Raw genomic sequence first — 54,479 nt, 5'->3', positions numbered from 1 at the left:
CGACCACGTCCAGGCCCGCCGCGCCTGCCAGACACAGCAGGGCCAGCGCGGGGGTCATGCTTCACCCCCGGCCTGCGGGTGCTGGGTCCGGGTGCCGCCGTGCAGCATTCGCGCGCCCAGCAGCAGGCCGCCCAGCGCCAGCAGTTGCACGGGTGTGAGGTGATCGCCCAGCAGCCAGACGCCCAGCAGCGTGATCAGGGCCAGCCCCACCGCCTCCCAGACGGCAAAGGCGACCGCCATCGGAATCCGGCGGAACGCGAGCGACAGCAGCAGGTAAGAGAGAACGATAGAACTGCCCGTGACGGCGGCGGCCAGCCAGGGCGTATGAACGCCAAACAGCTTGAGGGCCAGCGTGCCCGTGACTTCACAGGCAATGGCCGAGAACAGCGCGATCCAGGCGCGCATAGAACAACACCTTCCTTACAGGTTGTGGTCCAGACAAGTGACGTGCAAAAAAAGAAAAATAGAGTGGAGATCGTCAAAACAGCTACGTCCAGCTGCGGACGTGGAGGGTGTCTCTGAGCAATTCCAGGACGGTTGCGTTTCGACACGCATCTCTGCGCATTTGTGTTTCACCCGGCACTTTGTTAGGAATGCGGGCCACCTGCGGCCCGTGCGCGGCCCCTGCCCCTGCTGGGTGGACGGCGGCGACTGGGGAGCAGTCTAGCCCAGTGGAGCCAGGCGGAAGTCAGCCTGGCTCACCTTCAGGGCTAGACTGGGCGGTGCATGGTTGAACCGCTGCGTCACGTGACCCCCTTCTGGCCCGCGTTCTGGCGGGGGTTTCGCGCCCTGATGCCGCTGTGGCTGGGCATCATTCCCTTCGCGGTCGCCTACGCCGTCACGGCGCGGGCGGCGGGGCTGGGGGTCGGCGAAACGCAGCTGATGAGCCTGACCGTCTTCGCGGGAGCGTCGCAGTTCGCGGCGGCGGGCCTGTTCGCGGGGGGCGCGTCCGCCTGGGGCATCGTCGCCACCACCTTTCTGCTGAACGCGCGGCATGTCCTGTATGGCCTGAGCCTGGCGCGGCAGGTGCCCCTCACCCGCCCGGAACGCGTCCTGGCCGCACAATTTCTGACCGACGAGGCCTACGGCGTGACGGTCGTCCACGGGGCGCGCGAGCCGGGCGGCCTTTCCTTTGGCTTCCTGCTGGGCGCGGAACTCAGCCTGTATGCGGTGTGGAATGCGGCGACCTTTGCCGGGGCGCTGGCGGGTGCGGTACTGCCCGACCCCGCCGCGCTGGGCGTGGGCGTGGTCTTTCCGCTGGCCTTCCTGGGGTTGCTGGTGCCGCTGCTGGTGGACCGCAAGGCCGTGATCGTGGCGCTCGCGTCCGGTCTGGGCGCGTGGGGCCTTTCGCGGGTGCTGCCCGGCGGCCTGGTCGTGCTGCTGGCCGGGGTCGGGGGGGCGCTGCTGGGCGCGGTGCTGGTCACGCGGCGGGGGGAAGCATGAGCGTTCCGCTCGTCACCCTGCTGATGTGGCTGGTCACGTACCCGGCGCGGCTGCTGGGCCTCAGCCTGGGCCGCCTGAAGTTGCCCCCCTTCTGGCTGGCTTTTCTGCGCTTCGTGCCCGTCAGTGTCTTTGCCGCCCTGATCGTGCCCGACGTGCTGGGCAGTCCCGAGTGGCCGCGCCGGCTCGTGGGCTGCGCAGTCGGCGTGGGCCTGATGTGGCGCACCCGCAACCTCGCGCTGGGCATCCTGGGAGGCTTCGGGGCGTACTGGCTGGCGCGGCTGGCGGGCCTGTGAGGGCCTGGGCCGGTGCCGGTTCCCGGGCGCGTGGCCCCCGGCGGCCCCCGACCCGCGCTATGCTGGGCAGCGCATGACGGGTCAGGCGGCAGCAGTCATTGACGGAAAGTACCAGGTCGTGCGGGAACTCGCGCGCGAGGGGCATGTGACCCTCAGCGAGGTTCGCGCGGGCGAGGGGGTCACGCGCCGCGTCGCGTGGTTCGACGTGGCCTCGCCCGCCGCGCGGCAGGGCTTTCATGCGTACCGCGCGGCTCTGCGCGCCATCAATCCGGCGGGGCTGACCGACGTGGTCGCGCGGCCCGGGGCGTATTACGCGGTGTGGCAGCCGGTCACGGGCACGCCACTCCCGGAAGTGGCGCAACCCCTCAAACAGGAAGAAACCGTCCAGGCCGTGCAGGCCCTCGCCGCGCGGCTGGCCGAACACGGCTACGCCCTCTCCGACGCCGATGTGGTCGTGGAGGGCCGGGACGTGCGCGTGGCCTACCTGCGCCCCGCCCCCGAGGGTCGCACGCCCGAGGAGGTCGCCCGCCTGAACGCGGAGGCGCTCGCGCCCCTGACGGGGGGCCGGGTGCGGCGCAGGCGGCAGCGGCAGCCGGGAGCCTGGCTGACCTTCGTGCCGGGGCTGCTGTTCCTGGGCGGCGCGGTCTACCTGGGGGCGCAGGCTGGGCAGGTCTATCTCAACCCGCCCGTTCGCGAGGTGCTGGCGGTCACGGGCCAGCCCGCCCCGGACGCCGCGCAGAAGCTCACGGCGGCGGGCTTTCAGGTCGTCTATGCCAAGGGGGACGTGGCGGGGGTGCCGGTGGGGGCCGTGATCCGGCAGGACCCGGCGGCGGGGACCACCCTCCCGGTGGGCCGCCTGGTGACCCTGACCGTCAACAATCCGCCCTCGCTGACGGTGCCCCGGCTGGAGGAACTCACGGTGGACCAGGCCCGCGCGGCCCTGCGTGACAGTGCACTGGCCCTGGGCAAGGTCGTGCGGGTGGACGGCAGCCTGACCAAGACCCCCGAGGGCCGCGTCATCGCGCAGGTGCCGGAGGCGGGCGCGAACCTGCAACGCGGGCAACCGGTCCAGCTGATGGTGTCCAGCGGCGTGCGCGGCAAGGAAACCTGGCTGGCGAACCTGTCGGGGCTGACCTACGAGGCGGCGCGCGAGCACGCCCGGATTGCCGGACTGGTCGTGACCCGCGTCATTCAGCAGCCCAGCGACGCGCCCGAGAACACCGTGCTGGAGCAGACCCCCGCGCCTTACGTACGGGTGGCGGTGGGCAGCCCCGTGACCCTCACGGTCGCCGCTGCCCGCTACAGCCCACCCAGCCAGCCCGCCGGCAGCCTGCCTCTGCCCCCCCCCTACGTGCCGCCCCTCCCGGAGCAGGGCAACCCGGAGCAGAACAACCCGGATCAGAGCAACCCCGCTCAGGGCGCGCCCGATCAGAACAGTTCGGGGCAAGGCGGCTCCGGTTCGGCGGAAACGCCTGTTGCCCCGCCCACCGCACCGGAAGGCACCCCGGATCAGGCCCCGGCGATTCCGGCCACCCCCCCGGAGGCCCCGGCCACCTCGGCCCAGGGCGCGGCGGCCCGGTCCGTCCATTTCCGCTACGCCTTCTCCGGCGACCTGCCCGCAGGGTCCTACACCATCACGGTGCGTGACGCCAGTGGCGAGCGCGAGGTGCAGGCGGCCACCGACAGCTCGCAACTCGCGGGCGCGACCGCCGAGGGCGACCTGACCGTGCGCGGGGACGCCGTCTTCATCATCCGGCAGAACGGCAACGAGTTCGCGACCGTCACGCCGTAGGGGGAGGGGGTAGAGGGGGAGGGGCTGCCACCTCCGCTTCAGCCCGCCGGCAAGCCACAGCCCGCAGACCGCCGCCCACACCCATGATCTACCTCGACTACGCCGCCACCCACCCCATGACGCCCGAGGCGCTGGCCGCCTACGCGCAGGCCGCCGCGTTGCCGGGCAATCCCGCCAGTGTCCACGCGGCGGGGCAGGCCGCCCGCGAGCGGCTGGAGGAGGGCCGCGCCCGCGTCGCCGCCGTCCTGCGGGTGGACGCCCGCACCCTGCTGGCGAACGGCGGCGGCACCGAGGGCGACAATCACGTGCTGTTCGGCGTGGCCCGCGCCTGGGAGGAGACGCGCGGGCGGCCCGGCCACCTCGTCACCACCCTGACCGAGCATTCCGCCGTGCTGGCCCCCGCCCGCGCCCTCGCCACGCAGGGCTGGGCGGTGACGTTCCTGCCGCCGGATGCCCAGGGCCGCTACTCGCCGGACCAGCTCGCGGAGGCGCTGCGGGACGACACCGCCCTCGTCTCCATCCACCATGCCAACAACGAACTAGGCACGGTGCAGGACACGCCCGCGCTGGTCGCGGTCGCCGCTGCGCGCGGCATTCCCTACCACACCGACGCCGTGCAGGCGCCCGGTGTGCTGCCCCTGGACCTCACCGGCTGGGGCGTGACGTTCGCCAGCTTCAGCGCCCACAAGTGGGGCGGGCCGCGCGGGGTGGGCTTCCTGTACGTCAGGCGGGGGACGGTCCTGCCCGCCGTCACGCTGGGCGGCGGCCAGGAGGGCGGCCTACGCCCCGGCACGCAGAACACGGCGGGCGTGTATGCGGCGGGTGTGGCCCTCACGCAGGCCGAGGCAGCGCGGGAGGACACCTTCGCGCACCTGTCGGCCCTGCGGACCCGCTTTCTCCAGGGGGCCACCGCTCTGCCCGGCTTGCGCGTCAACCACCCGCCGGATGCCAGCCCCAAGGTCGCCTCCGTCACCCTTCCCGGCGCGGACGGCGAGGCGCTGCTGATGAATCTGGACCTGCTGGGCATTTCCGCCAGTGCCGGGAGCGCCTGCGCCGCCGGAACGATGCAGCCCAGCCACGTCCTGACCGCGCTCGGCCTCAGCGAGGCGGACGCCCGCGCGACCCTGCGCTTCAGCTTCGGGCGGGCCACGACCGAAGCCGAGGTGGACGCGGCGGCGGACGCGCTGCGGCAGGCGGCGGCGTTCAGCCGGGGCTAACGCAATTCCGCCCACTGGGCCAGTTCCGCCGCATCAGGCCGCTGAAACCAGCCGTCCCACTCTTCAAGTTCAGCCCGCGTGACTGGAAACGTGTCGGGCGGAAGGTTCCTGTTCCGCTCCTCCAGCCGCCGCCACAACTCGTCCAGCGGCACGTCCAGCACATGCAGTTCGGCCCGCACCCCCAGCGTCCTCACCCGCTCGCGGTACAGCGCACGTTCCTCGCGGGACCACAGGCCGTAATCCAGCACCACGCTCACGCCCAGGCTCAGAGCACGCGCCGCTACGCCCCAGAGCAACTGCCGCTCCAGCACGTCCCGTTTCCCGTCCACGTCGCCCGCGCCGAAGAGGGGCAGCATCCACTCGTCGGGCGAGAGGCGCAGTGCCGCGTGTTCCTGTTCCAGCTGCCGTGCCAGCGTGGTCTTGCCGGAACCGGGGAGGCCGACCGGAAGGTGGAGGGTGGGGGGCATCCTGTCAGCCTAGCGGCGGGCGGGCGAGGTTCCCGTCTCCGCCAGCACCTGCTGGAGGCCCTGCTCGAAGCGGCGCACCGTCCCCTCCACGTCCCCCAGCTTGTCCAGCCCGAACAGGCCCACGCGGAAGGTCTTGAAGTCCTGCGGCTCCCCGACCTGGAGCGGCACGCCCGCCGCGATCTGCACCCCCGCCTGGGCAAACGCCTTGCCGGTGTGGATGGCGTTCGCGTCGGTGTAGCAGACCACCACGCCGGGAGCCTCGTACCCCTCGGCAGCGACGCTGGCAAAGCCCGCCGCTTTCAGCACCCGGCGGATGCGCCCGCCGAGGTCCCACTGGGCCGCCTGCGCCTTCCCGAACCCGTAGGCTTTCATTTCCAGCACCGTGTCGCGGAACTGGCGCAGGCCGTCGGTCGGCAGGGTGGCGTGGTACGCGAAGCCGCCGCCCTCATAGGCCCGCATGATGTTCAGCCACTTTTTCAGGTCGAGGGTGAAGCTCACCGAGTCGGTCGCCTCCACCCGCGCGACCGCCGCCTCGCTCAGCAGCACCACCCCGGCGCACGGCGTACTGCTCCAGCCCTTTTGCGGCGCGGTAATCAGGATGTCGATGCCCAGCGCCCGCATGTCCAGCCACACGCAGCCCGAGGCGATGGCGTCGATCACCAGCAGGCCGCCGACCTCGTGCGTCGCCTGGGCAAGCTGGCGAAGGTAGTCTTCGGGCAGGATGATGCCCGCCGAGGTTTCCACGTGCGGCGCGAACACCAGCGCAGGTTTCTCGCGCCGGATGGCGGCCACCGCCTCCCCGATGGGATAGGGCGCGAAGGGCGATTGGCGATCCGTACCCTGCTCCTCCGCCTTCAGTACCGTCACCGCTCCCGGCACGCGGCTCATCTCGAAAATCTGCGACCAGCGGTAGCTGAACCAGCCGTTGCGGATGACCAGGCACCGCTCGCCCTGCGCGAGCTGATCCACCACGGCTTCCATCCCGGAGGTGCCCGATCCCGGAAGGATCGCCAGCGCGCCCGCGTGATAGACCGCCTTCAGTTCGGCGGAGAGGTCGCGCATCACCTCCTGAAACGCGGCGGACATGTGGTTGAGCGAGCGGTCGGTGTAGACCACCGAGTATTCCAGCAGGCCATCGGGGTCAATGTCGGGGCGCAGTGCGGGCATGGGGCCTCCTTGGGGTCGGGAAGAGAGAGCGGCGGGCGCTCTGGTCTGGAGAGGGCGGAGAAGCGTGCTTACCAGGGAGAGGATAAACGGAAGCGCGAGAAGCAACCGTCCCTCCCATAGCCCTCCTGCCCCCGCTTGCGCCCCGGCCCCGCCCCCCCTACCCTGCCAGGAGATGACAGCGCCGAGGGAAGAACAGGAAGGACTACCGGAGGGATGGGCGAAGGTTGAATTGGGTCAGTTGGGGATCTGGGGAAGTGGGGGAACACCACCGCGCACCAACCCAGCCTTTTACGCTGAATCGGGCATTCCCTGGCTTGTCATCGGTGACTTAAATGATGGCCTTGTCTTCGGTGCTAAAAATCACATTACCGAAAGCGGCTTAAAAAACAGCGCGGCAAAGCTGCTAGACCCTGGAACCCTGCTCGTTGCCATGTACGGTTCCATAGGGAAGATGGGTATAACTGGTATGCAGTGTGCAACTAACCAGGCCATTGCCTTCTGTATTCCCAGTGAAGGATTGACGCACCTAAAGTTTCTGTTCTACGCACTCAAGAATGAGCAGCAAGCTTTAGTCGCACAGGGGCAGGGTGGAGCGCAGCAGAATATCAGTCAGACAATTCTAAAAGCCCATCCTGTCCCACTCCCCCCTCTCCCCGAGCAAAAGCGCATCGCCGACAAGCTCGATGCCCTTCTTTCCCGTGTGGAGGCTGGCCGTGAACGGCTGGAGCGCGTGCCGAAGCTGGTCAAGCAGTTCAGACAGGCGGTGCTGAGTGCGGCGGTGAGCGGAGAACTGACAAGGGAGTGGCGAGGGGGTGGGGATGCGGCGTGGGAGGAAACGACCATCGGGGAACTGCTCACGGGCATTGAGGCGGGCTTAAACGTGAAGTGCGAAGAACGCCCCCCTTTGGAAGCAGAACGAGGCTTGGTCAAAATCAGCGCGGTGACTTGGGGAAGGTTTCAGCAAGAGGAAAGCAAAACCCTGCCGCCAACTGAAGAAGTTCCAGAAACCCGAAGAGTTAAGAGGGGCGATTTTCTTATTTCCCGCGCCAATACCCTCGAACTTGTCGGCGCATGTGTCATTGTGGAAAGAATTACAAAGAAGTTATACCTCTCGGACAAAGTGTTGCGTCTTAACTTCAAAAACGACGGGAATAAGGTGTGGGCTTTGTATTGCCTCCGCTCGGGTCTGGGCAGGCAGCAAATCGAGTCTCTGGTGAGTGGAAATCAACTTTCAATGCGTAACCTCTCGCAAGATGCACTCCGCTCCATTGTCTTGCCCCTCCCCCCCCTCCCCGAGCAAGTCGAAATCGTGCGCCGTGTGGAAGCCCTTTTCGCTATCGCGGATCGCCTTGAACAGCGGTATCAATCCGCCCTCGTCTCCTTCCAACGTCTGACGCCGGCGCTGCTCGGGAAGGCGTTCCGGGGCGAACTGGTGCCGCAGAACCCGGCGGACGAGCCTGCATCGGTGCTGCTGGCGCGTGTCCGGGCGCAGCGGGCGGCAGAAGGCACGGGGCCGAAGCGCGGACGCAAACCGGGCAAGGCAGCGGGCCAGGACGGCGCAGAACCAAAACGCCGGGGCAGACCCCCCAAGGCGCAGGCCATCCCCACGGCCATGAACGAGGCGGAGGCCCTCCGTCTGCTGCAAGAGCGCAGGCAGCAGCGGGCGGAGGGGGCGCGGCTGGTGGGGCTGTTCGAGGACTGATACGAACTTAAGGTGAGTCGAAGACGAGGGGCGAGCGGAGCGGGCAGGCGTCCTCAAGGGGAGGGCAGGCTTGCTCAAGCGAGTCCGTTCTGACCGACAGTCCGTTCTGCCCAAGACAGCGAGAATAAGAGAAGACCGACTTGCGGCGATGGAAGAACATCTGGTGGTTTGTCCAGATGTTCTGGAATCAGAGCAAGTTGGTATGAGCTGCGGCCCGGAAAGAAAGCCCCCACCACCCTCCGGCGCGGGGACTTCCTGGCTGACGGCTGAGCACGCTACGCGAACTGCGCCAGCACCGCCTCCAGCCGCTCCTTCTGCGCCCCGAAGTCCTGCACCCGGCGGCGTTCTTCCTCGATCACCTCGGCGGGAGCGCGGGCCACGAAGCCCGCGTTGCCGAGCTTGCCCTGGGCCTGCTTGATCTGCTTGTCCAGCTCCGCCAGGCGCTTTTTCTGCTTGCCCAGCCAGTCGGCGATGTCCACCGTGCCTTCCAGCGGGGCGCGGATGGTCACGCCCTGCTCGACGGCGCTGAGGGTGCGGCCCGCTAAGGCAGGCACCAGCGTCACGCGGGCGATGCTCTCCACCACGCGGGCGTTTTCCGTCACGGTGCCGCTCAACTCGCCCTCCACGGCCACGTTCAGGCGGTCCTGGGGCGACAGACCCAGTTCGTTCTTGAGGCTGCGGGCGGCGCTCACGGCGGCGCGCAGGGCGTCGAAGGCGCGGGTGGCTTCCGGGTCGTGCAGGGCGGGGACGAACTGCGGCCAGGCGTGTAGCGCAAGCTGGCGGCGGTGGCCCAGCGAGGCGTACAGCTCGGAGGTGATGAAGGGCATGAAGGGATGCAGCAGCTTGAGGATGTGCTCCAGCACCGCCTTCAGCGTGGCGAGGGTGCCCAGTTGCCCCGCCGCCAGCGCGGGTTTGGCCGCCTCGATGTACCAGTCGCAGAACTCGTCCCAGGTAAAGGCGTACAGCGTGCGGATGGCCGCGCCGATGTCAAAGGCGTCCAGTTGTGCGCTCGCCTCGGCGGTCACGGCGTTCAGGCGGCTGATGATCCAGCGGTCGGCCAGCGTGAGGTCTTCGCGCGTGGGGAGCTGGGCGAGCACCTCGCCGCTCCGCAACGGTGGATGGTCGGCGGCGTTCACGGCGCTGCGGACATAGCGGGTCAGGTCGTCCCCGGCGGTCAGTCCGGGCGCGGCCTCCGAGAGGCGCAGCAGGGCGAAGCGGGCCGCGTTCCACAGCTTGTTGGCGAAGTTGCGCCCCTGCTCGAAACGCCGGGGGTCGTGCCGGATGTCCTGCCCGCCCGTGCTGAGGCTGGTGAAGGCGAAGCGGCAGGCGTCCACCCCGTACTGGTCGAACAGTTCCAGCGGGTCGATGCCGTTCCCCTTGCTCTTGGACATCTTCTGGCCCTTGGCGTCGAGGTACAGGCCGTGCAGCATCACCGTGCCGAAGGGGGCCTGGCCAGTCATCGCATACCCGGCCATCTCCATGCGCGCCACCCAGAAGAACAGGATGTCGTAGCCGGTCACCAGCACCTGCGTCGGGTAGAACTTGCGGTAGTCCTCGCAGTCGGTGTCGGGCCAGCCCAGGGTGGAAAAGGGCCACAGGTTGGAGGAGAACCACGTATCGAACACGTCGGGGTCACGGCGCAGGTTAAGGTGCGCGTAGCGGGGGTCCTGGTCGCAGTCGAGGTCGGGATTCTCGGGGTCGGGCACGTAGACGTTGCCCGCCTCGTCGTACCACGCGGGAATCTGGTGGCCCCACCAGAGCTGGCGCGAGATGTTCCAGTCGCGGATGTTCTCCAGCCAGTCGCGGTTGACCTTGCCGTACCGCTCGGGCGTGAGGGCAATCTCGCCCGCGTCCAGCCCCTCCAGCACCCGCTGGGCCATCGGCTTCACGTGGACGAACCACTGGGTACTCACGATGGGTTCCACCGGCACCTTGGTCCGCTCGGACAGGCCGATGGCGGTGTCGTGGTCCTTTTCCTCCAGCAGGTCGCCGGATTCGGTCAGGGCCTTCACGACCGCCTTCCGCGCCGCGAAGCGTTCCATGCCCCGGAAGGCTTCGGGCACGAGGTCCGACGTGAGGTTGCCGTGCAGGTCAATCACGCTGGGGCGCGCGAGGCCGTGCCGCTCGCCCACCTCGAAGTCGGTCGGGTCGTGCGCGGGCGTGATTTTCAGCGCCCCCACGCCGAACTCCCGCTCCACCGCCTCGTCCGCGATGATCGGCACGAGGCGGTCGGTGAGGGGAATCCGCGCCTTTTTCCCGACGAGATGCGCGAAGCGTTCGTCTTCCGGATGCACCGCGATGGCCTGGTCCGCGAAGATGGTTTCGGGGCGCACCGTGGCGATACGAATCTCGCCCGCCTCGCCGTTGCTGGCGGGCGTTTGCGGGTCCTCCAGCTTGTAGCTGAGGGTGGACATCTTGCCCTTGCGGACCTCGCGGTCGATTTCCAGATCGGACAGGGTGGTCTGGGAGGCGGGGTCCCAGTTCACGATGCGCTCGCCCCGGTAGGCCAGGCCCTCGTGGTACAGCCGCACGAACTGCGCGCGCACGGCCTTCGACAGCCCCTCGTCCATCGTGAAGCGTTCGCGCGTCCAGTCGGCGCTCACGCCCAGGCGGGTCAGCTGGTTCAGGATGGTGCCGCCCGACTGCGCCTTCCAGCCCCAGACGCGCTCTAAAAAGGCCTCGCGGCCCAGGTCGAAGCGGGTCTGGCCCTCCTCCTTGAGCTGCCGCTCCACGACCACCTGGGTGCTGATGCCCGCGTGGTCGGTGCCCGGCAGGTACAGCGCCTCGAAGCCCTGCATGCGCTTGTAGCGGATCAGGGTGTCGATCAGGGTGTTGTCCAGCGCGTGCCCCAGGTGCAGGCTGCCCGTCACGTTGGGCGGCGGAATCACGATGGAGAAGGGCGGCTTGCCGCTGCTGGCGTCGGCGCGGAATGGCTCGCTGCGCCAGCGTGCGGCCCAGCCGGGTTCGATGGCGGCGGGGTCGAAGGCCCGGGCGAGGGTTTCCGCATCGTTGCCGGGCTGTTCGGGGGTCGCCTGTTCGGGCAGGGTGTCCTGGGGCAGGTCAGTCATGGGCTTTCTCCTTGCAGAAGGGTTTGCAGCGTGGGCAGCGCGGCCTCTTGGCCGTGGCCCGGCGTCAGGTCAGGGGAATGGCGGGGGGCGAAGCGGCAGAGGAAGGTCAGCCCGGCATCCCGCTCACCCTGCGTGACGCGGTGGGACCAGGTGTCCGGGGTCTGGGGCGGCGCGGCCAGCCACACGTAATGCCAGACCTGCCCGGCCTCCCCCCGTTGCCAGTGCCAGGAGGCGAGCAGGACGGGACCCCTCAGGTGCAGCCCCGTTTCTTCCCAGGTCTCGCGCATGGCGGCTTGCTCGGGCGTTTCCCCCGGTTCCAGGCCTCCGGCAGGCACCTGAAGGCCCGCCTCCGGGTACTCGGCGGTGTGCTCGAAGACCAGCAGTTCATCCGGCTGGCGCGTGACGTAAGCCAGGACGCGCTCGCGCAAGCCGTGCTGCCGGGCCAGAGCGCGGGCGGCGGCCAGTGGCAGGGGCGTTCCGGTCAGCGGGGCCAGGGTGGGCGGCAGGGTTGGGGAACTCACGGGATACCTCCAGGGAAAACAAAACGCCTCGCCCGCCGGAGCTGAACTCCGAATGCGGACGAGACGAGGCAGGTTGTGCACTGTGTCCCGCGGTACCACCGCCGTTCCGCTCCCCCACTTCAAAGGTGCCGGGGGTGCGGCGCTTCTCGCGCGCTGTGTCGGGCGCACCCGGAAGGCTCTACGCACCACGCACCTGCTCGCGGCTTCTGCCCCCTCGCTCGCGGGCGACTTTCCCCGGCGGCGCTCCCGACCCCGCTCTCAATCACGACCGTTGTCGCGGCGGGGCTTTCCTGTGGGTGCCGTTTCCGGGTACTCCTCCCGGTCACTGCACAGGCAGTATACGGCGGCCCGAAACGGAATGCATGCGCCGGCTGGCGCAGGGTGGGGGAGGGGGTGGGGCGTCATGCCCGGGGGGTGCCGGGAGTCACGGACCTTACCCGGTATTAACGGGCCGTGCGCGGCGTCCCCTGCTGCCCCTGAACGCTCTCCGTCCTGTTTTTCTCGCCCGTTCACCCCGCGCGGAAGGTATGCCCTACAAAAATCCGAGAATGCCCACGCTCCAGCCGGACGCGCCCCACGTGCTGGACCGGGGCCGGGTGCCTCTGACTGGCTTGGGGGACCTCCGGGCCTGAAGCTCAGCCCACCTCTACCAGACCCGCCGTCAGGAAGGGGCGCAGCGTTTCCAGGGTCACGCGGGGCGGCTGGCCCGCGCGTTCCAGCAGGGTTTTGAGGGGCAGGGCTTCGGAAATCAGGCACAGGGCCGCGTACTGTGGGCGGGTCACGGGCTGCGCCTCGGTCCAGCGCGGCGTGAACCGTAAGGGCCGGTTCCAGTCGGGAAAGACCCGCAGCAGCCCTGCCCAGGCGTCCGCGTCATCGATCAGTCGGCGCAGGGCCGCGTCCCGGCGCAGCGCCAGCGTCCGCTCGGTGGGGGGCACGTCCGGCGCGAAGGTGAACTGTCCGCTGTCCAGGCTGCTCATCACCTGGAGCGCCGCCTCGCCGGTCAAGGCCCCGGCCCGCGCGTGGACGATCTCGCCCGGCTCGAACCACAGCTCGCCGCCCCGCGCATGCGAGACGCTCAGCCGCCCGGCCCGGCCACTCGACAGCAACATCTGCATGACAGGCATGAAGGGAAAGACCGCCAGATCACCGCGCACCATGAAAACAGTCTAAGGGTCTAACGGTCTGACCGTCTAACGGCTGAGGTTCTTCCGCCCATTGGGGGGAAAAGCAAGGAGAGCCGCGCGAAGGCGACTCCCCTTAGACCGTTAGACTTTTTGTCCGTTAGACAGGCGCGCCAGCGCCTCAGTCGATGCTGGCCCGCCAGCGCCATTCCGAGGCGCGCTTCATCACGTGGGCCAAGCCACCAGTGATGGCGAGCTTCTGATTCCAGGGAAGCTTCATCCAGCCGACGGCCATCAGGCCGCCGAGGCTGACGAACTCGCCCAGGGTGGTCGGCTCGTAGGGTTCCAGTTCCTCACCCTTCGCCAGGCGCATCAGGTTCTTGCCGGTCAGGCGGCCCTGCTGCCCCGCGTGCTGCGCGGTGGTGGGCACCGGCTTGCCTTCCTGGTTGAGTGCCAGACCCATGTCACCGATCACGAACACGTCGGGGTAGTTCTTGGCGCGCAGGAACTCGTCCACCGCGATGCGCCCGCCCGGCCCCTTCTCCAGCCGCTCGCCGCGCACGATGTCGCGGGCCTGGATGCCGCCGGTCCAGATGATCTTCCCGGCGGGAATCACCTGCTGCTGACCGTCGGCGGTCTGCACGGTCACGCTGTCGGCGGTGGCGCTCATCAGGCGGTGGCCCACCAGCAGGTGGATGCCGTAGTCGCGCAGCGTCTTTTCGGCCTTGGCGCGCAGGGCGTCGTCGAGGACCGGGAGAATCTTGGGACCGGCTTCGACCAGGTAGATCTGGACCGGGGGCAGGCCGCGTTCCCGGCTCAGCACCTCGGCGCGCTGCGCGAGTTCGGTGACCAGTTCCACGCCGGTCAGGCCCGCGCCGCCCACCACGATGTCGCGGTTGCCCTGGTAGTCGCTGCCGTAGACGCGGTTGATGAAGTTGAAGATCTCGTCGGCGTCGCTGAGCTGCTTGAGTTCCGAGGCGTTCTCGGCCAGGCCGGGGATGCGGTAGAAGTTGGTCACGCTGCCCAGGCCCACGACCAGTTTGTCGTAGGTCAGCACGCGCCCGTCCTTGAGGGTGACCTCGCGCTCGTCGAGGTTCACGTTCTCGACCGCCGCCTGCTCCAGATGCACGCCGGTGCCGCGCAGCAGCGGCGTCAGCGGCAGGGTCACCGGCGTGTTGTGCGCGGCGGCCTCGTGCAGGCGGGTTTCGAAGGTGTGGTAGGCGTTCTGCTCGACCAGCAGGGCCTCCAGACCGGGGGTGGGTTTCAGTTTGGTGGCGACCGCGAGGCCCGCGTAGCCAGCACCGAGGATGAGGGTCTTCATGCAAACACTCCTGTGAACGAATTCACGAGTAGGCTCCGGGGCAGACTCCGCCCACAACAACCCGCCGGGGACTCACCCCGGTCGTGACAACAGCGTACACCTTACACCAATTCGGTCTGTCACTCTGCATACCCCAGGGTTCTTCACGGGGCGACCCGGTCAGCCTCCTGTCTCCCGGGCTGAGGGCTTCTCTCCTGGCCGGGTACGGCGCAGGCCCAACCTGCGCGCCCGTACTGGATTCGTGCTTGAATAGGGACCGTAACCACAACCCAGGCGCAGTCCGGTTCGTCCCAGGCGGGCTGGTCTTTCCAGGCCCTACGTCTCGCCGCACTTCCCCCACACCCGGAGGTCGACCATGCAGGAGAGGAAACGACGTATCCCCCCGATTCACGGAGACGCAGGCCGTGGAAACCGGTGTGGAGGTCGCCCGTGAACGTGACTGTGACCGTCAATGGCAAGGCCTACACCCGTGATGTGGAACCGCGCACGCTGCTGGTGCAGTTCCTGCGCGAGGACCTGGGCCTGACCGGCACGCATGTGGGCTGCGACACCAGCCAGTGCGGCGCGTGTACCGTCCACCTGAACGGCGACGCGGTCAAGAGCTGTACGGTCCTCGCCGTGCAGGCGGACGGAATGAGCGTGACCACCATCGAGGGCATGGGCACGCCCGCCGACCTGCACCCCCTCCAGGCGGGCTTCTGGGAAAAACACGGCCTCCAGTGCGGTTTCTGCACCCCCGGCATGATCATGAGCGCCGCCGAACTCCTGAAGCACAATCCCGACCCCAGCGAGGAAGAAATCCGCCACCACCTCGAAGGCAACTACTGCCGCTGCACCGGCTACCACAACATCGTCCTCGCCGTGCGGCAGGCGGCGGGGGCGCTGCGGGCGGCGGCGTTGGCGGAGCAGGCGGCGGACGACTGAAGAGGGTCTAACGGTCTACCCGTCTGACGGTCTAACGGCCAAAAGATGCTCTGCCGTTCGACGGTTCGACTTTTAGACCTCTAGACGCCGACCAACGGGAGGCACCCAATGACCGAATCCAGACCCGACAAATACATGGGCCAGGCCCTCAAGCGCAAGGAAGACCCGCGCTTCATTACGGGGACCGGGCAATACACCGACGATTTCGTGCTGCCGGGGACACTCCACGCGGCAATGGTCCGCAGCCCCTACGCCCACGCGCGGATCACGAACATCGACCGCAGCAGCGTGGACGGGATGCCGGGCGTGGTGGCCGTGCTGACAGGGGAGGACGTGCAGGCGGCGGGCATCGGCCCCATTCCGGTGGGGTGGCTGCTGCCTGATCTGAAGGTGCCCGCGCACCACGCCGTCGCACAGGGCGAGGTCAACCACGTCGGGGACATCGTGGCGGTGGTGGTCGCGGAAACGCGGGCGCAGGCGGAGGACGCGGCGGCGCTGCTGGCGGTGGATTACGAAGCCCTCTCCTCGGTGGCGCTGGGCAGCGCGGCGCTGGCCGAAGGCGCGCCCCAGGTCCACGACGACGTGCCCGGCAACGTCGCGTTCCAGTGGGAGATCGGGGACGAGGCCGCGCTGAACGAGGCCTTCAACCGGGCGCACAAGACGGTGAAGGTGCAGCTCCGCAACCACCGCCTGATTCCCAACGCCATCGAGCCGCGCGCCAGCCTCGCGCAGTTCTCGCCCGCCAGCAGGGAATATCTGCTCTACACCACCTCGCAAAACCCGCACATCCACCGGCTGATCCTGGCGGCCTTCGTGATGGGCATTCCCGAACACAAGCTGCGCGTGATCAGCCCGGACGTGGGCGGCGGCTTCGGTTCCAAGATCTTCCAGTATCAGGAAGAGGTGATCGTGCTGCTGGCCGCCCAGAAGCTGGGCAAGCCGGTGAAATGGACCGCCCGCCGCAGCGAGAGTTTCGTCTCCGACATGCAGGGCCGCGACCACGAATCCGTGGCCGAGCTGGCGGTGGACGACCAGGGCAAGATGCTGGGCCTGCGCGTGAACACGGTCGCCAACCTCGGCGCGTACCTGACCCTCTTCGCGCCCGCCGTGCCGACCTATCTCTACGGCACACTGCTCAACGGCGTGTACAAGTTCCCCGCCGTTCACGCCAGGGTGACCGGCGTGGTCACCAACACCGTGCCGGTGGACGCCTACCGGGGCGCGGGCCGCCCGGAAGCCACCTACCTGATCGAGCGGACGGTGGACGTGATGGCGCACGAACTGGGGATGGACCCGGCCGAGTTCCGCCGGATCAACTTCATCCAGCCCGACGAGTTCCCGTACCAGACGCCGGTGGCCCTGGTCTATGACAGTGGCAACTACGAACCGGCGCTCGACAAGGCGCTGGAGATGATGCACTACCAGGAGTTGCGCGCCGAGCAGGAGCGGATGAAGGGCACGGGCAAGATTCTGGGCATCGGCCTGATTTCCTACCTGGAAGCCTGCGGCCTCGCGCCCTCCGCGCTGGTGGGGCAACTGGGCGCGCAGGCGGGACAGTGGGAAAGCTCGCTGGTGCGCGTGCATCCCACCGGCAAGGTCGAGCTGTACACCGGCTCTCACAGTCACGGCCAGGGCCACGAGACGGCCTTCCCGCAGATCGCCGCCGACGAGTTGCAAATCCCCATCGAGGATATCGACCTGATTCACGGCGACACGGGCCGGATGCCCTACGGCTGGGGCACCTACGGCAGCCGCTCGGCGGCGGTGGGCGGCTCCGCGCTGAAGATGGCCCTGGGCAAGATCACCGCGAAGGCGAAAAAGATCGCCGCGCACCTGCTCGAAGCCTCCGAGGAGGACGTGGAGCACGAAGGCGGCGTCTTCCGGGTCAAGGGTGCGCCCTCCCAGAGCAAGACCTTCTTCGACGTGGCGCTGATGGCCCACCTCGCCCACAACCTCCCCGAGGGAATGGAGCCGGGCCTGGAAGCCACCGCCTTCTACGACCCCAAGAACTTCGTGTATCCCTTCGGCACGCATATCGCCGTGGTCGAGATCGACACCGACACCGGCGTGGTGCGGCTGCGCGGCTACGGCTGCGTGGACGACTGCGGCCCCCTGATCAACCCGCTGATTGCCGAGGGCCAGGTGCACGGCGGCATCGCGCAGGGGGCGGGGCAGGCCCTCTGGGAGGAAGCCGCCTACGACGAGGACGGCAACCTGCTGGCGGGGACCTTCATGGAGTACGCCGTGCCGCGTGCCGACGACCTGCCCCATTTCCAGACCGATCACACCGTCACCCCCAGCCCCCACAATCCCCTCGGCGTGAAGGGCATCGGTGAGGCCGGCACCATCGCCAGCACCGCCGCCGTCGCCAACGCCGTGATGGACGCCCTCTGGCACGAGTGCCGGATCAAGCACCTCGACATGCCCTACACCAGCGAGAAGGTCTGGCGGGCGATCCGGGAGGCGCGCGGCGGGATGGGGCAGGCAGCGGACGACTGAAGGGGGTCTAACGGTCTAAGCGTCTGACTGTCTGACAGCCAAAAGATGCCCTGCTGTTCGACGGTCAGACCGTTTGACCGTTAGACGCCAACTGAAGGGAGGCAAACATGTACCCAGCCAATTTCGACTACCAGAAAGCTTCCAGCGTCGCTGAGGCGCTCGCGGTGATGGCGGCCAATCCGGACGTGAAGGTGATCGCGGGGGGGCATTCGCTGCTCCCGGCCATGAAGCTGCGGCTGGCGCAGCCGCCCGCGCTGCTCGACGTGTGGGGCATCGAGGAACTGAAAGGCATCCGGCGTGAGGGGGACTGGTTCGTGGTGGGCGCGATGACCACCCACGCGGACGTGTTGCGCTCCGAACTGCCCCTGTTTCCGGAAGTCGCGTATGAGGTCGGGGACCCGATGGTGCGCAACCGGGGCACCATCGGCGGCTCGCTGGCGCACGCGGACCCCAGCGCGGACTACCCGGCGGCGGCCCTCGCACTCGGCGCCGAGTTCGTGATTCGCGGGCCAGAGGGGGAGCGCACGGTGCCCGCAGGCGAGATGTTCCTGGGCATGTTCGAGAGCGCGGTGCAACCCGGCGAACTCCTCACGCATGTCCGCATTCCCGCCACCGTGCAGGCGAGTGCCTACGAGAAATTCAAGCACCCCGCCAGCCACTATGCGATTGTCGGCGTGGCCGTCATCCGGGACGCGAACGGGCAGATTCGCGCAGCATACACCGGCGCGGGCGAGAAGGCCGAGCGGCTGCACCGACTGGAAGAACGCCTCAACAGTGGCCAGCCGGTCGGGACCGGCCTTGTGGAATCCGCCACCCTCCTCGGGGACCGGTTTGCCAGCCCGGAGTACCGCGCACATCTGGTGGACGTGCTGGCAGAGCGAGCGGCGGCGCGGGTCTAGGGGAGCCGGCAGCGGTCAGCCATCCGTAAAAGAGATCAGGAAAAGAGAAGGTGGGCCACTCCGACCGGGGCTGCCCACCTTCCTCTTTTCCCACGACCTACAACCTCACTCCTCGTGGTCGTGCATGTCCCCGGCGTGCGCGTGGCCGTGTTCCAGTTCCTCGGCGGCAGCGTCGCGGACGCTCCTGACGGTCACGTCGAAGTTCAGGACCTGTCCGGCCAGCGGCGGGTTGAAGTCCACCTGCACGGTGTCGCCCTCGACGCCCACCACGGTGAAGGGCAGGACGCTGCCGTCCTCGGCCTGGGCGTAGTAGGTCGCGCCGACCTCCGGCTCGTCGTCGAAGTCGCTGCGGTCGAGGTCCTCGACGTTGTCCTCGTCGCGCTCGCCGTAGCCTTCTTCGGGCTGGACGGTGACGTGCAGGCTGTCGCCGGCCTTCTTGCCCTCCAGGGCCTTTTCCAGACCGGGGATGATGTTGCTGTGGCCGTGCAGGTAGGTCAGCGGCTCGCCCGGCTCGCTCTGGTCCACGACCTCGCCGTCCACCTTCAGCACGTAATCGAGTTCGACAACCTTGTCCTGGGTGATGTTCATGTGCGTTCTCCGTTCGGTGAGGGCTTGGGGCAACTCCGACTTGCCCCAGAAGTGTACCCTCTCATCCGCTGGGAAGCGGGACGCGGTTCCTGTCCCAACGCTTAACCGATGAGCCTGCGCGGCCTGGGCCTATGCTGCCCCCATGACTTCCGCCCGCACTGGTTTTCCCATGCACGTCAGCGTTCAGGAGGCGCGCGACATGCTCGCCGCACTGCTGCCCGACCCTGGGACCGGGACTGTGCCGCTGGCCCAGGCACGCGGGCGCACACTCGCCGCCGACCTCGCCGCGCGGGTCAGCCATCCCAGTGCGACCGAGAGTGCGCTGGACGGCATCGCCGCGCAGGAGGCCGACACCCTCACGGCCACGGCCGCCGCGCCCGTCCGCCTGCGCGTGGTGGGCGAGAGCCGTGCCGGGGTGCCCTTCACGGGCCAGGTCGGGCCGGGCGAGTGCGTCCGCATCTACACCGGTGCGCCGCTGCCCACCGGGGCGGACGCGATCTGCCCCGTCGAGCAACTGACGGAGGACGGCCCCGGGGCGGTCCTGCTCGCCCGGCCCGCCAGTCCCGCCGACGTGCGGCAGGAGGGCGGCGATTTCCGGGCGGGCGAGGTCGTGTTGCGGGCCGGACAGCCGCTCACGCCGCCGCGTGTGGCCCTGGCGGCAGCACTCGGGCACGCTGAAGTGCCGGTCCGCCGCCGCCTGCGGGTCGCCCTGCTCTCGACCGGCGACGAGGTGATCGAACCCGGGCGGCCCCTCCTGCCCGGCCAGGTGTACGACAGCAACCGCTACGGCCTGCACGCCATGCTGGAGGACTGTGGCTGCGAGGTGCTGTCCCTCGGCCATGCCCCCGACAGCCCCGAAGCCCTTCAGGACGCGCTCGCGGGGGCGGGGGGTGCGGACGTGCTGCTGACCAGTGGGGGCGTCAGCATGGGGAAATACGATTTCATGCGTGACCTGCTGCTGGAGCGGGGGCGGGTCGCCTTCTGGAAGGTGCGGATGCGCCCCGGCGGTCCCGCGCTGCTCGGTGGCTGGAACGGCCTCCCGGTGTTCGGGTTGCCGGGCAATCCGGTCAGCAGTCTGGTCGTGTTCCACGTGATCGTGCGTCCGGCACTGATGGGGCAACCGGTCCAGACGCTCCGCCTGCGGGCCGCCACGCCCTTTCGGGGTCTGCCCGACAAGACCGCCTTCTGGCGGGGGCTGCTGCGGGACGGCGAGGTCCACGACTACGGCAAGCAGGGCAGCGGGGTGCTGCGCTCGCTGAGTGACGCGAATGCGCTGGTGGTGGTGCCGGAGGGGGGAGCGGTGCAGGCAGGGGAGGATGTGGACGTGCTGTTGCTGTGAGGTCGCGGGTGGCCCCCACCCCCCAGCCCCCTACCCCGCCGGGTAGGGGGAGAGGCGCTGCGCTGGGCAAGAGTCGTCCCGGAAGGTGGCGGCGTTGCCTGACTCGCCCGGGTTCCGGCCTCGCCGCCATGCCTGGCCTGTTTGGAAGGCCTCGGGCCTGCGGCCCGAACGGCTCGTCTGCCTGGAAGGTGGAGGGGGAAGGCGGGCATCAGTCATCGGCAGGCACGGAAAAAGCAGGGGAAGCGAGAACGCTCTCGCTTCCCCTGCTGCCCGCTCCCTACAGCAGCGCCCGGTGGTCCGCCAGCATGCAGCGGTCCTGAATCACGTCGATACCGCGTTCATTCAGGGTCCGGGCCACTGCGTCGTCGCGGATGCCGAGTTGCAGCCAGACCACGCGCGGGAGGGGGTTCATGTTCAGGATGTCGGCGAGGTGTTCGTGGACCTTGTCGCTGCGGCGAAAGACCTCCACCACATCCACAGGAACCCCGATGTCCGCGAGCGTGGACACCGCCTTGTGGCCGAAGAAGCTCTGGCCCCTGGCCGCCAGGGCCGGATTGACGGGGATGATGGTGTAGCCCTGGCGGTGCATGTATTCCGGCACGTAGTGGGCGGGCTTCATCGGGTCGGGGTGAAAGCCCACCACGGCGATGACCTTATTTTCCTTCAGCACGCGAAGGACGTCACTGGACTGCTGGAGCTTGGTCATGCGGTTCCTCCCAGGTGGGCGTAGGCGGTGCGGGCGGCGTCCAGCGTCGCATCCAGTTCGGTGTCGGTGTGGGCGGCACTGATGAAGATGCTCTCGAACTGGCTGGGTGCCCAGTAGATGCCCTGGCCGAGCATGCCCTGGAACCAGGTGGCAAAGGCGGCGGTGTCGCTGCGCGCCGCGTCCGTGTAGGTGCGGACGGAGCCGTCCGGCGCGTCCTGAAAAAAGGCCGTCAGCATGGAGCCGACGCGGTTCACGCTGAGGGGCACGCCCGCGTCCTGCGCCGCCGCCTTCAGGCCCTCGGCCAGCCGCGCCGTGTACGCCTCCAGCCGTGTATAGAGGCCGGGGTCTCCCTCCAGCACCTCCAGCGTGGCGAGGCCCGCCGCCATCGCCAGCGGGTTGCCGCTCAGTGTGCCTGCCTGATACACCGGCCCCTGCGGCGACACGAAGTCCATCACGTCGGCCCGCCCGCCATACGCACCCACCGGCAGCCCCCCGCCGATGATCTTGCCCCAGCAGGTGAGGTCGGGCGTCAGGCCCAGCAGCCCGGTCGCGCCGCGCAGCGAGAGGCGGAAGCCGGTCATCACCTCGTCGGCGATCAGGAGCGCGCCATGCTCCCGGACGCGGTGCAGCGCCGCCAGGAACTCCGGCGTGGGCACCAGCACGCCCGCGTTGCCCACCACCGGCTCGAAGATCACCGCCGCGATTTCGTGCCCCCGCTCGGCCAGCAGGGCGTCCAGTGCCGCCGGGTCGTTGTACTCGCTGACCAGGGTCAGCCGGGCGTAGTCCTCGGGAACGCCCGCGCTGCTGGGGGCCGAGCGGCCCAGTGCCCCCTCCGCGTTCGTCAGCAGGCCGCTGCCCGCCTCGACCAGCAGGCCGTCGGCGTGGCCGTGGTAATTGCCCCGGAACTTCACGATGAATTTTCTGTCGGTAAAGCCCCGCGCCAGCCGCAGCGCGCTCATGGTCGCCTCGGTGCCGCTGTTCACGAAGCGCACGCGGTCCACCCCGGTCAGGCGCGTGACCGTCTCGGCCAGGCGCACCTCACCCTCACTGGGGGCGCCGAAGCTGGTGCCGCGCGTCAGGGCCGCCGCGACCGCCTCCCGCACCGCCGGATGGTCGTGGCCCAGGATCATCGGCCCCCACGAGCCGATGTAGTCCAGCAGGCGGTTTCCGTCCACATCGGTCAGGTACGCGCCGTGTGCCTCGCGGATAAAGCGCGGCGAACCACCCACGCTCCGGAAGGCCCGGACCGGACTGTTCACGCCGCCCGGCGTCACCGCCCGCGCCCGGGCAAACAGCGCCGCCGACTGCGCGGTGGAAGGAAGAGTCTCCATCGTCATGCCGCCCACCTTACGGCAAGCTGATGAGGGCGCGCGGGGAGGGAAGCGACACTTTGGGGGGCCGGGCATCCTGATCAGGTTGGCCCCCATCCCCAGAGGGCGCAGGGGAGCAGCGCGGCGCTGGGCAAGAGTCGTCCCGAAGGCGGGCAGGGTTGCTTGATCCCTCGCGGTTCCGGCCTCGACGCCATGCTTGGCCCGTTTGGAAGGCCCCGGGCCTGTGGCCTGGACGGTTCGGCGGCCTGGAAGGTGGAGGGGGAAGGCGGGCGTCGGCCACCGGCAGACACGGAAAAGCAGGGGAACGCGAACGCTCCCGCTTCCCCTGCTGACCGCAGGCGTCCTCCTCTTCCCTTCCTACAACCCCAGCAGCCCCAGTGCCGCCGTCTGCGTCAGCTCGGCGCGGTGGGGCGCGACCAGGGCCTTTTCCTGGGCGGTGGCGGTCTGCACGCTGGTGTTCAGGTCGGGGAGGCGTCCGCTTTGCAGGGCCTGCGCGGCCTGGGCAAAGTCCACGTTCGGCACCCCCAGGGCGCGGTTCACGGCGCTGCGGACGGCAGCGTACCGTTCCAGGCTCAGTTCCTCGCGGGCCAGGGCGGCCGCCTGGGCCTGCCGGGCGTTGCCGATGGCGGTGCCCGCGTCGCGCAGCACACCCGTAACGGTCCACAGGTTGGGCGTCTGCCCGTTCTGGATGTCGGTCCAGACTTGCTGGAGGCCCGTGAAGCTGGTGCCCAGGGCGTCCCGGATGTCGCGGCGCACCCGCACGAACCGCTCCACGTCCGCTTTCGTCAGCGGGGCGTTCACGTTGCCGGTGGGGGCAGGCGGGGTGGCGGCGCCGGTCTGGGGCTGCGTTTGCGTCTGGGCGGGTGCGCGCCAGGCGTCCAGAAAGGTGCGGGCGGGCTGAATGACCAGGAACCAGGCCAGTGCCCCCAGGACCACCAGCACCAGCAGGGAGCCGCCCCCACATCCCAGGCAACCGCAACCGGGTCCACGTCGTCTCATGGTTTCAGGATACGGGGGGTGGGGCAGGAAGGTTCCCGCGCTGCGCCGGCGTGCCGGGTTGACAGCGCCGGAACGCCGGGCCTTAAATACGGATGTTTTCCCGCAAGACAGTTCATGGACGCCTGGTTCTTCCGTCTCTCTGCACCCCGGCGGCGCAGAGGCCGACCCCTTCCCGCTTCTGGAGGTTTCATGACCGGTACCCCGACCCATGCGGCTGTTCGTCCCGTTCGCGCCCTGGCCCTGCTGGGCTGCGGCCTCGCGCTCGCCGGGTGCAGCCTGCTCACGCCCGCCACCGAGATGCGCCCGCAGGACACCCGCATCTTCAAGGCCGTGGAGCCGGCCACCGAGCCTCTGGCGGGCGCGACCCTCTACAAGGGCCAGTATGCGGGCATTCAGGGACCGGCGAGTTACCTGATCGAGGTGCCGGACAACTGGAACGGCACGCTGGTGATGTACGCCCACGGCTACGCGGGAACGGGGGAGAATCTCACGGTCGCGCCGCCTTCTATCCGCCAGGTTCTGCTCGACCAGGGGTACGCCTGGGCGGCCAGCAGCTACTCTGCCAACTATTACGACGTGCGGGCCGGGGTGGAGGACACCAACGCGCTGGCCCTGGCCTTTGGCCGGCTGACAGAAGGCAAGTACCGGCCGCCGGACAAGTACCTGATTATGGGCGTCTCGATGGGCGGTCATATCGCCGGGGCCGCCGTGGAAAAGGAGACGCTCGCCACCGAGCGGAGCAAGGTCAACTACGCCGCCGCCCTGCCGCTGTGCGGCGTGATGGACGAGGAATACGAGTTCCAGTGGCTGGGCGACTACACCACGGCGGCGGCGCAACTGGCCGGCCTGGGCGCGCGCAGCTACCCCCAGAGCGACTATCAGGCCCTGCTGCCCGACATCAAGGCGGCGCTGTTCAGCGACACTTCCGGTCCCGTCTGGCAGGAAAACGCCGTGCAGGGCACCCGGCTCCGCGAACTGGCCCGCCGCCTGACCGGGGGGGACCGGCCCGTCTTTGAGCTGGGGTTCCGCCTCGGCGCGTACCAGAACGCCGTGTTCAGCACCGGCGGCTCGGACGGCACGCTGAACGGCGTCCTGAACAAGAACGTCTACGGCAATCAGGACACCGTCTACCGCTGGACCGACGGCCCCAGCCCCACACCCGCCGAGGTGGCCTTTAACGCCGCGATTCTGCGTGTGAGTGCCGACCCGAACGCGAACGCGGCCCGCCGGGGTGGCCTGCGCTGGCTGCCGCGTGTGAGCGGCGAATTCAGCGTGCCCGTGCTGACCATGCACACCCTGGGCGACTTCTATGTGCCCTTCGCGCACCAGCAGAAGTACCGCCTGGCCGCGCAGGCACACGGCAACGGTGACCGCCTGGTGCAGCGGGCCATCCGCGCGGGTGGGCACTGCGAGTTCACCGGTCCCGAAGTCGTGGAGGCCTTCAGTGACCTCGTGGCCTGGGAGAAGACGGGGCAGAAACCCGCCGGGGACGATGTGCTGACGCCCGCGACGGTCGCCGATCCGAACTACGGCTGCCGCTTCACGCGCGGCGTGAGGACCGGCGTGGCGGCCTGCCCACCCACGTCCTGAGGTCAGGGAGACACCGGGGGACATTGCCAGACCGGGAAGTGCCAGACCGGGGCGCTCCCCCGCCGCGAGCGCCGCGCCCTGTAGGACCGGCTACCAACTAAAGAAAACCTTCTGGGCAGGGCCGCCGGGGAAGGGATAGGGTCGACTTCCGTCCCTCCCCACCGAACAGGAGATGTCCTATGCCTAAATCCAGTTTTCTGCTGCTGTCCGCCCTCACCCTCGCCGCCGGTTCCGTCGCGCACGCCGAACTCGCGGACGTGAGAAAGAGCGGCGAACTGCGCGTCGTGATGAGCGGCGAGTATCCGCCCTTCTCGCAACCGGCCCCCGACGGCTCGCTGACCGGCTTCGACGCCGACGTGGCGCGCGAGATCGCCCGGCGGCTGGGCGTCAAGGCGCGGCTGATCAAGGCCGAGTTTCCGTCGATCATCGCGGGCTTGCAGGCGCGGCAATTCGATCTCGCGGTGGCCTCGCAGAGCAAGACGCCCGAGCGCGAGCGGGCCGTGGATTTCCTGAGCAAGCCCTACTACTACGACGGCTTCCAGCTGTTTGTGCCCACCGGCTCGGCGGCGAAGAACCTGGCCGGGCTGGGCGGCAAGCCCGTGGCCGTGGCGCAGGGCACCGTGTTCGAGAAGTTCCTGCGGGACCAGAAATACCCCAATGTCGCCACCTACAGCGGCGAACAGGAGATCTTTCTGGCGCTCGCGGCCGGGCGCGCGGCGGGGATGATTACCACGCGCACGGTGGGCAGCGTCGCCATCAAGAACGGGCAGAAGCTGAAGCCCGCCGGCCCGGTGCTCCAGCAGGACAATCCCTACATCACCCTGGGCAAGAACCAGCCGCAGCTCAAGGCCGCCGTCGAGAAGGCGCTGGCCGCCATGCGCGCCGACGGCACCCTCAAGCGCCTGAGCCTCCAGTACCTGGGCGCGGACATCACGGTGCCCACCAAATAGGAGCCGACCGGGGAAGACAGGCCGCGCCACTGACCCGCGCGGCCTTTTTCGCTGTGCAGAAGGAAGGCCGGGAACGCCGCTTCCCGCTCCGGAAGGGAAAAGATCATGCTGGATGTCTTTACGTCGGAAGCCCTGCGGGCGCTGTGGCGCGGCGCGCAACTGACCCTCTCGCTGACCCTGCTTGCCAGCGTGTTCGGCCTGGTGCTGGGGCTGATCGCCGGGCTGGGGCGGAGGTCGCGCCTGGCCCCGGTGCGCCTGCTGGCCGGAACCTACATCGAGATTTTCCGGGGCACGCCGCTGCTGGTGCAGCTGTTCTTTCTGTTTTTCGCCCTGCCGCAGCTGACCCATGTCTCGCTGCCCGCCTTCAACACGGCGGTGCTGGGCCTGAGCCTCTTTGCCGGGGCCTACGCCGCCGAGATCATCCGGGGCAGCCTGAATGCGGTGGACCGGGGGCAGGTGGACGCGGCGCGGGCGCTGGGCCTCGGCCCCCTCCAGACGCTGCGGCTGGTGCTGATCCCGCAGGCGGCCCGCACCGCCGTCCCCGCGCTGGGCAACCAGTTCATCGGGCTGCTCAAGGATTCCAGCCTCGCCAGCGTCATCACGGTCTCGGAACTGCTGCTGACCACGCGCGGCCTGGTGTCGATCACCTACCAGCCGGTGCCGCTTTACCTGGCGGTGGCCCTGATCTATTTTCTGCTGTCCAACGTGGCGGCGCGGCTGTTCCGGCTGCTGGAGCGCCGCCTGAACCGGCCCTACCGGACCAGCGCCGTGTGAGGCTCACGGCGCGCTGGCTTCCCCGGCATGCAGGACGGTGACCAGCGCCAGCCCGCCCTCCAGGCTCGCCCTGACCCGGCCGCCCGCCGCCTCGTTGCTGACCGTCCAGCCGCTGCCCAGCGGCACGTCCGCCTGCCGGAGGGGCCAGCGCACGCCCGTAAGGGTCAGGCCGTGCAGGTCGCTGACGGCCAGCACGCTGAGCGTCGTGCCGGGGGGAAGGAGGTCCAGGCCCACGTCCGCGCCCGGCAGCAGCGGATGCCCGCTCTCGTCGCCGCTGTGCAGGATCACCTGGAGGCCCTCGCGCGCCAGACGCACGCCGCCCAGCACCAGCGCCGCCGCGTGGTCGAAGCGCCCCCCGAAAGCACCCAGGAAGACCAGCCGGGTCGCGCCCCGTTCACGGGCCAGCCGCACGGCCAGCTCCGCGTCCGTCTCGTCCTTGGCCGTCGGGTGAACCTCGCGGGGTGCGTTCAGCGTGAGCCCTGCGGAGGAATCGAAGTCGCCCACCCAGGCATCCACCTTCACGCCCAATGCCGCCGCGTGCCGGGCACCGCTGTCGGCGGCCACCACGAAGTCGGGGCGGGGCAGGGCCAGCAGCGCCGCCGTCCGCACCAGCCGCCCACCGACCAGAATCCAGGCCGTCATGCGCGCTCCCGGTCGTCGGGGAGGGTCAGGACGCGGGCGGGGTCCACCGTCAGACGCAGGCTGTCCCCGCAGAGGTCCGCCGCCTCCCGCGCGCTGAGGTGCAGCGTGAGGGGGCCGAGGGGGTGCCCCACCGTCACTTCCGTCCCGGTGTCGGTGGTCTGCCGCGCGGTGACCGGAAAAGCTTTCCCCTCGCCCAGCCGTACCGCGTCCTCGGGAATGAGGCGGGCGCGGCCGTCCGGCCCCGGCAACACGTTGGCGTGGCCCAGAAAGGCGGCCACCCACGCCGTCGCGGGCCGCGCGAAGACCTCCCGGGCCGCGCCCACCTGGACCAGCCGACCCGCGCGCATCACCGCCACGCGCGAGGCCACCGCCAGCGCCTCCCGCTGGTCATGGGTGACGAGCAGCACGCCCGCTTGCAGGCGCGCGAACAGGTCGCGGAGGTCGGACCTGAGCCGCGCGCGCAGTTGCTCGTCGAGATTGCTGAGCGGTTCGTCCAGCAGCAGCAGGGGCGAACCTGTCGCCACCGCCCGCGCCAGCGCCACCCGCTGCGCCTGCCCACCCGAGAGTTCGGTGGTGCGCCGCCCGGCCAGGGCCTCCAGGCCCACCAGCGCGAGGGCTTCCCGCGCCCGCCGCTCCGCTTCCGCCCGCCGCGCGCCGCGTATGCGGGGGCCGTAGGCCACGTTCCCCAGCACACTGAGGTGTGGAAAGAGGGCGTAATCCTGAAACACCAGCCCGACATGCCGCGCTTCCGGCGGCAGGGCCGTCACGTCCCGTTCCCCGATACACACCTGCCCCGCGTCCGGGCGCTCCAGGCCCGCCACGCAGCGCAGCACGGTGCTTTTGCCGCAGCCGCTGGGACCGAGGAGGGCGACGGTTTCGCCCGGACTGACGGTGAGGGACACGTCTTCCACCGCCGGCACGTTCCCGAAGGCTTTGGCGAGGTGGGCTACACTTAGGGCGTTCACGGCGTCGGCCTGCCGGCGGCCAGTGCCGTGAGGGTCGCGTCCAGCCAGCGCACCAGGGCCGGAATCTGGCGCTCCATGTCCTCGGCATCCAGCGTGTCGCTCCCGTCGTTGAAGTAGGCGTAGGCGAGGACCTGGCCTCCAGGCAGTTCCGCCGCGCCCGTCAGCGTCAGGATGCGCCAGCCGCTGCCCGCCTTGGCTCCCCAGAACGGTGCGGGGAGCGTGGGGTGGGCGGGTTTGCAGCAGCCGTCCGCCAGCCAGGCCCGGTACAGGCGGCGGGTGGTGGGCTTCAGGTCATTGCCGGGCAGGGTCCGGGCCAGCAGGCCCGCATAGGCCCGCGCGGTGCTGGTGTTCTGCACGGCCAGTTCGAGCGCCGGGTCATAGTCTGGGCCGTGAAAATAACGGTCGAGGGCCGCCTCCACCTGCGGACCGGTCAGGTCCTGCGCGCGGCGGTTGAGGGCCTGCGCGACCGGCAGACGTTCTTCCAGCGGCAGCGCGGCGGAGCCGGCACCGTCCACACCGGGCCGGAACACGTCGGGCAGCAGCCCCGCCTGGGCCGCCCACAGCGCCTTGGTGGTGTGCAGGATGCGGGTGCAGGGGCTGAGTGCCCCCACGGCGCGCGCCACCCGTTCGGGGCCGGCCGCCAGGTGCAGGATGTCGCTGGCGGTGTTGTCGCTGCGCACCAGCGCGAGGCGGGCCAGTTGCTCCACCGTGTTGCGCCCCGCCGGATACCCCTCGATACTGCGCCGCCCCGGCGTCGTTTCGAGCCGCGTGCCCAGCGAGAGCCGCCCCGCGTCCACCTCCTGCAAGGCCGCCCGCACGACCAGCGGCTTGAAGGCGCTCGCCAGCGGGTGCAGGGCGTCCACGTCGCCCAGTTGCACGGCCCGCAGGGGCTGGCCGTCCGTCCCATACACGGCTGCATAGAAGGCCACCCGGCCCGTGATGCCAGCGGGCAGGGGCCGCACCGGGATCGCGGAACCGGGCGGCCAGGGACCGCCTGACGGGTCGGGCGCTTCCTGGCAGGACAGCGCCGGGGCCTGGGACGGGAGCGGGGCTGATGTACCGAGCGCACCCGCCAGGCTGCCCAGCAGGAGGAGGGCCAGGGCTGCCGGCCAGCGGGCCGCGCGGCGCGGGCTGAGGCGGGCGGGCACGAGGGAGCGCACCCGGCCATTGTGGCGTGTGGGCCGGGCGGTCACGTCACCTCTCCCTCGCCGCCGTCCAGCAGCGTGAAGCTCAGGCCCGCCAGCAGCAGCAGCACTGTCGCCAGCGCACACGCCTCGCCCAGGTTGCGTTCGCCGGGGCGGCCCAGGCGCTCGTACAGGCCCACGCTGAGGGTGGCCCACTCGGGCCGCGTCAGCACCAGCGTCGCGCCGAACTCGCCCAGGACCGTCGCCAACGCGAGGGCCGCCCCGCCCCGCAGTGCCGGGAGGGTCAGGGGCAGCGTGACCGTGCGGTGGGCCGCCAGGGCACCTGCCCCCAGCGTGCGGGCCGCTTCCAGCGTGCGCGGCGGCAGCGCACGCAGCGCGGGCAGCACGCTGCGCGTCACCAGCGGAAAGCCCAGCAGCGTGTAGGCCGCGATCAGCATCGGCAGGGTGGCCGACAGCGCGGGGTAGGCCAGCAAGTAGCCCACCGCCAGGCTGACGGGCGACACCATCAGCGGTAGGAGGGACAGCAGATCCAGCGTGCGCGACCGCGCCAGCCACGCCCCCAGGGCATGCAGCGTGCCCAGCAGCGCCGCACCGACCAGCGCCAGCAGCCCGAAGCGCAGCGTGTTGCCCAGCAGCAGCGGCGTGTCCGGGTCGGTCAGGACGCCCCGCCAGTAGGCCAGGGTCGGCCCGCCCGTCCCCAGCAGGCCGCGCGCCACCACGGCCAGCAGCGGCCCGAAGCAGATCAGCACCACCAGGGCCACCAGGGTCCACAGCAGGGCGGCCACCCCTCCCCGCGCCGTCGGGAGGCCCGGTGCAGGCACGCCCACCCCACCGCGCAGCAGCCGCACATAGGTCCACGTCGCGGTCAGCGTGAGCAGCAGTTGCCCGGCAATCAGGGCGCTCGCCTCGCTGAGCCGCAGCTGGTAGGCCGTCAGGGTGTAAATCTCCACCTCCAGCGTGGCGTACCGTTCGCCGCCCAGCGCCAGCGGCAGCCCGAAACTCAGCGCCGAGTACAGGAACACCAGGATGAATCCGGCGCTCAGCCCCGGCAGGGCCAGCGGTAGGGCCACCGTCAGCGCGGCCCGCAGGCCCGACGCCCCCAGCGTGCGCGCCGCGCCGGTCAGGGTCGGCGACACCCGCGAGAAGCCGCCATACGCGAGGCGCACCATCACCGGGAGATTGAAAAAGAGATTTCCCAGAATCAGCAGTGTGGGCGTGCCGTCCAGATCGATCCCCAGCGGCCCGGTCAGCCAGCCGCGTGGCCCCAGCAGCGCCGTGAGGCCCAGCACGGCCACCAGGGTCGGCGTCACGAACGGCAGCAGCAGCAGGCGCAGCAGCATGGATTTACCGGGCACGGCGTAGCGCGACAGCAGGTAGGCCAGCGGCCCGCCGACGGCCAGTGCCAGCAGGGCCGTCGCGGTCGCCTGTCCCACCGTCCAGGCCAGCCGGCCCAGAAAGTAGGGGTCTTGCCAGATGGCGAGCTTCACGCCGCCCTCGGCCAGGGTGCGGCCCAGCGGCAGCACCAGCAGCAGCAGGATAAAGAGGACCGGGGGGAAGGCGAGCAGCCAGCCGCGCAGGGCGGGGGAGGGGGTCATGGGTGGCGGGGCAGCCCGCTGCGGCTGGCCCCCACCCCTCGGCCCCTCACCGCCTCCCGGTTCCGGCGTGGCACCTCCTCTCCCACGGCCTCTTACCTTGCCCGCAACACGTTCGTGACCCAGGCGTCCACCAGCCGCTGCGGGTTGGCGGTCACGCTGGCCTTGACCGGCAGCACGTCGGGCTGCTGGGCAAACTTGAAGACCGGGTCGAGCCTGGTGCCGCTGACGGCGGGGTAGACCCACATGCGGGTGGGAATGTCGGCCTGCACGCCGCCGGAGAGCATGAAGTCCACGAACTTGCGGGCCAGGGCCGGCTGTTTCGCGCCCTTCAGCACGCCCACGCCTTCGAGTTGCAGGAAGGTGCTGCCCGGCAGGAAGAGGCTGGCCGTGGGCGACTGGGCCGGGAGCTTCCGGGGGTCGAAGCCGTCGGCGTAGAACACCTCGGCGGCGGGGCTGCTGGCATAGCTCAGGACGATGGGGTACCGGCCGCCGTTCTTGCTGAAGTCCTTTTCATAGGCGTCCGACCAGCCGCGCGTGACCTTGAGGCCGTTCGTACGGGCTTCCTTCCACCACGCCCACGCGCCCGCCTCGCCGTAGTGGTTCACGGTGGCGAGCAAAAAGGCCAGGCCGGGGCTGCTGGTCGCGGGGGACGGCACGACCGTCAGGCGCGCGTACTGCGGCTTTTTCAGGTCGTCGAGGCTTTTGGGGAGGGGCAGACCCGTCCTGGCGAAGGCGGCGCGGTCGTAGTTCAGCGCCACGAAGCCGTAGTCCACGGTGTTCAGCAGCCCCGCGTCGTCCAGGCGATAGGCGGCGGGGACCTTCGCCAGATTCGGGGACCGGTACGGCTCCAGCAGCCCGGCCTGACGGGCGCGCGGAAGCAGGGTGTTGTCCAGACCGTAGACGGCGTCGGCCAGCGGGGCGCGGCGGGTCAGGATCAGGCGGTTCAGGAGTTCCCCGGTGTCGCCGCCCTTCACGAAGCGCACGCGGACGCCGTTCGCCTTCTCGAACTGCGCGACCAGCTTCCTGTCCACATCGAAGGAATCGTGGGTGATGACCGTCAGGGTCGCCGGTGCGCCCTGGGCGTGGGCCGCGCCCGCGAGCAGCAGGCCGAGCCGCAATGCATTCTTGAACATGACTTGCTTGAACATGAAAAATCCCCCTCGCGTCACGAAGGGGAGAGGCCAGGGGCAGGTCGTCTGTGGGCTGCCCCGTCACGCTCCCTCCGCCGGTATGACCCGGATCAGGTTCTTTGGGGTGTTTCTCAGCCCGGCCCGGCCTGTTGTGGCACGGTGCATGGGCACCCCCGGTGACGCAGGAGGCAGGATAGCAGGCGGCGTGATGGCCGTCAGCGTCCGCGCTCACGCCGGAGACTGCGGCTGGTGGGCGCCACAAGTCGCGGTGGTGAGTGTGGCCGCCGGGCGGGGCGAGAGGCATCATGGGCTGACTTGAGGCGACGCCGGGCGGGAGAACCATGCATTCCAGACCACAGGACATCAGCCAGCAGGCCGGACCACGGGCCACCCCAGAGGACAGCCGTCCCCAGAAGCTCGCCCCGGCGCGCCCACCGACGGCGACCCCGTTCCTGATTCTGGGCATCGTGGTGGTCGCGCTCAACCTGCGCCCTACCATCGCCGGGTTCGGGCCGCTGCTGGCCCAGATTCAGGCGGAGCTGCACGTGAACGCGGCCACGGTGAGCCTGCTGACCACCATTCCGCTGCTGTGCTGGGGCCTGCTCGCGCCGCTGGCCCCGCTGCTCACGCGGCGGCGCAGTTCCGAGACGGTCATTCTGGTCAGCACCGCCGTGATCGGCGTGGGGGCGCTGCTGCGGGTGGGGCCGAGCCTGCCGTGGATTCTGCTGGGCACGGTCCTGATCGGGGCGGGCATCGCCATCATCAACGTGCTGTTGCCCAGCCTGGTCAAACGCGACTTTCCCGAGCGGGTGGGCCTGATGACGGGGGTGTACACGCTGGCGGTGGTGAGCGGCGCGGCGCTGGCCTCGGGGCTGGCGGTGCCGCTGCGGGGGGCGCTGGGCGGGTCCTGGCGGGCTTCCCTGGGTATCTGGGTGTGGTTGGCCGCCGCAGGCGTGCTGGCCTGGCTCCCGGCGCTGTTCGGGCGGCAGACGCACGAGCGGGCGGCCCGGCAGGGGCCTGGGGTGTGGCGCAATCCCTACGCCCTGCCCGTGACGCTGTTCATGGGGTTTCAGGGGCTGGTGTTCTTCACTTGGCTGACCTGGCTGCCGCGCGTGCTCCAGGACCACGGCCTGAGCGCCGCCGCGAGCGGCCTGCTGCTCTCCGCCGGGAACGTGGTGCAACTGCCCTTCACGCTGGCCGTGCCGATTCTGGCCGCGCGGCTCCGGAATCCCGCCCTGCTGGTGGCGGGGGCGGCGGCGCTGATCGGCGCGGGGTTGCTGGGGCTGCTGCTCGCGCCGGGGTGGCCGCTGCCCTGGATTCTGCTGCTGGGGGCGGGGTGCGGCAGCACTTTCCCGCTGGCCCTGGTCTTCATCGCGCAGCGGGCCGCCCACCCGGCGCAGGTGCCGCAGCTTTCGGCGCTGGCGCAGGGCTTCGGGTACCTGCTGGCCGCCACGGGACCGTTCATCTTCGGGGCGCTGCACGACCGCACGCACGGCTGGAACGCGCCGCTGGGCTTCCTGCTCGTCTGCACGGGCCTGACGCTGGTGACAGGGCTGCTGGCGAGCTGGCCCCGGCGTTTCCCCTAGAACATTTGTCAAAAAGAGACCGTCTTTTTGACCGAGCGGGCGGGCAGCGGGCAGGCCCCATCCGGGTGCCGTTTTGCCCAAGAAGGCGTCCTCAAGGGGAGGGCAGACTGGCTCAAGCGAGTCCGTTCTGACCGACAGGCCGTTCTGGAGGCGTGGCGTGCTCCTGCGCGTCCGTTCACGACGATGCCCAAGACAGCGCGTGTAAAGAGGGAGAGCGTTTGGGAGAATGGAGGCGTTGGAGTGTCCTTCCCCAGAGCGGCGTCATTCGGACAAATGCTCTGAGCCATTACCCTGGGCCATGACCTTTCATCTGGTGGCCTGGCTGGTGCTGCTGGACCCTGCGGGGCGCGTGCTGTTGGGGCGGCGCGTGGGCGTTTCCTATGGGACGGGCCTGTGGGGCCTGCCCGGCGGCCACGTGGAGCCGGGCGAGGGGCTGGCCGAGGCGGCGGCGCGCGAGGCGTGGGAGGAGGTCGGCGTGCGCGTGAATCCGGCGGACCTCCACTTCCTGGGCGTCAGCCGCTACGACCTGGACGGCATGACGGGGGCAGATTTTCTCTTTCTCGCCCGGACGTGGGAGGGGAGGCCCGAACCTCGCCAGCACACCTCGGAGGTCGCCTGGTTCGCCCCGGATGACCTGCCGGCCGACGTGCTGCCCTGGTTACTGGGGGTGCTGACCGCCCACCTGTTGCAGGGCATACCCCTCTCCGAGCAACTGGACGGACTGGCGGGCCTGCGCCTGTTTCCCGGAAAGTAACAAAAAGTGAAGCCTCCAGCTTCTTCCAGGTGAAATACTTTCAGATGAAATGATTCGCTCTGACCCTTCCCATTCTTCCGACGAGGTGTACCGGCTGGTCCGGCACACGCTGCGGCTCTCGCGGCATTTCCGGCAGGCGCTGGACGAACCGCTGGAACAGGCCGTGAATCTCAACACCAAGGAAGTGCTGGTGCTGGGGGCCGTGATGGACGGGCTGGACACGCCCGGCGCGGTCGCCGAACACCACCGCCTGCCCGCCCCCACCGTCACGCGCATCGTGACCAAGCTGGCGGGGCAGGGCCTGCTGGAGCGGGTGCCCGACCCCACTGACCTCCGCAAGCAGCGTTTGCGCCTGACCCCGGCGGGCGAGACGGCCCGCGCCCGCACCCGCGCCGCTGCCCACGACATCGTGCGGGCGCAGTTCGGCCACCTGCCGCCCGCGCAGGTGCACGCCGCGCTCCTGGCGCTGGAGGGGCTGGAGGCTGCCCTTACCCTGCACCCCGGGAAGCCGCGCGCTGAAACGCCGATCCGCGAGGAGGTGGGCGCATGACCGCTCCCGTCGCCTCACCCGCTGGCGCAGGCCTGACCCACCGCGACAAAATTCTGGCCTTTGTCGGGATCCTGACGGTGCTGTTCCTGTCCAGCCTGAACATGACCGTGGTGGGCAGCGCCATGCCGCGCGTGATTTCGGACCTGGGGGGCTTTCACCTGTACGCCTGGGCCTTCACCGCGTACTCGCTGGCGACCACCATCACCGTGCCCATCGTGGGCACCATCAGCGACCGCTATGGCCGCCGCCCGCTGATCCTGCTGGGCATCGTCGTCTTTGCCGTGGGTAGCGTGCTGCTGGGCTTCGTGCAGAGCATGGGGCAACTGATCGCGCTGCGTGCCCTCCAAGGCATCGGCGGCGGCACCCTGATGGCGATGAGCTTCACGGCGATTGCCGACCTCTTCACGCCCATCGAGCGCGGGCGCTACCAGGGTTACACCGGTGCAGTCTGGGGCATCAGCAGCGTGGTGGGGCCGCTGGTCGGCGGCTTCCTGACCGACCACCTGGGCTGGCGCAGCGTGTTTTTCGTGAACGTACCCTTCGCGCTGCTGGCGCTGTACTTCGTGGGCCGTTTCTTCCGGATGCCCGCACCCACCGGGCCGCGCACCCACCGCCACTTCGACGCGCTGGGGGCGCTGCTGCTGGCCGGAGCCGTGATCACGCTCACGCTCGCGCTCTCGTGGGGTGGCGGCACCTATGCCTGGGGCAGCGCGCGCATCCTGGGCCTGCTGGCGGGCACGCTGGTGCTGGGCGGGTGGTACGTGTGGCACAGCCGTCATCAGGAACAGCCCATCCTGAACCTGCGGCTGCTGCGCGACCCGGCCATCTCGCTCGCCAGCCTGGCGGGTTTCCTGACCAGCGCGGGGATGTACGCCGCGATTCTGTACCTGCCCCTCTACATGCAGGGCGTGCGCGGCAGCAGCGCCAGCGGCAGCGGCCTGGCCCTCACGCCGCTGATGTTCGGCCTGATTGTCACGAGCACCCTCAGCGGGCAGATCGTCAGCCGCACCGGGCGCTACAAGCTCCTCATCGTGGGCGGCGCGCTGGTCGCCACCGCCGCCCTGCTGCTCAGCACGACCCTGGGCACCACGACCCCGCTGTGGATGGCCGTCGGGTTGATGGTGCTGCTGGGCCTGGGCCTCGGCCCGGTGAACAGCCAGCTCACGCTCGCGGTGCAGAACGCCGCCCCGCGTGACCAGCTCGGCAGTGCCACCAGCGGCAACCAGTTTTTCCGGCAGATCGGCGGCACTCTGGCCGTCAGCCTCTTCGGGGCGCTGGTGAACGCGCAACTGGCGCAGAACCTCGCCGCGAAGCTGCCGCCTGAGGCCGCCCGGCTCCCCGCGCCCGTGCAGGACGCCATCGCCAACCCCAACGTGCTGTCCAGCCCGCAGGCCACCGGGCAACTGGAAGCCGCCCTGGCGCGGCTGGGCCACGCCGACCTGGTGGCCCCCATCCTGACGGCCCTGCGTGGGGTGATGGCGGGCGCGATTGACCACGTGTTCCTGATTGCGGGCCTGCTGGTCGCGGTGGCCTTCCTGGTCACGGTCCTGATGCCCGAGCGGCCCCTGGTCGGGCGAAAGGCCGGGGTGCGGGTGGAAGGGGAAGGTCGGGGACAGCAGGCGGCGGCGACGGACTGAGCCGGGAAACGCAGCCTTCGGGGGACGCTCTGCACGGGGCGTCCCTTTCTCGTTCAGGTCAGGCAGTGGGCCTGCTCTCGCAGCACCCGCTCGATGACCACGGCCACACCATCTTCCGCGTTGTTCAGCGTCACCTCGTCCGCCGCCTCCAGCGCCTCCGGTTCCGCGTTGGCCATCGCCACGCCGCGCCCGGCCCAGGCGAGCATCTCGGCGTCGTTGGGGGCGTCGCCAAAGGCCAGGACCTCCTCCCGCGCGATGCCCAGCCGCGCGCAGAGCCGCTCCAGGCCCCACGCCTTGCTGACGCCCTCGGCCAGCACCTCCAGAAAGGGCGCGCCGGAATGCGTGACCGCGAAGCCGCCCAGCCCCAGTGCCCGCAGTTCGGCCAGCAGTTCGCGCGGCGTGAGGGCCACGTGCCGCACGATGAACTTCAGGCTGGGGCGGGCCAGCACGTCGTCCAGGGTGAAGGTGCCCATCTCGCCTGGCTCGCGCTTGTGGTCCTCGAAGTGGGCGATGGCCGCGTAACCGTCCTGCGCCACAAAGACCTCCCCACCCTCGCGCACACTGACGAACAGCACGCCGGGCACCCGCGCGGCGAGGGCCTGCGCCACGGCCCGCTGCACCGCCTCCGGCACGTGTGCCTCGAAGAGCGTCTCGCCCGTGCCCAGGTGAACGCTGTGCGCGCCGTTGCCGCACAGGGCGTAGTCGGTGAAGCCCGCGGCCTCCGCAATCCGCCGGACCCCGCGCGGCTGCCGGGCCGTCACCGGGACGACGTGGATGCCGGCGACCCGCGCCGCGTCCAGGGCCGCCCGCGTCCGGGCGCTCACGGTCAGGTCGGGGCGCAGCAGCGTGCCGTCGAGGTCCGTGGCGATGAGGCGAATCACCGCCCCTCCAGCACCACGACCGCCGAGGCGTGTTCCTTGGTGTGCGTCAGGGTCAGGTGGGCCACCCAGCCGCGTTCTTCCATCTCCGCCGCAATCTCGGGCGCGAAGCCCAGCACCGGCGGCGCGAAGGGAAAGGGGCCGTCCGGCGTGCGCTCGCGCTCCACCCACACGTCGCGCCAACCGTGGGGGCGCGGCCAGACCTTCTGAAACGCCTCCTTCGCGGCGAAGCGAGCCGCCAGGGAGGGGGCGGGGTCGGCCAGTCGGGCGCAGTAGGCGAGTTCGGCGGGTGCGAACAGCTTCTCCGCCCGCCGCCCCTCCCGCGCGAGCATCCCCCGAATGCGCTCGATTTCAATCAGGTCGTGTCCGATGGCGACAATCATCACGGGGAGGATAGGCGGCTGACGTGTGGCCTGTCGCCTGGAGAAGCTGGAGCTTTCGCAAAAGCGGCCCCTTCCACAAGCTGCAAGCCACAAGCCCTATCCTGCCCCACGTGTCCACCCCGCCCCCCGCCCTCTTTCCCGACCTGCGCCTGCCCACCATCGCGGGCCTGTTGCGTGCCGGCGAGGCGCAGTGGCGGGCCGTGGGGGTCACGCGCGTGCGGGTGTTCGGCTCGGTGGCGCGGGGCGAGGCCGACCACTCCGCCGACATCGACCTGCTGGTGGACTTTGCGGGCGAGGCGGGCTTGCTGGACCTGATGCGGGCCAGGGAAGTCTTCGAGGTCCTGCTGGGCCGCCGGGTGGACGTGCTGACCGAGGGGGCGCTCAAGGCCCCGCTGCGCGCCGAGATTCTGGCCGACGCGGTGGACGTGCGGCACGTGCCGCAGCCGCCGCCCGCCACCCACCGCCGCAAACGCTGGCGCTGGCGCGTCTATGACCTGCTGGACGCGGTGGACCGGGTGACGGCGTACACCCAGGCCCACACCCTCGCCACCTTCCTGGCCGACGAGCGCACCCAGGACGCCGTGCTGCACAACCTCACCCGGCTGGGCGAGACGACCAAGTTCATCCCGCAGAGTGTGCAGGAGGGGACCCCCGAAGTGCCCTGGGCGCTGCTGCGCGAGGTGCGGAACCTCGTCGCGCACGACTACTTCGGCATCGACCCGGCGCTGGTGTGGCACACGGCGCGAGTAGAACTGCCCGCCCTGCGGCCCGCGCTTCAGGCGCTGGCGGACGGGGGAGAGGATGTGGGACGTGGGTTGTAGGGCGTGGGCGAGCGGAGGCTGAGGCTGCCGCCCTCGCTGCCCCCTCCTACGTCCACGCCAGCGCCGACCGCTCCCCCCAGTACCGCTCCGGCCGCTGTGCGAGGTCGTCCAGCGCCTCCGGAGTCAGGGTTAACCACAGTGCGGCGAGGTTGTCTTGCAGTTGCTCCACCGTCGTCGCCCCGCTCAGCACCACGTCGGCCCAGGGTTGCGCGAGAGCGGCGGCGAGGGCGATGGCATCGGGGGTGGTGCGAAGTTCCTGGCAGAGGTCGGCCAGTTCGGACGGCACCTGTCCGCGTGAGGTGAGGCGACCATTCGCCACCGCCTCCTTGACGACCACACCCCAGCCTGCCGCGTGCGCCTCCGCCAGCGCCGCGCCCACCGAGGGTTCCAGCAGGTTCCAGGTGGCCTGCACCACGCTGAAGGGATTCACGCCGTCCACCTGCACGGCCAGCGCCTTTCTCAGCGTGCCCGCCTGCCCCGGTCCACTGGTGCTGAGGCCCACGCGCACGCCCTCCGCGGCCAGTTCCGCCAGCCGGGCCAGCACCCGTTCATCCTCCAGCACGCCGGTTTCCAGTGTCGCGGAGTGAATCAGGTACACGTCGGGGCGGCCCAGCACCTCCAGCGTTTCGGGCCACTGCCGCTCCAGGGTGGCGAGGGTGTGGTTCTTGACCTCGTGTGTCTCGGCGTCCGTGCGCCAGTTCGCAGTGTAGGTGTAGCCCCATTTGCTGCCCACTGCCGCCGCGTGCCCGCGCTCCCGCAGCCAGCCGCCCAGGAACTCCTCCGCCCGCCCGTAGCTGCGCGCGGCGTCGAAATACCGCAGGCCCGCCGCCCAGGCCGCGTCCAGCACCGCCCACGCCCGCGTCCGCAGCGCCTCCACGTCCTTCGCGGCCCCGAGGTCCTGTCCGTGCCCCAGGTTGATGTATCCGGGCCGCCCCAGCGCGGCGAGGCCCAGGCCCAGGCAGGTGACGGGGGGCGGGGCCGAGCCGAGGAGGCGGGTGGGGAGGGGCGCAGGGTCCATGCCGTGAATCTACCCCGCCCCAGACTGGCCGCCCTAGACCGGCCGCGCCCCCCGGCCCTTGACCGCATTCCCGACGGGTGTCACACTCCGGGCAGTCACCGGGGGTGCCCATCCGCAGAGCGCGGGGGCTGAGAGGGCCGCGAAGAGGCCCAACCCCAGGAACCTGATCTGGTTCATACCAGCGGAGGGAGCGTGACGGGTGCCGAACAGGGATGTTCAGCCCTCCTCCGACGTTTGGGGGAGGGCTTCTTTGGGTTTCTAGACGCTGCTGCCAGTTCACGAGTGCTTCCTACGAATTCCGGTTGAACAGTGATGCCATCACTGCGAAACCCGACTGGAAGGAGAAGGAAAAGGACGGATTCCAGCATGGAGTGAGCCTTCGGTGCTTTCCCGAAGGCTCACGGCTGGGGCCGGAATCCTTATCAGGCCGGGCCGCCCCAGGGTCGCCCGTCGCCGCCGCCCTTTTGTCTGTTCTGCCCTGGAGGTTTTCCATGTCGGTATCCGTCCCCCCCGAACCTGCCCCCGAAGCCACCCTGTCCACCACGCCCTTTCCCGGCAGCCAGAAGCGGTATCTGGGCGGCGTGTTCTACCCGCAGGTGCGCGTGCCAGTGCGGGCCATCCGCCAGTCCGCGACCCTGGAAGTGGTGGGCGGCCTGACCCGCCGCACCCCCAATCCCGACGTGCTGGTGCCCGACACCAGCGGCCCCTACACCGACCCGGACGTGTCCATCGACGTGCGCCGGGGCCTCCCGCCCGCCCGGCCCTGGCTGGCTGCCGACGCCCGGCTGGAGGTGCAGCGGGAACGGCTGTCGGCCCGGCTGGACGGCACGGGGCCGCTCCCCTTTCCCGCCGTGCCCATGCCGCGCCGCGCCCGGGGCGGGCAGGCCATCACCCAGATGCAGGCCGCGCGCCGGGGCGAGATCACCCCCGAAATGGAGTTCGTGGCCCTGCGCGAGAACCTGCGGCAGGAGGAGGCCTTCACGCTGACGGCACAGCACCCCTGCCAGAGCTTCGGGGCCGCCATTCCCCGCGAGATCACCCCCGAGTTCGTGCGTTCGGAGGTGGCGCGGGGCCGGGCCGTGATTCCGGCCAACGTGAACCACCCGGAACTCGAACCGACGGTCATCGGGCGCAACTTCCGGGTGAAGGTGAATGCGAACCTGGGCACCAGCATCGTGACCAGCTCCATCGAGGAGGAGGTCGAGAAGATGGTCTGGGCGACCCGCTGGGGGGCCGACACGGTGATGGACCTCTCGACCGGCAAACACATCCACCAGACACGCGAGTGGATTGTGCGGAACAGCCCCGTGCCCATCGGCACCGTGCCGATCTATCAGGCGCTGGAAAAGGTGGGCGGCGTGGCCGAGGCCCTCACCTGGGAGGTGTACAAGGGCACCCTGATCGAGCAGGCCGAGCAGGGCGTGGACTACTTCACGGTGCATGCAGGCGTGCGGCTGGCGCACATTCCCCTCACCGCGCGGCGGCGCACCGGCATCGTGTCGCGCGGCGGCAGCATCCTCGCCAAGTGGTGCCTGGCGCATCACCGCGAGAACTTCCTCTACACCCACTTCGCGGACATCTGCGAGATCATGGCCGCCTACGACGTGACCTTCAGCCTGGGCGACGGCCTGCGCCCCGGCTCCGTCGAGGACGCCAACGACGCCGCGCAGTTCGCGGAGCTGGACACCCTGGGCGAACTGACCCGCGTGGCCTGGGATCACGGTGTGCAGACCATGATCGAGGGGCCGGGCCACGTGCCCATGCAGCTGATCCGCGAGAACATGACCCGGCAACTGGAGGTCTGCCAGGAGGCCCCCTTCTACACCCTGGGGCCGCTGACCACCGACATCGCGCCCGGCTACGACCACATCACCTCGGCCATCGGTGCGGCGCAGATTGCCTGGTACGGCACGGCCATGCTGTGCTACGTGACGCCCAAGGAACACCTGGGGCTGCCCGACCGGCAGGACGTGCGCGACGGCGTGATCGCCTACAGGATCGCCGCCCACGCCGCCGACCTCGCCAAGGGCCACCCCGGCGCGCAGGCCCGCGACAACGCGCTCTCGCAGGCCCGCTTCGAGTTCCGCTGGGAAGACCAGTTCAACCTGAGCCTCGACCCCGAACATGCCCGCGCCCTCCACGACGAGACGCTGCCCGCCGACGCCGCCAAGACCGCCCATTTCTGCTCGATGTGCGGCCCCCACTTCTGCTCCATGAAGCTCAGCCACGACCTGCGTGCCGGGGACATCCTCGCGGGTCTGGAAGAAAAGGCGCGCGAGTTCCGCGAGGCGGGCGGAGAGATTTACGTGGAGGGGGTCGGGGCGGATGACTGAGGAGCGTCCGCGAGTCGAGAGGTCGAGCGGTCGAGAGTTCGAGCGGCCGGGTGTTCTCCCTTCCCGCCCAACCCTAGGTCGCCTCTACCTCGTCGCCACCCCACGCCCCGGTCAGCCCGCGGCCGAGTTCCTGGCGCGTGTCGAGGCCGCGCTGGACGGCGGTGCGGACACGCTGCAACTGCGCTGCAAAGACGGGGAGGCCCGGTCCCTCATCGCCCTGGCGGAGCGGGTGGGTGCCCTCGCGCGTGCCCGCCACGTGCCCTTTTTCGTGAACGACCGTGTGGACGTGGCGGCGGCCAGCGGGGCGGACGGGGTGCATCTGGGGCAGGGGGACTTGCCCGCGACCTGGGCGCGTGCCCTTGCGCCGCAACTGCTGCTCGGCCTCAGCACGCATTCGCCCGAGCAGGCCACGCGGGCCATCCTCGCGCGCCCCGCCTATTTCGCGGTCGGCCCCGTTCACGCCACGCCCACCAAACCGGGGCGGGCGGCGGCGGGGCTGACGTATGTGCGGCACGTGGCGGCCCAGTTTCCCTCTGTCCCCTGGTACGCCATCGGCGGGATAGACCGGGATACGGTGGATGAGGTGGTGGCCGCCGGAGCCACCCGCATTGCCGTGGTGCGGGCCGTGCTGGACGCGCCCGACCCCGCGCGGGCCGCCGCCGACCTGCTGGCCCGGCTGCCTGCCCCCCGGGAGGCCGCGCCGTGCAGGTGAACGGCCAGCCCCACCCGCACCGCGAGGGCCTGACCCTCCACGCCCTGCTGCGCGAGCTGAACGTGCAGCCCGAACGGGTGGCCGTCGCCGTCGGGGACGACTTCTATCCCGGCGCGCGCGTGCCCGACCGTCCCCTGGAAGACCACGACACCGTCGAAATCGTCCGCATCATCGGAGGAGGCTGAGATGCCCGCACTAGATCCCCTGACCATTGGCGGCCAGACCTTCACCTCGCGCCTGCTGCTGGGCACCGGCAAGTTCCACGACTTTCACGTCATGCGCGAGGCGCTGGAGGCCAGTGGCACGCAAATCGTGACCGTCGCCATCCGCCGCGTCGAACTGAACGCGCCCGGCCACGCGGGCCTGCTGGACGCTCTGGACCTGGGCCGCTACCAGCTCCTACCCAACACGGCGGGTTGCCGCACCGCCGAGGAGGCCGTGCGCGTGGCGCAGCTGGCGCGGGCCGCGACGGGCGTGAACTGGGTCAAGCTGGAGGTCATCCCCGACGCCCGCTGGCTGCTGCCCGACCCGGTGGGCACGCTGCGGGCCGCCGAGACGTTGGTGGGGGAGGGCTTCACCGTGCTCCCCTACGTGCAACCCGACGCGGTGCTGGCCCGCGCGCTGGAACGGGCAGGCTGCGCCACGGTGATGCCCCTCGCCAGCCCCATCGGCAGCGGGCGCGGCCTGCGCACCGGCGAACTGCTGCGAACGGTGCTGGACGGCGCGAGCGTGCCCATCGTGGTGGACGCGGGCCTGGGCGTCCCCAGCGACGCCGCGCAGGCGCTGGAAGCCGGGGCCGACGCCGTGCTGGTCAATACCGCGATTGCGGAAGCGCGAGACCCGGTGGGCATGGCCCACGCCTTTGCGCTGGGGGTGCAGGCGGGCCGGGCCGCGTTCCTGGCCGGCCGCATGGCCGAGCGCGAGGGGGCCAGCCCCAGCAGCCCGGTTGCGGGTGTGCCGCGCCTCCCCGACCCGGAAGTGCCCCTGGCGGAGCGGGGATGACGCGCGTGCCCGTCGCCCTCACCATCGCCGGGTCGGACTCGGGGGGCGGGGCGGGCATTCAGGCCGACCTCAAGACCTTCGAGGCCCACGGTGTGTTCGGCACCTCGGCCCTGACGGTGGTCACGGCCCAGAACACGCTGGGGGTGCGGGCGGTGCAGGCCCTGCCTCCCGAGCTGGTCACCGCGCAGCTTGAAGCGGTCCTGGACGATTTCCCGGTGGCCGCCGTCAAGACCGGGGCACTGGGCAATGCCGGGATTGTTCATGCCGTCGCGGAGGTCCTGCGCGGTCGCGGTCTGCCCCTGGTGGTGGACCCCGTTCTGCTCGCCAAGAGCGGGGACGCCCTGCTGGAGCCGGAAGCGGCGCGCGTGCTGGTGGAGGAACTGTTTCCCCTCGCCACCCTGGTGACGCCGAATCTCCCGGAAGCGGGGGCACTGTTCGGCGCGGACCTGCCCGCCCACCTGCCGCTGCTCCTGAAGGGCGGGCACGCCGGGGGCGAGACGGTCACGGACGAGCTGCGGACTCCGGACGTTCATCTGCGGCTGGAGGCTCCGCGCCAGTCCACCCGCCACACCCACGGCACCGGCTGCACCCTCTCAGCGGCCATCACCGCCCATCTCGCGCGGGGCCTGGAACTCTCCAGGGCCGTCCGGGAGGCCCATGCCTATGTTCAGGCGGCCCTGCGGGCGGCACCTGAACTCGGCGCGGGGTACGGCCCACTGGGGCACGCGCTGGGGGAGCGGGTCGGGCGAACGCCAGCACGCTGAACACCGGCGCGTTCAGGCGGAGAGGACGGGTTTGCCTCTCCGCCGACCCTTTGTAAGCGTGACCGTATGGACTTTTCCGGCCTTCCTGTACACTGAACCTAACGCTCGTTAGGCAAGTTCTGTCCTCACCCCCGGAGGTCTCCCCATGACGCAGATGCACCCCACAGAAACCGCCGAGCAGCACGCCGCCTTCAACGCCCGCATCGCGCGCGGCGAGAAGATCGAACCCGGCGACTGGATGCCCGCCGAGTACCGCCGCCAGCTTATCCGCATGATCTCCCAGCATGCGCACAGTGAAGTCGTGGGGATGCTCCCGGAAGGCGAATGGATCACCCGCGCCCCTACCCTCAAACGCAAGACGATCCTGATCGCCAAGGTGCAGGACGAGGCGGGGCATGGCCAGTACCTCTACCACGCCGCCGAAACGCTGGGCGCGACCCGGGGGGAGATGCTGGACGCTCTGCTGAGCGGCAAGGCCAAGTATTCGTCGATCTTCAACTACCCCACCCACACCTGGGCGGACGTGGGCATGATCGGCTGGCTGGTGGACGGCGCGGCCATCAAGAACCAGACCATGCTGGCAGGCTGCTCCTACGGACCCTACAGCCGGGCGATGGTCCGCATCTGCTCCGAGGAAACCTTCCACCACAAGCAGGGCAAGGAAATGATCGTGCAGTACGCGCAGGGCACCCCCGAACAGCGCCAGATGGCCCAGGATGCCCTGAACCGCTGGTGGTGGCCCGCCCTGATGATGCTGGGGCCGCACGACGCCGACAGCCCCAACACCGGCGCGCTGGCAGGCTGGGGCATCAAGCTCAAGACCAACGACGAGGTCAGGCAGGAGTTCATCAACGAACACGCCCCCGAACTGCTCGAAGCGGGCCTGACCATCCCGGACCCCGACCTGCATCAAGACGAGAGCGGCAACTGGATTCACGGCCCTATCAACTGGGACGAGTTCTGGGCGGTCGTGAAGGGGCAGCAGGGCCTCAACAAGGAACGTCTCGGTGCGCGGCAGCAGGCCCACGATGACGGGGCCTGGGTCCGCGAGGCGATGCAGGCCTATGCGGCGCGGCAGATGGGGCAGGCGGCGGATTGATGACCGCCCCCGCTCATCCCGACACCCAGTGGCCCCGCTGGGAGGTCTTCAAACAGGATGCGCCGAACCGGCCCTATCAGGCGGTCGGCAGTGTCCACGCGGGTGACCCCGACCATGCCCTGCTGACTGCCCGTAACGTCTTTGTGCGCCGCCCCGCCGCCGTGAGCCTCTGGACCGTGCGCGAGGCCGACATTCTGACCGCCACGCCGGAAGAGGTGGAGGCAAATCCGGCAGTGCTGGACACCCCCGGCGAGGCCGGCACGTATCACCTGGGCCTCAAGCGCACGCACAAGCGGTCGATGACTTTCGTGGACCTGGTGGGCACCCTGGAGGCGAGCGGTCCCGGCGACGCGCTGCGGCAGGCGCGTGAGCAGCACCCCGACGCGCTCACCTGGCTCGTTTTCCCGGAATCCGCCGTCGTCCGCACCGACGACGACCCCGGCACGGTGGAAAGCTGGTTCGCCCCCGCGAAGGACAAGACCTACAAGCAGCAGCAGTATTACGGCGTGATCGGGCGCCATGTCGGTGAACTTAAGCGCGAGGGCCGCATGCCCCAGCGCGTGAACGAGGAACCCCACGTGGGTGACCACAAGGTGTACGACCACCCGCACGACGCGGTTGCCAAGAAGGTACAACCATGACTGCCGCCATGACCCTCACGCCCAACCAGACCGAAACCCTGGTCCGCAAACTCACCGCCCTGGCCGACGACGAGATCATCCTCGCGCACCGGGACGGCGAGTGGACCGGGCACGCGCCGATTCTGGAAGAGGACATCGCGCTGGCGAACATCGCGCAGGACGAGCTGGGACACGCGGGCATGTATCTGGAACTGCGCCGCGAGCTGGACGGTTCCGACCCCGACCGCCTCGCCTTCTTCCGGGACGTGGACGGGTTCACCAACGTCCGCCTCGTCGAACTGCCGAAGGGTGACTGGGCCTTCACCATGCTGCGCCAATACCTCTTTGACGCCTACGAGGCCCTGTGGCTCGACGCCGCCCGCGCCAGCACCTATGCCCCGCTGACTGAGGTCGCCGCGAAGGCCGTCCGTGAGGAGAAGTTCCACCTCCAGCACACCGCCCTCTGGGTGGAGCGGCTGGCGCTGGGCACCGATGAGAGCCATCGCCGCACGCAGAACGCGCTGAATGAACTGTGGCCCTACACGGCGCAACTCTTCCAGCCTGTGCAGGACGAGGAAGGGCTGGTGGAGGCGGGCATTCTCCCCGACCTGGCCGGAGTGCGGGGGCGCTGGGAAGCTCTGGTGGTGCCGCACCTGACCCAGAAATGCGGCCTGATGCTACCCGCTGCCTCCGCCGCTGCCGCTGCTGGACGCGATACACACACCGAACACCTCGCGCCCCTGCTGGCCGAGATGCAGAGCGTGGCGCGGGCCGTCCCGAACGCTGAGGTCTGGTGACCCCATGACCGCCGTTCAAGTCACTCCCGAACAGGTCTGGGCCGCCCTCGCCGCCGTCCCCGACCCCGAAATCCCCGTCGTGTCCGTCACCGACATGGGCATGGTGCGGGACGTGACGGTGGACGGCGGGCGCGTCTCCGTCACCTTTACCCCTACCTTCTCCGGCTGCCCGGCGCTGCACGTCATCCGCGACAGCATCGGTGAGGCGGTGCGGGCGCTGGGTGTGGAGGATGTGGAAGTCCGCAGCACCCTCACCCCGCCCTGGACCACCGACTGGATCAAGGAAGACGCCCGCGAGCGTTTGCGCCAGTACGGCATCGCGCCGCCCGCCCCCGCTGACGAATCCCCCCTCATTACCCTCGACCCCGAACCCACCCGCTGCCCCCGCTGCGGCTCCCTCAACGTTCGGATGACCGCCAGCTTCGGCCCGACCCTGTGCAAGCGGCTGTATGTGTGCGAGAGCTGCCGGGAGCCGTTTGAGGGGTTTAAGAGTGTTTGAGGTCAGGCCGTCAGAATCAGCGGCGCGCCCTTGGTAATCATGATGGTGTGTTCAAAGTGCGCGGCGATGCCTCCGTCAGTGGTGGAAATCGTCCAACCATCCCGCAGGGTTTTGGTGCGCCAGTTGCGGCCACTGGAAACCATCGGTTCCACGGCAATGACCAGCCCTTCGTGCAGGGGCTTTTTCAGGGCCGGGTGGTAGAAGTTCGGCACGTCGGGCTTTTCGTGGATAGCCCGGCCTACGCCATGTCCCTGCAATTCGCGGAGCAGCGTGAAACCACGTCGCGCCACTTCCGTTTCAATCGCCCGGCCGATGCCGTTCAGCGGTCGGCCCGCGCGAGCGACTTTCATGGCCTCCGCAAACGCGACTTCGGCGCACGCAATCAGGCGGGCAGCCACCGGGGAAACAGGCGGAACAGTCACCGTCACGGCCGCGTCAGCGACGTACCCACCCACATTCGGCGTCACATCAATGCACACCACGTCACCCGCTGCCAGGGGCCGGTGCGTCGGCAGACCATGAACAATGTCTTCATTGACGCTGATAAACACGTTGACGGGAGCGCCGTACTCCGCGCGCGGAGCCGAAAACGCTCCATACTGAGCAAAAACCTGTCCGGCCAGTTTGTCCAGCTCGGCGGGCGTAATGCCAGGTTCCACAGCGGCCTTCAGCGCTTCAAGAGTTCGGGCGACCACCTGACCGGCCTGTTTCATCCCCTCCAAGTCGCGCTCATTGTTGATCGTCATAGGTAATTCTAGTCCAGCCTCAAGGAGTCCTCATGACCACCCTCCCCACCCCCGACCTCCTCCGCCCCGCCTCCTACGTCTACGGCACCTGGCACACCGCCCCCGCAGGCCAGACCCTCTACGACGCCGTGTATGGCCGACCCGTCGCCGTCATTTCCAGCGAGGGGGTGGATTTTGCCGAAGCCCTGCGCTACGGGCGCGAGGTGGGTGGTCCGGCCCTGCGGCGGCTGACCTTCCACACGCGGGCGCGGATGCTGCGGGCGCTGGCGACGTCCCTGCTGGAGCGCAAGGAGGACTATTACCAGCTCAACCTCCTGACCGGCGCGACCCGCCGCGACGGCTGGGTGGACATCGAGGGCGGCATCGGGACGCTGTTCAACTACGCGAGCATGGCCCGCCGCGACCTGCCCGATGAGCGGTTTCTGCCCGAAGGCAAGGTGGAGCGTCTGGGCAAGGGCGGCACCTTCGTGGGCCGTCACCTGCTGGTGCCGCGTGAGGGCGTGGCAGTGCAGATCAACGCCTACAACTTCCCGGTCTGGGGGATGCTGGAAAAGCTCGCCCCCGCCTTCATCGCCGGGATGCCGAGCCTGGTGAAGCCCGCCCCGCAGACGGCGTATCTGACCGAGCGCATGGTGCGCGACATCATCGCGTCGGGCCTCCTGCCGGAAGGCAGCCTGCAACTGGTGACGGGCGACCCCGGCGACCTCCTTGACCACCTGGAGGAGCAGGACATGGTGGCCTTCACGGGTTCGGCAGCGACCGCGCAGAAGCTGCGGGTGCATCCCAACATCGTCGCCCGCAACGTGCCCTTCAACACGGAAGCCGACAGCCTGAATGCTTCCGTGCTGGGTCTGACCGTGCGCCCCGAGAACCCCGAATTCGCCCTCTACGTCCGCGAGGTCGCCCGTGAGATGACCGGGAAGGCCGGGCAGAAATGCACTGCCATCCGCCGCGCCATCGTCCCCCGCGACCGGGTGGAAGAGGTCGTGGCGGCGCTGCGGCAGGAGTTGAGCAAGGTGACGGTGGGCGACCCCGCCCGCGACGACGTGCGGATGGGGGCGCTGGTCAGCACCGAGCAGCGCGAGCGGGTGCTGGCGACGCTGGACGCCCTGAAGGCCGAGACGAGCGTGGTCATCGGCGGCGAGGAACGCGACCTGCTGGGCGGCGACCGCGAGAAGGGGGCCTTCCTTGACCCCACCCTGCTGCTGTGCGAGTCGCCCCTCACGGCCCACGGCCCGCACGAGCTGGAAGCCTTCGGCCCGGTGGCGACCCTGCTTCCTTACGACACGCTGGAGGCGGCGGCGCACCTGGCGAAAATGGGCCGGGGCAGCCTGGCGGGGAGCATCGTCACCCACGATCGCGCGGAGGCCACTGAACTCGTGATGGGCATGGCGAGCAGCCACGGACGAATCCTCATCCTCAACCGCGACGATGCGAAGGAAAGCACCGGCCACGGCAGTCCCCTCCCGCAACTGCTGCACGGCGGCCCCGGTCGCGCGGGCGGCGGCGCGGAACTGGCGGGCATCGCGGGCATCAAGCATCACATGAACAAGGTGGCCGTGCAGGCCGATCCGACCACCCTCGCCGCCATCACGCATGAATACGTGCCCGGCGCGGAGGTCAGGGAAGACGTGATCCACCCCTTCCGCAAGACCTTCGACGAGATTCAGGTCGGGGACAGCCTGCTCACCCACCGCCGCACCGTCACGGAGGCGGACATCGTGAACTTCGCGGCCCTGACCGGCGACCACTTCTATGCCCACGTGGACGAGATCGGCGCGAAGGAGGGCATCTTCGGCAAGCGGGTGGCGCACGGGTATTTCCTGATCTCCGCCGCCGCCGGACAGTTCGTGTGGCCCGCGCCCGGCCCGGTGCTGGCAAACTATGGCCTGGAAAACCTGCGCTTTGTGGAACCCGTCGGCATCGGGGACACCATCCGCACCCGTCTCACCTGCAAGCGCAAGATTCGCAAGGACCTGCGCCCCGGCGAGACGCGCCCGACCGGTGTGGTCGAGTGGCATGCCGAAATCACCAACCAGAATGAGGAACTGGTGGCGACCTACGACATCCTGACGCTGGTGGAGCGGGCACGGGACGCGGCGGACGGTCCCCTCTCCTGACCTTTTCCCTCACCCTGGCCGGACGGTTTTCCCGCTGTCCGGCCTGCTTTCTTAGGGAAAGGTCATGAACAGACGTGAGAACGTTTCGTGCGCGTGGGCTAGGTTGGGTTCCGTGAGAGGCCTTCCCATCAGGAGACGGAATGAACGTTGCTGAACTGATCGAATCGTATTTTGGCCCGGCGGCGGCTCAGCAGCTCGGGCGCGTGGCAGGCCTGGAGGCAACCGACGCCGAGCAGGTTCTGCGCCAGGGCCTGCCGCTGCAACTCGCTGGCCTGGCCGACCATGCCCGCACGCCCGAGGGAGAGGCGCAGATCGCCGAGGCTGTGCAGAACCTCCCCACCTTCACCAGCGTCGAGGTGGCCCTGAACGACCCGGAGGGGGCCGGGCACCTTCAGCAGGCCGGAGAACTGCTGGCCCCCGCGTTGCTGGGTCCTCAGGCAGGCACGCTGGCCGGGCCAGTTGCCGGCAGCCTGGATACGGCCAGCGTGCAAAGGCTTCTGCACATGGCTTTCCCGCTGCTGCTCAGCTTCCTGGGCCAGCGCGGCTTGACCACCGGAAAGGCCCTGTCCGGCCTGAAAGAGGACCTGGCGAAAAGCGGCCTGGCGACGGCAGCGGGCGGCGCGGGCAGCGCACTAACCGCTGCCGGTCTGGTCGAGTTCCTGAAGGGACAGTTCAGTGGCCCGGCCGCCGATCAGCTCGGCAAGGCGGCGGGCTTCTCGGGCGGAACCGCCACGCGCGCTGCACAGGCGGCCCTGCCCCTCGTCCTGAAGGCGGTGGCCGACAAGGGGCACACCGAGGCGGGGGCCGCAGACCTGCTGGGCCGCAGCCGGGATTTTGCCCGCTTCACGGACGCGGACGGCCAGCTGAATACGGCCCTGCTGAGCGACCCGGCCGAAGCGGCACGGATCGAGGGCCAGGGCCGGGGCCTGCTCGGTTCCCTCTTCGGCAATGTGGACGCCGTGACAGGCCGCTTCGGGTCGGCGGTGGGCGGCTCGGGCGCGAGTGCCGGTCGGCTGCTGGCCCTGCTGGCTCCCCTGGTCCTCTCCCTGCTGGCGGGCCGTGCCCGGGCCGGAAACCTGAATCCGGGCAGCCTGAGCCGCCTGCTGGGCGAGGTCGGGCCGCTGCTTCCCGCCCTGCTTCCTGCCGGCCTGACGAGCCTGGGGCCACTGCTGACCGCTCCTGCTCAGGTGACGACGGTGGCCGCAGCCGTGACCCCGCCCCCCCGGCTCGTCGAGACGCCTCCACCCGCACCTCCCTCTGCGCCCGTCACCCCGGTGGCCCCCGCCCCGCCCGCCCGCCGTGGCGGCTTCCCCTGGTGGCTGATTCCGTTGCTGCTCCTGCTCCTGCTGGGCGGCTGCTGGCTCCTTCAGCGCCGGCCCACCCTGCCCGCCGCCGTACCGACCACGACCGGCGCGACCAGCAACAGCATCCTGGTCACCAATCCCGCTTCCGGCGCGACCCTCCCCCCCGAGGACTTCGTGATGAGCGGCACCGCACCCGCAGGCGATACCCTCAGCATCGAGGACCAGGGCCAGCAGGTCGCCAGCGCCAACGTCGGCACCGACGGCCAGTGGCAGGCCGCCATCCCCGCGCCGACGGTCGGTGAACACACCTACACCATCAGCGGCAAGGACAGCGGCACCCGCAGCGAGTTCAAGGTCAACGTGAGGGACGCCGGCAGCACGCCGGCCAACGGTGGCGCCAGCAACACCGGCAGCGGGGACGCGAACGGCACCGCTCCGAATGATGCGGCCACGGGCGACGTTGCCAGCACTTTCGCCATCACCGAACCGGCAGCGGATGCCCAGCTTCCCGCCGGGGGCTTCACGTTGCGGGGCACGGGCAAGGCGGGCGAAACTGTGCAGGTTCTGGAAGACGGCACCAGCCTCGGTAACGTGACTGTCCTGGATGACGGCACCTGGAGCCTGAACGTGCCCAGCCCCGCTGCTGGCGCGCATACCTACACGGTGCAGGGGGTTGACGGCACCGAACTCGGCCGCGTCAGCGCGACTGTGGCCGCCGCGGCTGCTGGTGCCAGCGCCGCCGACTGCACCAAGACCTACACCCTCAGCATCTCCGACGGACAGACGGTCAGCGAACCCTTCCGCTTCGGCGGTGTGGGCCAGGGCCAGGGCTACAGCGTGACCGTCAAGCGCGGCGAGCGCACCATCGGTACCAAGAGCATCCCGCTGGACGCGACCTGCGGCTGGAGCTACCAGAGCAGGCCGGGCGCGGGCCGCGTGACCTACGAGGTGCGTTCCCTAGGGGACGCGGGTGCCGCGCCGCTCAGCACGGTCACCCTGACGGTGAAGCCCTAAGATCCCCGAGCAAGGCAGAGAAAGCCGCTCCAGCCGGTGCGGCTTCTCTTTGGCCCTCCGTCTGGGCGGGGGAGGCTACGTGGTGAGGTCGAGGCCCAGGATGAGTGAGGTGGGCGTTTCCTGGAGAGTCTGGAAACCGAGATGCCGGTAAAAGGCGATGGCGCGTGTATTCCGTCCCCCGACGCCCAGATGGACCCCGGTGCTGCCGCGTTCGCGGAGCGCTTGCAGCAGCGTGGTCATGAGGCGTCGGCCCTGTCCTCCACCCTGAACGCGGGGGAGGAGATCGATGTGCAGATGCGAAGGAAACCGGGCCGTGATCTCAGCGGGGGTCGTGCGTGGCGTATGAATCAGGGCGTGCAGCCGTTCATCCGGTGTGCGCTCGCCGGGAAGTGCCGCCGGGACGGGGTAGCGCCTCCGGAGGTCCGGCCACCAGGTCCGGTCGAGCAGCTGTTCGAAGGCGGCGGTATCGAGGACGCCGAGAATGTAGCCGGCCACGTCCCGGTCGTCCTCCAGCACGAAGGCCAGGTCGGGCTGGTGGGTGATGTATGGCCCGGCGTACACGTGTCCCAGCAACGCCGGGTCGCCGTAAAGCCGGCTGGCGTCCTGTCCACTGTCTCCCGTCTCCAGACAGATGCGGTAGACGGCGGCCTGGTCTTCCGGGTGGTAGGGGCGCAGCTGGGGTGCGGTCATGGGAAGTGAGTCTACGTCAGGGGATCAGCGGCTCACCGTCCAGATACCGGCAAAGTCCGCGAGCTGAGTGTTCGCGTCCGGCGTCGCGTAGGCGCTGATGCTGCCGTCCAGATACAGCGCGTCCGGGCAGCCGAGTGCGTCCCTGAAAAACACCGCGAAGCTGTGAAAGTTCACCGGACCGGCACTTATCGCAAACCGCACGCGCCCGTCCTTGCACACGCCCACGCCGCTGCGGACCTTGAAGCTGGTGCCCGCCTTGTTGAAGGCGGGGTGGAGCTGTCCGCTCTGCACCAGCAGCGGCCCGGATTGCGTGGCGTAGGTCGGCTGCATGTTCAGGCGGCGGTACGCCTGGGTTTCCGTCACGCCTGCTCGGCCCCCCTTGACCCAGAACACTCCGTTCGGCAGCAGCGCGAAATTTCCCCCCGACCGCGCGTTGTTCAGGCCGACGAGGGTCCGCCCCTCCTCGACGTGCAGGCCCAGCGGTTCCAGACCCGGCGCGTAGATCCCGCTGTTGGTGGCAAACAGCAGTTGCTGTCCCTCCTTACGCAGCCGTGCCCCCACCTCCTCGAAGGTCCGGTAGGGCTGGCCGGTCGTCGGATTTTTCCAGTGCAGGCTCAGCCGGTCGCGTTTCAGGTCCACTGCCGCTACCGTGTAAAGCATTCCCCCTGACGTGATCCGCTGCACGTCCAACCCCCCAGCCTCCGAGCAAGCCGTCAGCGGGAGGGTCAGGACCGAGAACCACAGCAGCTGGCAGAAGCGATCGGGGAACATGTCAGTCGATGATGCCGGCCGGGCATGAGGCGGCTGTGATGGTCCGGGTGGAAAAGGCCGACTGCGTCGGCTTTAAACGGGCCATACGGCAACCTGAAGGCCTCGTGGGGTGAGGGGGGTTGACAGGTGGGGCGGGTGCCTGTATCTTTTCTGAGCCTCGGTTGAGGCGAGCAGCATGACAAACGAAGAGCGT

At 69.7% G+C, this 54,479-nt stretch carries 51 protein-coding genes and 1 riboswitch (1 of these 52 running past the window's edge); of the genes, 28 read left to right on the top strand and 23 right to left on the bottom strand.

Annotation, left to right across the window (positions count from 1 at the left end):
* On the bottom strand, positions 1–58 hold the 5' end (the start) of the coding sequence (locus tag DEIPH_RS10490; RefSeq protein ID WP_034357709.1) for a DMT family transporter. Its footprint begins 269 nt before the window's first position; only the first 58 of its 327 coding nucleotides appear in the window; the start codon lies at positions 56–58; the stop codon falls past the left edge of the window.
* Positions 55–405, bottom strand: a complete 351-nt coding sequence (locus DEIPH_RS10485) for a DMT family transporter (RefSeq protein ID WP_034357707.1) — start codon at positions 403–405, stop codon at positions 55–57. Before DEIPH_RS10485 ends, DEIPH_RS10490 begins: the two co-directional genes overlap by 4 nt.
* A 387-nt stretch (positions 406–792) precedes the next feature.
* Between DEIPH_RS10485 and DEIPH_RS10480 the strand changes: the two genes are divergently transcribed.
* From DEIPH_RS10480 to DEIPH_RS10465, 4 genes are all read left to right on the top strand, one after another.
* Complete coding sequence (locus DEIPH_RS10480) at positions 793–1,443, top strand: AzlC family ABC transporter permease (RefSeq protein WP_034357792.1); 651 nt, start codon at positions 793–795, stop codon at positions 1,441–1,443.
* The gene (locus DEIPH_RS10475) at positions 1,440–1,736 is read left to right on the top strand and encodes an AzlD domain-containing protein (protein WP_034357705.1); all 297 of its coding nucleotides are present in this window, start codon (positions 1,440–1,442) and stop codon (positions 1,734–1,736) included. Before DEIPH_RS10480 ends, DEIPH_RS10475 begins: the two co-directional genes overlap by 4 nt.
* Before the next feature lie 73 nt (positions 1,737–1,809).
* Positions 1,810–3,528, top strand: coding sequence for a PASTA domain-containing protein (locus tag DEIPH_RS10470; RefSeq protein WP_034357703.1), 1,719 nt, complete (start codon positions 1,810–1,812; stop codon positions 3,526–3,528).
* Positions 3,529–3,611: 83 nt separating this feature from the next.
* On the top strand, positions 3,612–4,745 hold the full coding sequence (locus DEIPH_RS10465; protein WP_034357701.1) for a cysteine desulfurase family protein: 1,134 nt from the start codon (positions 3,612–3,614) through the stop codon (positions 4,743–4,745).
* Here the strand turns inward: DEIPH_RS10465 and DEIPH_RS10460 are convergent.
* Positions 4,742–5,212 carry an AAA family ATPase gene (locus tag DEIPH_RS10460; protein WP_034357699.1) on the bottom strand — a complete coding sequence of 157 codons (471 nt, stop codon included), beginning with the start codon at positions 5,210–5,212 and terminating at the stop codon, positions 4,742–4,744. The genes DEIPH_RS10465 and DEIPH_RS10460 overlap by 4 nt on opposite strands.
* 9 nt (positions 5,213–5,221) lie before the next feature.
* Positions 5,222–6,379 carry an aminotransferase class V-fold PLP-dependent enzyme gene (locus DEIPH_RS10455; RefSeq protein WP_034357696.1) on the bottom strand — a complete coding sequence of 386 codons (1,158 nt, stop codon included), beginning with the start codon at positions 6,377–6,379 and terminating at the stop codon, positions 5,222–5,224.
* A gap of 172 nt (positions 6,380–6,551) precedes the next feature.
* On the opposite strand from DEIPH_RS10455, the gene DEIPH_RS19270 reads away from it, so the two are divergent.
* Positions 6,552–8,081: a restriction endonuclease subunit S gene (locus tag DEIPH_RS19270; RefSeq protein WP_161636059.1), complete on the top strand. Its 1,530-nt coding sequence runs from the start codon at positions 6,552–6,554 to the stop codon at positions 8,079–8,081.
* 275 nt (positions 8,082–8,356) lie between these two features.
* Here the strand turns inward: DEIPH_RS19270 and DEIPH_RS10440 are convergent, their stop codons facing one another.
* From DEIPH_RS10440 to DEIPH_RS10425, 4 genes are all read right to left on the bottom strand, one after another.
* Entirely contained in the window at positions 8,357–11,149 is a 2,793-nt protein-coding gene (locus tag DEIPH_RS10440; protein WP_034357694.1) for a valine--tRNA ligase, read from the bottom strand.
* Entirely contained in the window at positions 11,146–11,670 is a 525-nt protein-coding gene (locus DEIPH_RS10435; RefSeq protein ID WP_235183222.1) for an NUDIX hydrolase, read from the bottom strand. Before DEIPH_RS10435 ends, DEIPH_RS10440 begins: the two co-directional genes overlap by 4 nt.
* Before the next feature lie 635 nt (positions 11,671–12,305).
* Complete coding sequence (locus tag DEIPH_RS10430) at positions 12,306–12,827, bottom strand: DUF4388 domain-containing protein (RefSeq protein ID WP_034357692.1); 522 nt, start codon at positions 12,825–12,827, stop codon at positions 12,306–12,308.
* Between the two features lie 145 nt (positions 12,828–12,972).
* On the bottom strand, positions 12,973–14,112 hold the full coding sequence (locus DEIPH_RS10425; protein WP_034357690.1) for an NAD(P)/FAD-dependent oxidoreductase: 1,140 nt from the start codon (positions 14,110–14,112) through the stop codon (positions 12,973–12,975).
* 429 nt (positions 14,113–14,541) lie between these two features.
* Here DEIPH_RS10425 and DEIPH_RS10420 point away from each other — a divergent pair, with 429 nt between their 5' ends.
* The 3 genes from DEIPH_RS10420 to DEIPH_RS10410 all read left to right on the top strand — a co-directional run bounded on the left by DEIPH_RS10420 (position 14,542) and on the right by DEIPH_RS10410 (position 18,434).
* Entirely contained in the window at positions 14,542–15,036 is a 495-nt protein-coding gene (locus tag DEIPH_RS10420; RefSeq protein ID WP_034357688.1) for a (2Fe-2S)-binding protein, read from the top strand.
* A gap of 108 nt (positions 15,037–15,144) precedes the next feature.
* Positions 15,145–17,535: a xanthine dehydrogenase family protein molybdopterin-binding subunit gene (locus DEIPH_RS10415; RefSeq protein WP_034357686.1), complete on the top strand. Its 2,391-nt coding sequence runs from the start codon at positions 15,145–15,147 to the stop codon at positions 17,533–17,535.
* A gap of 107 nt (positions 17,536–17,642) precedes the next feature.
* Complete coding sequence (locus tag DEIPH_RS10410; protein ID WP_034357684.1) at positions 17,643–18,434, top strand: FAD binding domain-containing protein; 792 nt, start codon at positions 17,643–17,645, stop codon at positions 18,432–18,434.
* A gap of 105 nt (positions 18,435–18,539) precedes the next feature.
* Here DEIPH_RS10410 and DEIPH_RS10405 read toward each other — a convergent pair whose 3' ends face one another.
* Positions 18,540–19,022, bottom strand: coding sequence for an FKBP-type peptidyl-prolyl cis-trans isomerase (locus DEIPH_RS10405; protein WP_034357682.1), 483 nt, complete (start codon positions 19,020–19,022; stop codon positions 18,540–18,542).
* A gap of 142 nt (positions 19,023–19,164) precedes the next feature.
* On the opposite strand from DEIPH_RS10405, the gene DEIPH_RS10400 reads away from it, so the two are divergent.
* The gene (locus DEIPH_RS10400; RefSeq protein ID WP_034357680.1) at positions 19,165–20,361 is read left to right on the top strand and encodes a molybdopterin molybdotransferase MoeA; all 1,197 of its coding nucleotides are present in this window, start codon (positions 19,165–19,167) and stop codon (positions 20,359–20,361) included.
* A 277-nt stretch (positions 20,362–20,638) separates the two neighbouring features.
* On the opposite strand, the gene DEIPH_RS10395 is transcribed toward DEIPH_RS10400, so the two are convergent.
* The 3 genes from DEIPH_RS10395 to DEIPH_RS10385 form a co-directional block, all read right to left on the bottom strand.
* Positions 20,639–21,067: a CoA-binding protein gene (locus DEIPH_RS10395; RefSeq protein WP_034357678.1), complete on the bottom strand. Its 429-nt coding sequence runs from the start codon at positions 21,065–21,067 to the stop codon at positions 20,639–20,641.
* Positions 21,064–22,404 (bottom strand): glutamate-1-semialdehyde 2,1-aminomutase, encoded by a 1,341-nt coding sequence (gene hemL, locus DEIPH_RS10390; protein WP_034357677.1) that lies wholly within the window; start codon positions 22,402–22,404, stop codon positions 21,064–21,066. Before hemL ends, DEIPH_RS10395 begins: the two co-directional genes overlap by 4 nt.
* Positions 22,405–22,755: 351 nt before the next feature.
* Positions 22,756–23,397, bottom strand: coding sequence for a hypothetical protein (locus tag DEIPH_RS10385; protein WP_034357675.1), 642 nt, complete (start codon positions 23,395–23,397; stop codon positions 22,756–22,758).
* A gap of 189 nt (positions 23,398–23,586) precedes the next feature.
* Here DEIPH_RS10385 and DEIPH_RS10380 point away from each other — a divergent pair, with 189 nt between their 5' ends.
* The 3 genes from DEIPH_RS10380 (at position 23,587) to DEIPH_RS10370 (ending at position 26,711) form a co-directional block, all read left to right on the top strand.
* Positions 23,587–24,987, top strand: a complete 1,401-nt coding sequence (locus tag DEIPH_RS10380) for an alpha/beta hydrolase family protein (protein WP_034357673.1) — start codon at positions 23,587–23,589, stop codon at positions 24,985–24,987.
* Positions 24,988–25,166: 179 nt separating this feature from the next.
* Positions 25,167–25,937, top strand: coding sequence for a transporter substrate-binding domain-containing protein (locus tag DEIPH_RS10375; RefSeq protein ID WP_051517303.1), 771 nt, complete (start codon positions 25,167–25,169; stop codon positions 25,935–25,937).
* A gap of 105 nt (positions 25,938–26,042) precedes the next feature.
* Positions 26,043–26,711 (top strand): amino acid ABC transporter permease, encoded by a 669-nt coding sequence (locus tag DEIPH_RS10370; protein WP_034357671.1) that lies wholly within the window; start codon positions 26,043–26,045, stop codon positions 26,709–26,711.
* Between the two features lie 3 nt (positions 26,712–26,714).
* On the opposite strand, the gene DEIPH_RS10365 is transcribed toward DEIPH_RS10370, so the two are convergent.
* From DEIPH_RS10365 to DEIPH_RS10345, 5 genes are all read right to left on the bottom strand, one after another.
* Positions 26,715–27,353, bottom strand: a complete 639-nt coding sequence (locus DEIPH_RS10365) for a thiamine diphosphokinase (RefSeq protein WP_034357669.1) — start codon at positions 27,351–27,353, stop codon at positions 26,715–26,717.
* A complete protein-coding gene (locus DEIPH_RS10360) occupies positions 27,350–28,318 on the bottom strand; it encodes an ABC transporter ATP-binding protein (protein ID WP_034357667.1) in 969 nt (322 codons plus the stop codon). Before DEIPH_RS10360 ends, DEIPH_RS10365 begins: the two co-directional genes overlap by 4 nt.
* On the bottom strand, positions 28,315–29,511 hold the full coding sequence (locus tag DEIPH_RS10355) for a serine hydrolase (RefSeq protein WP_235183221.1): 1,197 nt from the start codon (positions 29,509–29,511) through the stop codon (positions 28,315–28,317). The genes DEIPH_RS10360 and DEIPH_RS10355 overlap by 4 nt, the downstream gene beginning before the upstream one ends.
* Positions 29,508–31,058: an ABC transporter permease gene (locus DEIPH_RS10350; protein ID WP_034357665.1), complete on the bottom strand. Its 1,551-nt coding sequence runs from the start codon at positions 31,056–31,058 to the stop codon at positions 29,508–29,510. Before DEIPH_RS10350 ends, DEIPH_RS10355 begins: the two co-directional genes overlap by 4 nt.
* Before the next feature lie 92 nt (positions 31,059–31,150).
* Positions 31,151–32,206, bottom strand: coding sequence for a thiamine ABC transporter substrate-binding protein (locus DEIPH_RS10345; protein ID WP_235183220.1), 1,056 nt, complete (start codon positions 32,204–32,206; stop codon positions 31,151–31,153).
* 323 nt (positions 32,207–32,529) lie between these two features.
* On the opposite strand from DEIPH_RS10345, the gene DEIPH_RS10340 reads away from it, so the two are divergent.
* The 4 genes from DEIPH_RS10340 to DEIPH_RS10325 all read left to right on the top strand — a co-directional run bounded on the left by DEIPH_RS10340 (position 32,530) and on the right by DEIPH_RS10325 (position 36,715).
* Positions 32,530–33,774: a CynX/NimT family MFS transporter gene (locus tag DEIPH_RS10340; RefSeq protein WP_081790872.1), complete on the top strand. Its 1,245-nt coding sequence runs from the start codon at positions 32,530–32,532 to the stop codon at positions 33,772–33,774.
* A 298-nt stretch (positions 33,775–34,072) separates the two neighbouring features.
* The gene (locus DEIPH_RS10335) at positions 34,073–34,528 is read left to right on the top strand and encodes an NUDIX domain-containing protein (RefSeq protein ID WP_034357661.1); all 456 of its coding nucleotides are present in this window, start codon (positions 34,073–34,075) and stop codon (positions 34,526–34,528) included.
* A 49-nt stretch (positions 34,529–34,577) separates the two neighbouring features.
* On the top strand, positions 34,578–35,078 hold the full coding sequence (locus DEIPH_RS10330) for a MarR family winged helix-turn-helix transcriptional regulator (protein WP_051517302.1): 501 nt from the start codon (positions 34,578–34,580) through the stop codon (positions 35,076–35,078).
* Positions 35,075–36,715, top strand: coding sequence for an MDR family MFS transporter (locus DEIPH_RS10325; protein WP_034357659.1), 1,641 nt, complete (start codon positions 35,075–35,077; stop codon positions 36,713–36,715). Before DEIPH_RS10330 ends, DEIPH_RS10325 begins: the two co-directional genes overlap by 4 nt.
* 53 nt (positions 36,716–36,768) lie before the next feature.
* Here the strand turns inward: DEIPH_RS10325 and DEIPH_RS10320 are convergent, their stop codons facing one another.
* Positions 36,769–37,593 carry a Cof-type HAD-IIB family hydrolase gene (locus DEIPH_RS10320; protein WP_034357776.1) on the bottom strand — a complete coding sequence of 275 codons (825 nt, stop codon included), beginning with the start codon at positions 37,591–37,593 and terminating at the stop codon, positions 36,769–36,771.
* Positions 37,593–37,976, bottom strand: coding sequence for a 4'-phosphopantetheinyl transferase superfamily protein (locus DEIPH_RS10315; protein ID WP_034357657.1), 384 nt, complete (start codon positions 37,974–37,976; stop codon positions 37,593–37,595). The genes DEIPH_RS10320 and DEIPH_RS10315 overlap by 1 nt, the downstream gene beginning before the upstream one ends.
* A 110-nt stretch (positions 37,977–38,086) precedes the next feature.
* On the opposite strand from DEIPH_RS10315, the gene DEIPH_RS10310 reads away from it, so the two are divergent.
* Positions 38,087–38,797 (top strand): HepT-like ribonuclease domain-containing protein, encoded by a 711-nt coding sequence (locus DEIPH_RS10310; protein WP_034357655.1) that lies wholly within the window; start codon positions 38,087–38,089, stop codon positions 38,795–38,797.
* A 46-nt stretch (positions 38,798–38,843) separates the two neighbouring features.
* Here the strand turns inward: DEIPH_RS10310 and DEIPH_RS10305 are convergent, their stop codons facing one another.
* On the bottom strand, positions 38,844–39,815 hold the full coding sequence (locus tag DEIPH_RS10305; RefSeq protein WP_051517301.1) for an aldo/keto reductase: 972 nt from the start codon (positions 39,813–39,815) through the stop codon (positions 38,844–38,846).
* Positions 39,816–39,905: 90 nt separating this feature from the next.
* Positions 39,906–40,023, top strand: a riboswitch (TPP riboswitch).
* A gap of 283 nt (positions 40,024–40,306) precedes the next feature.
* Between DEIPH_RS10305 and thiC the strand changes: the two genes are divergently transcribed.
* The 9 genes from thiC (at position 40,307) to paaD (ending at position 47,641) form a co-directional block, all read left to right on the top strand.
* Positions 40,307–42,148 (top strand): phosphomethylpyrimidine synthase ThiC, encoded by a 1,842-nt coding sequence (thiC, locus tag DEIPH_RS10300; RefSeq protein WP_034357653.1) that lies wholly within the window; start codon positions 40,307–40,309, stop codon positions 42,146–42,148.
* Positions 42,141–42,860 carry a thiamine phosphate synthase gene (thiE, locus tag DEIPH_RS10295; RefSeq protein WP_034357652.1) on the top strand — a complete coding sequence of 240 codons (720 nt, stop codon included), beginning with the start codon at positions 42,141–42,143 and terminating at the stop codon, positions 42,858–42,860. The genes thiC and thiE overlap by 8 nt, the downstream gene beginning before the upstream one ends.
* Positions 42,851–43,045 (top strand): sulfur carrier protein ThiS, encoded by a 195-nt coding sequence (thiS, locus tag DEIPH_RS10290; RefSeq protein ID WP_034357650.1) that lies wholly within the window; start codon positions 42,851–42,853, stop codon positions 43,043–43,045. The genes thiE and thiS overlap by 10 nt, the downstream gene beginning before the upstream one ends.
* Position 43,046: 1 nt before the next feature.
* Positions 43,047–43,862, top strand: coding sequence for a thiazole synthase (locus DEIPH_RS10285; protein WP_034357648.1), 816 nt, complete (start codon positions 43,047–43,049; stop codon positions 43,860–43,862).
* On the top strand, positions 43,859–44,626 hold the full coding sequence (gene thiD / locus DEIPH_RS10280) for a bifunctional hydroxymethylpyrimidine kinase/phosphomethylpyrimidine kinase (RefSeq protein ID WP_152544895.1): 768 nt from the start codon (positions 43,859–43,861) through the stop codon (positions 44,624–44,626). The genes DEIPH_RS10285 and thiD overlap by 4 nt, the downstream gene beginning before the upstream one ends.
* A gap of 145 nt (positions 44,627–44,771) precedes the next feature.
* Positions 44,772–45,725, top strand: a complete 954-nt coding sequence (gene paaA / locus DEIPH_RS10275; RefSeq protein WP_034357646.1) for a 1,2-phenylacetyl-CoA epoxidase subunit PaaA — start codon at positions 44,772–44,774, stop codon at positions 45,723–45,725.
* On the top strand, positions 45,725–46,366 hold the full coding sequence (locus tag DEIPH_RS10270; RefSeq protein ID WP_034357644.1) for a phenylacetic acid degradation protein: 642 nt from the start codon (positions 45,725–45,727) through the stop codon (positions 46,364–46,366). Before paaA ends, DEIPH_RS10270 begins: the two co-directional genes overlap by 1 nt.
* The gene (gene paaC / locus DEIPH_RS10265) at positions 46,363–47,142 is read left to right on the top strand and encodes a 1,2-phenylacetyl-CoA epoxidase subunit PaaC (protein ID WP_051517300.1); all 780 of its coding nucleotides are present in this window, start codon (positions 46,363–46,365) and stop codon (positions 47,140–47,142) included. Before DEIPH_RS10270 ends, paaC begins: the two co-directional genes overlap by 4 nt.
* Before the next feature lie 4 nt (positions 47,143–47,146).
* Positions 47,147–47,641, top strand: a complete 495-nt coding sequence (paaD, locus tag DEIPH_RS10260; RefSeq protein ID WP_034357643.1) for a 1,2-phenylacetyl-CoA epoxidase subunit PaaD — start codon at positions 47,147–47,149, stop codon at positions 47,639–47,641.
* A 2-nt stretch (positions 47,642–47,643) separates the two neighbouring features.
* On the opposite strand, the gene map is transcribed toward paaD, so the two are convergent.
* The gene (map, locus tag DEIPH_RS10255) at positions 47,644–48,387 is read right to left on the bottom strand and encodes a type I methionyl aminopeptidase (protein WP_034357641.1); all 744 of its coding nucleotides are present in this window, start codon (positions 48,385–48,387) and stop codon (positions 47,644–47,646) included.
* A gap of 32 nt (positions 48,388–48,419) precedes the next feature.
* On the opposite strand from map, the gene paaZ reads away from it, so the two are divergent.
* Both paaZ and DEIPH_RS10245 read left to right on the top strand, forming a co-directional pair.
* Positions 48,420–50,507, top strand: coding sequence for a phenylacetic acid degradation bifunctional protein PaaZ (gene paaZ, locus DEIPH_RS10250; RefSeq protein ID WP_034357639.1), 2,088 nt, complete (start codon positions 48,420–48,422; stop codon positions 50,505–50,507).
* A gap of 140 nt (positions 50,508–50,647) precedes the next feature.
* Positions 50,648–52,825 (top strand): DUF937 domain-containing protein, encoded by a 2,178-nt coding sequence (locus DEIPH_RS10245; RefSeq protein ID WP_034357637.1) that lies wholly within the window; start codon positions 50,648–50,650, stop codon positions 52,823–52,825.
* Between the two features lie 75 nt (positions 52,826–52,900).
* Here DEIPH_RS10245 and DEIPH_RS10240 read toward each other — a convergent pair whose 3' ends face one another.
* Together DEIPH_RS10240 and DEIPH_RS10235 are read right to left on the bottom strand one after the other, a co-directional pair.
* Positions 52,901–53,515: a GNAT family N-acetyltransferase gene (locus tag DEIPH_RS10240; RefSeq protein WP_034357635.1), complete on the bottom strand. Its 615-nt coding sequence runs from the start codon at positions 53,513–53,515 to the stop codon at positions 52,901–52,903.
* 24 nt (positions 53,516–53,539) lie between these two features.
* Positions 53,540–54,286, bottom strand: coding sequence for a phosphodiester glycosidase family protein (locus DEIPH_RS10235; RefSeq protein WP_051517299.1), 747 nt, complete (start codon positions 54,284–54,286; stop codon positions 53,540–53,542).
* Between the last annotated feature and the right edge of the window lie 193 nt (positions 54,287–54,479).

This window comes from Deinococcus phoenicis (assembly GCF_000599865.1).
GTDB classification, from domain to species: domain Bacteria; phylum Deinococcota; class Deinococci; order Deinococcales; family Deinococcaceae; genus Deinococcus; species Deinococcus phoenicis.
This window is presented reverse-complemented; position numbering and strand designations above follow the sequence as displayed.

Bases quoted from the DNA above. Each gene is read 5' to 3' on its own strand.
- DEIPH_RS10350 (WP_034357665.1), bottom strand. From the start codon at position 31,058: ATGACCCCCTCCCCCGCCCTGCGCGGCTGGCTGCTCGCCTTCCCCCCG.
- hemL (WP_034357677.1), bottom strand. From the start codon at position 22,404: ATGACGATGGAGACTCTTCCTTCCACCGCGCAGTCGGCGGCGCTGTTT.
- DEIPH_RS10410 (WP_034357684.1), top strand. From the start codon at position 17,643: ATGTACCCAGCCAATTTCGACTACCAGAAAGCTTCCAGCGTCGCTGAG.
- DEIPH_RS10380 (WP_034357673.1), top strand. From the start codon at position 23,587: ATGACCGGTACCCCGACCCATGCGGCTGTTCGTCCCGTTCGCGCCCTG.
- DEIPH_RS10365 (WP_034357669.1), bottom strand. From the start codon at position 27,353: ATGACGGCCTGGATTCTGGTCGGTGGGCGGCTGGTGCGGACGGCGGCG.
- DEIPH_RS10240 (WP_034357635.1), bottom strand. From the start codon at position 53,515: ATGACCGCACCCCAGCTGCGCCCCTACCACCCGGAAGACCAGGCCGCC.
- DEIPH_RS10335 (WP_034357661.1), top strand. From the start codon at position 34,073: ATGACCTTTCATCTGGTGGCCTGGCTGGTGCTGCTGGACCCTGCGGGG.
- paaC (WP_051517300.1), top strand. From the start codon at position 46,363: ATGACTGCCGCCATGACCCTCACGCCCAACCAGACCGAAACCCTGGTC.
- DEIPH_RS10475 (WP_034357705.1), top strand. From the start codon at position 1,440: ATGAGCGTTCCGCTCGTCACCCTGCTGATGTGGCTGGTCACGTACCCG.
- DEIPH_RS10270 (WP_034357644.1), top strand. From the start codon at position 45,725: ATGACCGCCCCCGCTCATCCCGACACCCAGTGGCCCCGCTGGGAGGTC.
- DEIPH_RS10485 (WP_034357707.1), bottom strand. From the start codon at position 405: ATGCGCGCCTGGATCGCGCTGTTCTCGGCCATTGCCTGTGAAGTCACG.
- DEIPH_RS10415 (WP_034357686.1), top strand. From the start codon at position 15,145: ATGACCGAATCCAGACCCGACAAATACATGGGCCAGGCCCTCAAGCGC.
- thiE (WP_034357652.1), top strand. From the start codon at position 42,141: ATGACTGAGGAGCGTCCGCGAGTCGAGAGGTCGAGCGGTCGAGAGTTC.
- DEIPH_RS10375 (WP_051517303.1), top strand. From the start codon at position 25,167: ATGCCTAAATCCAGTTTTCTGCTGCTGTCCGCCCTCACCCTCGCCGCC.
- DEIPH_RS10400 (WP_034357680.1), top strand. From the start codon at position 19,165: ATGACTTCCGCCCGCACTGGTTTTCCCATGCACGTCAGCGTTCAGGAG.
- DEIPH_RS10235 (WP_051517299.1), bottom strand. From the start codon at position 54,286: ATGTTCCCCGATCGCTTCTGCCAGCTGCTGTGGTTCTCGGTCCTGACC.
- DEIPH_RS10425 (WP_034357690.1), bottom strand. From the start codon at position 14,112: ATGAAGACCCTCATCCTCGGTGCTGGCTACGCGGGCCTCGCGGTCGCC.
- DEIPH_RS10430 (WP_034357692.1), bottom strand. From the start codon at position 12,827: ATGGTGCGCGGTGATCTGGCGGTCTTTCCCTTCATGCCTGTCATGCAG.
- DEIPH_RS10305 (WP_051517301.1), bottom strand. From the start codon at position 39,815: ATGGACCCTGCGCCCCTCCCCACCCGCCTCCTCGGCTCGGCCCCGCCC.
- DEIPH_RS10405 (WP_034357682.1), bottom strand. From the start codon at position 19,022: ATGAACATCACCCAGGACAAGGTTGTCGAACTCGATTACGTGCTGAAG.
- thiC (WP_034357653.1), top strand. From the start codon at position 40,307: ATGTCGGTATCCGTCCCCCCCGAACCTGCCCCCGAAGCCACCCTGTCC.
- DEIPH_RS10465 (WP_034357701.1), top strand. From the start codon at position 3,612: ATGATCTACCTCGACTACGCCGCCACCCACCCCATGACGCCCGAGGCG.
- DEIPH_RS10460 (WP_034357699.1), bottom strand. From the start codon at position 5,212: ATGCCCCCCACCCTCCACCTTCCGGTCGGCCTCCCCGGTTCCGGCAAG.
- DEIPH_RS10480 (WP_034357792.1), top strand. From the start codon at position 793: ATGCCGCTGTGGCTGGGCATCATTCCCTTCGCGGTCGCCTACGCCGTC.
- DEIPH_RS10330 (WP_051517302.1), top strand. From the start codon at position 34,578: ATGATTCGCTCTGACCCTTCCCATTCTTCCGACGAGGTGTACCGGCTG.
- paaA (WP_034357646.1), top strand. From the start codon at position 44,772: ATGACGCAGATGCACCCCACAGAAACCGCCGAGCAGCACGCCGCCTTC.
- DEIPH_RS10345 (WP_235183220.1), bottom strand. From the start codon at position 32,206: ATGTTCAAGCAAGTCATGTTCAAGAATGCATTGCGGCTCGGCCTGCTG.
- DEIPH_RS10315 (WP_034357657.1), bottom strand. From the start codon at position 37,976: ATGATTGTCGCCATCGGACACGACCTGATTGAAATCGAGCGCATTCGG.
- paaZ (WP_034357639.1), top strand. From the start codon at position 48,420: ATGACCACCCTCCCCACCCCCGACCTCCTCCGCCCCGCCTCCTACGTC.
- map (WP_034357641.1), bottom strand. From the start codon at position 48,387: ATGACGATCAACAATGAGCGCGACTTGGAGGGGATGAAACAGGCCGGT.
- paaD (WP_034357643.1), top strand. From the start codon at position 47,147: ATGACCGCCGTTCAAGTCACTCCCGAACAGGTCTGGGCCGCCCTCGCC.
- DEIPH_RS10455 (WP_034357696.1), bottom strand. From the start codon at position 6,379: ATGCCCGCACTGCGCCCCGACATTGACCCCGATGGCCTGCTGGAATAC.
- DEIPH_RS10340 (WP_081790872.1), top strand. From the start codon at position 32,530: ATGCATTCCAGACCACAGGACATCAGCCAGCAGGCCGGACCACGGGCC.
- DEIPH_RS10385 (WP_034357675.1), bottom strand. From the start codon at position 23,397: ATGAGACGACGTGGACCCGGTTGCGGTTGCCTGGGATGTGGGGGCGGC.
- DEIPH_RS10285 (WP_034357648.1), top strand. From the start codon at position 43,047: ATGCCCGCACTAGATCCCCTGACCATTGGCGGCCAGACCTTCACCTCG.
- DEIPH_RS10395 (WP_034357678.1), bottom strand. From the start codon at position 21,067: ATGACCAAGCTCCAGCAGTCCAGTGACGTCCTTCGCGTGCTGAAGGAA.
- DEIPH_RS19270 (WP_161636059.1), top strand. From the start codon at position 6,552: ATGACAGCGCCGAGGGAAGAACAGGAAGGACTACCGGAGGGATGGGCG.
- thiD (WP_152544895.1), top strand. From the start codon at position 43,859: ATGACGCGCGTGCCCGTCGCCCTCACCATCGCCGGGTCGGACTCGGGG.
- DEIPH_RS10470 (WP_034357703.1), top strand. From the start codon at position 1,810: ATGACGGGTCAGGCGGCAGCAGTCATTGACGGAAAGTACCAGGTCGTG.
- DEIPH_RS10325 (WP_034357659.1), top strand. From the start codon at position 35,075: ATGACCGCTCCCGTCGCCTCACCCGCTGGCGCAGGCCTGACCCACCGC.
- DEIPH_RS10440 (WP_034357694.1), bottom strand. From the start codon at position 11,149: ATGACTGACCTGCCCCAGGACACCCTGCCCGAACAGGCGACCCCCGAA.
- DEIPH_RS10370 (WP_034357671.1), top strand. From the start codon at position 26,043: ATGCTGGATGTCTTTACGTCGGAAGCCCTGCGGGCGCTGTGGCGCGGC.
- DEIPH_RS10245 (WP_034357637.1), top strand. From the start codon at position 50,648: ATGAACGTTGCTGAACTGATCGAATCGTATTTTGGCCCGGCGGCGGCT.